The organism is Streptomyces sp. ISL-43 (assembly GCF_018614195.1).
Lineage (GTDB): Bacteria > Actinomycetota > Actinomycetes > Streptomycetales > Streptomycetaceae > Streptomyces.
Map to the genome: position 1 here is coordinate 1 of NZ_JAGGOT010000044.1, position 57671 is coordinate 57671.

Annotated in this window: 51 protein-coding genes and 2 pseudogenes (1 of these 53 running past the window's edge); 15 read left to right on the forward strand and 38 right to left on the reverse strand. The window is 71.1% G+C overall.

Going from position 1 to position 57671, the window contains the following annotated elements; translation table 11 throughout:
* Positions 1 to 150: 150 nt before the first annotated feature.
* The 7 genes from J7F03_RS24880 to J7F03_RS24910 form a co-directional block, all read right to left on the reverse strand.
* Entirely contained in the window at positions 151 to 906 is a 756-nt protein-coding gene (locus tag J7F03_RS24880; RefSeq protein WP_214953108.1) for a DUF3159 domain-containing protein, read from the reverse strand.
* A gap of 2 nt (positions 907 to 908) precedes the next feature.
* The gene (locus J7F03_RS24885; RefSeq protein ID WP_214953110.1) at positions 909 to 1337 is read right to left on the reverse strand and encodes an OB-fold nucleic acid binding domain-containing protein; all 429 of its coding nucleotides are present in this window, start codon (positions 1335 to 1337) and stop codon (positions 909 to 911) included.
* A 24-nt stretch (positions 1338 to 1361) separates the two neighbouring features.
* Positions 1362 to 2048: a response regulator gene (locus tag J7F03_RS24890; protein WP_214953112.1), complete on the reverse strand. Its 687-nt coding sequence runs from the start codon at positions 2046 to 2048 to the stop codon at positions 1362 to 1364.
* Entirely contained in the window at positions 2045 to 4684 is a 2640-nt protein-coding gene (locus J7F03_RS24895) for a sensor histidine kinase KdpD (RefSeq protein WP_214953115.1), read from the reverse strand. The genes J7F03_RS24890 and J7F03_RS24895 overlap by 4 nt, the downstream gene beginning before the upstream one ends.
* Positions 4685 to 4846: 162 nt before the next feature.
* Complete coding sequence (locus tag J7F03_RS24900; RefSeq protein WP_214953117.1) at positions 4847 to 5629, reverse strand: DUF3710 domain-containing protein; 783 nt, start codon at positions 5627 to 5629, stop codon at positions 4847 to 4849.
* Between the two features lies 1 nt (position 5630).
* Positions 5631 to 6164, reverse strand: coding sequence for a dUTP diphosphatase (gene dut, locus J7F03_RS24905; RefSeq protein ID WP_214953119.1), 534 nt, complete (start codon positions 6162 to 6164; stop codon positions 5631 to 5633).
* Positions 6164 to 6748, reverse strand: coding sequence for a PaaI family thioesterase (locus J7F03_RS24910; RefSeq protein ID WP_214953121.1), 585 nt, complete (start codon positions 6746 to 6748; stop codon positions 6164 to 6166). Before J7F03_RS24910 ends, dut begins: the two co-directional genes overlap by 1 nt.
* A 58-nt stretch (positions 6749 to 6806) precedes the next feature.
* On the opposite strand from J7F03_RS24910, the gene J7F03_RS24915 reads away from it, so the two are divergent.
* A complete protein-coding gene (locus tag J7F03_RS24915; protein WP_214953123.1) occupies positions 6807 to 7268 on the forward strand; it encodes a DUF3093 domain-containing protein in 462 nt (153 codons plus the stop codon).
* 28 nt (positions 7269 to 7296) lie between these two features.
* Here the strand turns inward: J7F03_RS24915 and J7F03_RS24920 are convergent, their stop codons facing one another.
* From J7F03_RS24920 to J7F03_RS24935, 4 genes are all read right to left on the reverse strand, one after another.
* Complete coding sequence (locus tag J7F03_RS24920; RefSeq protein ID WP_214953125.1) at positions 7297 to 8214, reverse strand: EcsC family protein; 918 nt, start codon at positions 8212 to 8214, stop codon at positions 7297 to 7299.
* Between the two features lie 12 nt (positions 8215 to 8226).
* On the reverse strand, positions 8227 to 8523 hold the full coding sequence (locus tag J7F03_RS24925; protein ID WP_214953127.1) for a DUF4193 domain-containing protein: 297 nt from the start codon (positions 8521 to 8523) through the stop codon (positions 8227 to 8229).
* 384 nt (positions 8524 to 8907) lie between these two features.
* Positions 8908 to 10152: a HAMP domain-containing sensor histidine kinase gene (locus J7F03_RS24930; RefSeq protein WP_214953129.1), complete on the reverse strand. Its 1245-nt coding sequence runs from the start codon at positions 10150 to 10152 to the stop codon at positions 8908 to 8910.
* Between the two features lie 5 nt (positions 10153 to 10157).
* The gene (locus J7F03_RS24935; RefSeq protein ID WP_030008767.1) at positions 10158 to 10811 is read right to left on the reverse strand and encodes a response regulator transcription factor; all 654 of its coding nucleotides are present in this window, start codon (positions 10809 to 10811) and stop codon (positions 10158 to 10160) included.
* 245 nt (positions 10812 to 11056) lie between these two features.
* On the opposite strand from J7F03_RS24935, the gene J7F03_RS24940 reads away from it, so the two are divergent.
* Positions 11057 to 11230: a hypothetical protein gene (locus J7F03_RS24940; protein WP_204357838.1), complete on the forward strand. Its 174-nt coding sequence runs from the start codon at positions 11057 to 11059 to the stop codon at positions 11228 to 11230.
* A 194-nt stretch (positions 11231 to 11424) separates the two neighbouring features.
* Here the strand turns inward: J7F03_RS24940 and J7F03_RS24945 are convergent, their stop codons facing one another.
* Together J7F03_RS24945 and J7F03_RS24950 are read right to left on the reverse strand one after the other, a co-directional pair.
* Entirely contained in the window at positions 11425 to 12243 is an 819-nt protein-coding gene (locus J7F03_RS24945; RefSeq protein WP_214953284.1) for an inositol monophosphatase family protein, read from the reverse strand.
* Between the two features lie 18 nt (positions 12244 to 12261).
* A complete protein-coding gene (locus tag J7F03_RS24950) occupies positions 12262 to 13437 on the reverse strand; it encodes a ferrochelatase (RefSeq protein WP_214953131.1) in 1176 nt (391 codons plus the stop codon).
* 169 nt (positions 13438 to 13606) lie between these two features.
* Here J7F03_RS24950 and J7F03_RS24955 point away from each other — a divergent pair, with 169 nt between their 5' ends.
* Both J7F03_RS24955 and J7F03_RS24960 read left to right on the forward strand, forming a co-directional pair.
* Positions 13607 to 14869: an MFS transporter gene (locus tag J7F03_RS24955; protein WP_214953133.1), complete on the forward strand. Its 1263-nt coding sequence runs from the start codon at positions 13607 to 13609 to the stop codon at positions 14867 to 14869.
* Positions 14814 to 16148, forward strand: coding sequence for a D-arabinono-1,4-lactone oxidase (locus J7F03_RS24960; protein ID WP_214953135.1), 1335 nt, complete (start codon positions 14814 to 14816; stop codon positions 16146 to 16148). Before J7F03_RS24955 ends, J7F03_RS24960 begins: the two co-directional genes overlap by 56 nt.
* Before the next feature lie 35 nt (positions 16149 to 16183).
* On the opposite strand, the gene J7F03_RS24965 is transcribed toward J7F03_RS24960, so the two are convergent.
* On the reverse strand, positions 16184 to 17026 hold the full coding sequence (locus J7F03_RS24965; protein ID WP_214953138.1) for a hypothetical protein: 843 nt from the start codon (positions 17024 to 17026) through the stop codon (positions 16184 to 16186).
* 530 nt (positions 17027 to 17556) lie between these two features.
* Here J7F03_RS24965 and sepH point away from each other — a divergent pair.
* Entirely contained in the window at positions 17557 to 18582 is a 1026-nt protein-coding gene (sepH, locus tag J7F03_RS24970) for a septation protein SepH (RefSeq protein WP_214953140.1), read from the forward strand.
* Between the two features lie 54 nt (positions 18583 to 18636).
* Here sepH and J7F03_RS24975 read toward each other — a convergent pair whose 3' ends face one another.
* Positions 18637 to 19497, reverse strand: coding sequence for a sulfurtransferase (locus J7F03_RS24975; RefSeq protein ID WP_214953142.1), 861 nt, complete (start codon positions 19495 to 19497; stop codon positions 18637 to 18639).
* A gap of 184 nt (positions 19498 to 19681) precedes the next feature.
* Here J7F03_RS24975 and J7F03_RS24980 point away from each other — a divergent pair, with 184 nt between their 5' ends.
* Positions 19682 to 20467, forward strand: coding sequence for a VOC family protein (locus J7F03_RS24980; protein WP_214953144.1), 786 nt, complete (start codon positions 19682 to 19684; stop codon positions 20465 to 20467).
* A gap of 37 nt (positions 20468 to 20504) precedes the next feature.
* On the opposite strand, the gene J7F03_RS42075 is transcribed toward J7F03_RS24980, so the two are convergent.
* Both J7F03_RS42075 and J7F03_RS42400 read right to left on the reverse strand, forming a co-directional pair.
* Positions 20505 to 22319, reverse strand: coding sequence for an MFS transporter (locus J7F03_RS42075; protein WP_308379953.1), 1815 nt, complete (start codon positions 22317 to 22319; stop codon positions 20505 to 20507).
* A gap of 108 nt (positions 22320 to 22427) precedes the next feature.
* Positions 22428 to 23039, reverse strand: a complete 612-nt coding sequence (locus J7F03_RS42400; protein WP_308379954.1) for a serine/threonine-protein kinase — start codon at positions 23037 to 23039, stop codon at positions 22428 to 22430.
* A gap of 174 nt (positions 23040 to 23213) precedes the next feature.
* On the opposite strand from J7F03_RS42400, the gene J7F03_RS24990 reads away from it, so the two are divergent.
* From J7F03_RS24990 to J7F03_RS25000, 3 genes are all read left to right on the forward strand, one after another.
* Positions 23214 to 23714: a hypothetical protein gene (locus J7F03_RS24990; RefSeq protein WP_214953145.1), complete on the forward strand. Its 501-nt coding sequence runs from the start codon at positions 23214 to 23216 to the stop codon at positions 23712 to 23714.
* A gap of 171 nt (positions 23715 to 23885) precedes the next feature.
* Entirely contained in the window at positions 23886 to 24332 is a 447-nt protein-coding gene (locus J7F03_RS24995; protein WP_214953146.1) for a hypothetical protein, read from the forward strand.
* Positions 24333 to 24541: 209 nt separating this feature from the next.
* Positions 24542 to 26500 (forward strand): NAD-binding lipoprotein, encoded by a 1959-nt coding sequence (locus J7F03_RS25000; protein ID WP_214953147.1) that lies wholly within the window; start codon positions 24542 to 24544, stop codon positions 26498 to 26500.
* Positions 26501 to 26520: 20 nt separating this feature from the next.
* Here J7F03_RS25000 and J7F03_RS25005 read toward each other — a convergent pair whose 3' ends face one another.
* Both J7F03_RS25005 and J7F03_RS25010 read right to left on the reverse strand, forming a co-directional pair.
* Positions 26521 to 28482 carry an NAD(P)/FAD-dependent oxidoreductase gene (locus J7F03_RS25005; RefSeq protein ID WP_214953286.1) on the reverse strand — a complete coding sequence of 654 codons (1962 nt, stop codon included), beginning with the start codon at positions 28480 to 28482 and terminating at the stop codon, positions 26521 to 26523.
* Between the two features lie 203 nt (positions 28483 to 28685).
* Positions 28686 to 28979: pseudogene (locus J7F03_RS25010) on the reverse strand (thymidine kinase); the annotation flags it as partial.
* Positions 28980 to 29064: 85 nt separating this feature from the next.
* Between J7F03_RS25010 and J7F03_RS25015 the strand changes: the two are divergent.
* From J7F03_RS25015 to J7F03_RS25030, 4 genes are all read left to right on the forward strand, one after another.
* Positions 29065 to 29322 carry a hypothetical protein gene (locus J7F03_RS25015; protein ID WP_214953149.1) on the forward strand — a complete coding sequence of 86 codons (258 nt, stop codon included), beginning with the start codon at positions 29065 to 29067 and terminating at the stop codon, positions 29320 to 29322.
* Positions 29323 to 29448: 126 nt separating this feature from the next.
* Positions 29449 to 31059 carry a phospholipase A2 gene (locus J7F03_RS25020; protein WP_308379955.1) on the forward strand — a complete coding sequence of 537 codons (1611 nt, stop codon included), beginning with the start codon at positions 29449 to 29451 and terminating at the stop codon, positions 31057 to 31059.
* Positions 31060 to 31257: 198 nt separating this feature from the next.
* The gene (locus tag J7F03_RS25025) at positions 31258 to 33645 is read left to right on the forward strand and encodes a proprotein convertase P-domain-containing protein (RefSeq protein WP_308379956.1); all 2388 of its coding nucleotides are present in this window, start codon (positions 31258 to 31260) and stop codon (positions 33643 to 33645) included.
* Positions 33646 to 33881: 236 nt separating this feature from the next.
* Complete coding sequence (locus tag J7F03_RS25030; RefSeq protein ID WP_214953151.1) at positions 33882 to 34037, forward strand: hypothetical protein; 156 nt, start codon at positions 33882 to 33884, stop codon at positions 34035 to 34037.
* Positions 34038 to 34050: 13 nt separating this feature from the next.
* Here the strand turns inward: J7F03_RS25030 and J7F03_RS25035 are convergent, their stop codons facing one another.
* Positions 34051 to 37023: a BTAD domain-containing putative transcriptional regulator gene (locus J7F03_RS25035; protein WP_214953153.1), complete on the reverse strand. Its 2973-nt coding sequence runs from the start codon at positions 37021 to 37023 to the stop codon at positions 34051 to 34053.
* Between the two features lie 149 nt (positions 37024 to 37172).
* Here J7F03_RS25035 and J7F03_RS25040 point away from each other — a divergent pair, with 149 nt between their 5' ends.
* On the forward strand, positions 37173 to 37934 hold the full coding sequence (locus tag J7F03_RS25040) for an AfsR/SARP family transcriptional regulator (RefSeq protein ID WP_251072440.1): 762 nt from the start codon (positions 37173 to 37175) through the stop codon (positions 37932 to 37934).
* 19 nt (positions 37935 to 37953) lie between these two features.
* Here J7F03_RS25040 and J7F03_RS25045 read toward each other — a convergent pair whose 3' ends face one another.
* From J7F03_RS25045 to J7F03_RS25085, 10 genes and pseudogenes are all read right to left on the reverse strand, one after another.
* On the reverse strand, positions 37954 to 38532 hold the full coding sequence (locus J7F03_RS25045) for a hypothetical protein (RefSeq protein WP_214953155.1): 579 nt from the start codon (positions 38530 to 38532) through the stop codon (positions 37954 to 37956).
* A gap of 575 nt (positions 38533 to 39107) precedes the next feature.
* On the reverse strand, positions 39108 to 39707 hold the full coding sequence (locus tag J7F03_RS25050) for a thymidine kinase (protein ID WP_214953294.1): 600 nt from the start codon (positions 39705 to 39707) through the stop codon (positions 39108 to 39110).
* A 101-nt stretch (positions 39708 to 39808) separates the two neighbouring features.
* Complete coding sequence (locus J7F03_RS25055; protein WP_214953157.1) at positions 39809 to 40177, reverse strand: 6-carboxytetrahydropterin synthase; 369 nt, start codon at positions 40175 to 40177, stop codon at positions 39809 to 39811.
* Between the two features lie 58 nt (positions 40178 to 40235).
* Positions 40236 to 42893, reverse strand: a complete 2658-nt coding sequence (locus tag J7F03_RS25060) for an AAA family ATPase (RefSeq protein ID WP_251072451.1) — start codon at positions 42891 to 42893, stop codon at positions 40236 to 40238.
* Positions 42894 to 43056: 163 nt separating this feature from the next.
* Positions 43057 to 43188, reverse strand: a pseudogene (locus J7F03_RS41305) (thymidine kinase); the annotation flags it as partial.
* 436 nt (positions 43189 to 43624) lie between these two features.
* A complete protein-coding gene (locus J7F03_RS25065; RefSeq protein ID WP_214953161.1) occupies positions 43625 to 44167 on the reverse strand; it encodes a hypothetical protein in 543 nt (180 codons plus the stop codon).
* A 170-nt stretch (positions 44168 to 44337) separates the two neighbouring features.
* The gene (locus J7F03_RS25070; RefSeq protein WP_214953163.1) at positions 44338 to 44976 is read right to left on the reverse strand and encodes a hypothetical protein; all 639 of its coding nucleotides are present in this window, start codon (positions 44974 to 44976) and stop codon (positions 44338 to 44340) included.
* 178 nt (positions 44977 to 45154) lie between these two features.
* Complete coding sequence (locus tag J7F03_RS25075) at positions 45155 to 45664, reverse strand: DUF3558 domain-containing protein (protein WP_214953165.1); 510 nt, start codon at positions 45662 to 45664, stop codon at positions 45155 to 45157.
* Between the two features lie 77 nt (positions 45665 to 45741).
* Positions 45742 to 46332, reverse strand: coding sequence for a thymidine kinase (locus J7F03_RS25080; RefSeq protein ID WP_214953296.1), 591 nt, complete (start codon positions 46330 to 46332; stop codon positions 45742 to 45744).
* Positions 46333 to 46489: 157 nt separating this feature from the next.
* Positions 46490 to 47725, reverse strand: coding sequence for a plasmid pRiA4b ORF-3 family protein (locus J7F03_RS25085; RefSeq protein WP_214953168.1), 1236 nt, complete (start codon positions 47723 to 47725; stop codon positions 46490 to 46492).
* 76 nt (positions 47726 to 47801) lie between these two features.
* On the opposite strand from J7F03_RS25085, the gene J7F03_RS25090 reads away from it, so the two are divergent.
* Positions 47802 to 48932, forward strand: coding sequence for a hypothetical protein (locus J7F03_RS25090; protein ID WP_214953170.1), 1131 nt, complete (start codon positions 47802 to 47804; stop codon positions 48930 to 48932).
* Positions 48933 to 48959: 27 nt separating this feature from the next.
* Here J7F03_RS25090 and J7F03_RS25095 read toward each other — a convergent pair whose 3' ends face one another.
* The 8 genes from J7F03_RS25095 to J7F03_RS25130 all read right to left on the reverse strand — a co-directional run.
* Positions 48960 to 49559 (reverse strand): thymidine kinase, encoded by a 600-nt coding sequence (locus J7F03_RS25095; RefSeq protein WP_214953172.1) that lies wholly within the window; start codon positions 49557 to 49559, stop codon positions 48960 to 48962.
* Positions 49560 to 49700: 141 nt separating this feature from the next.
* The gene (locus tag J7F03_RS25100) at positions 49701 to 50489 is read right to left on the reverse strand and encodes a methyltransferase domain-containing protein (protein ID WP_214953174.1); all 789 of its coding nucleotides are present in this window, start codon (positions 50487 to 50489) and stop codon (positions 49701 to 49703) included.
* A complete protein-coding gene (locus tag J7F03_RS25105) occupies positions 50486 to 51448 on the reverse strand; it encodes a PLP-dependent cysteine synthase family protein (RefSeq protein ID WP_214953176.1) in 963 nt (320 codons plus the stop codon). The genes J7F03_RS25100 and J7F03_RS25105 overlap by 4 nt, the downstream gene beginning before the upstream one ends.
* Positions 51449 to 51453: 5 nt before the next feature.
* On the reverse strand, positions 51454 to 52512 hold the full coding sequence (locus J7F03_RS25110) for a serine O-acetyltransferase (RefSeq protein WP_214953178.1): 1059 nt from the start codon (positions 52510 to 52512) through the stop codon (positions 51454 to 51456).
* 10 nt (positions 52513 to 52522) lie between these two features.
* A complete protein-coding gene (locus J7F03_RS25115; protein ID WP_214953180.1) occupies positions 52523 to 53827 on the reverse strand; it encodes a peptide ligase PGM1-related protein in 1305 nt (434 codons plus the stop codon).
* Positions 53824 to 55140, reverse strand: coding sequence for an acetyl-CoA carboxylase biotin carboxylase subunit family protein (locus J7F03_RS25120; RefSeq protein ID WP_214953182.1), 1317 nt, complete (start codon positions 55138 to 55140; stop codon positions 53824 to 53826). Before J7F03_RS25120 ends, J7F03_RS25115 begins: the two co-directional genes overlap by 4 nt.
* A gap of 13 nt (positions 55141 to 55153) precedes the next feature.
* The gene (locus tag J7F03_RS25125) at positions 55154 to 56419 is read right to left on the reverse strand and encodes an arginine deiminase family protein (protein WP_214953184.1); all 1266 of its coding nucleotides are present in this window, start codon (positions 56417 to 56419) and stop codon (positions 55154 to 55156) included.
* Position 56420: 1 nt separating this feature from the next.
* Positions 56421 to 57671, reverse strand: the 3' portion of a protein-coding gene (locus J7F03_RS25130; protein WP_214953186.1) for an MFS transporter. The gene runs 51 nt beyond the window's last position; only the last 1251 of its 1302 coding nucleotides appear in the window; its start codon lies off the right edge, out of view; the stop codon is at positions 56421 to 56423.

Consider the following 57671-nt stretch of genomic DNA (forward strand, 5'->3'; position numbering starts at 1 on the left):
AACGACTCCTAGAACCCAAGTCCTGGTCAGCCGCCCCTTCGTGCACCCGAGGCCTACGAGGCCACGCGCCCGGTCGGCCCTGGGGCTCCGCCCCGGACCCGCGCCTCAAACGCCGACGGGGCCGGTCGGGCCGCGCACGCGGTGTACGGGTCAGGCCCCCTGGCCCTTCGCGGCCGCCTTCGCGGCCTTCTCCGCCGCCTCCGCGGCCTCCCACTCCGCGATCACGTCGATCGGCGGCGGCGCCTTCGCCAGGAAGACCCACGTGAAGTACACCGCCAGCACCATCGGCGGCAGCTTCAGCCCGATCAGCACCCAGCCCAGCTGCGTCGCGTCGCCCCACCAGTACAGCGGGAAGAGGATCGCGTACTTCGCGAGGAAGATGAGGCCCCAGGCCAGGCTGGCCTTGGTGTAGGCCTTCTTGCGCCCCGGGTTGCGCGTGCGCCAGGACAGGTTCTCCTTGAAAACCGGCCCCAGGATCACGCCCAGCAGCGGGAAGCCCACCAGCGCCGAGAGCGTGAAGGCCACGCCCAGACCGGCCCCGTAGATCATGCCTGGCAGATAGAAGCCCTTCGGGCTGCCGGTGAAGAGCGCGAAGGCGACGCCGACGCCCACGCCGAAGACGCCGCTGAAGGCGTGCTTCACCGTGTCCTTGCGCAGCAGCCGCACGATCACCAGCAGGACCGCGACCGCGCCCGCCGCGATCGCCGAGAGCTTCACGTCCTTGTTGATCGTGTAGATCATGACGAAGAGCAGCCCGGGGAGCATCGTCTCCACGGTGCCGCGGATGCCGCCGAAGGCGTCGAAGAGCGCGGCCTGCGTCACGGCCGCCTGATCCGCGGCGGGATCCGTACCGGAATCGGTGCGGGGGTCCGTTCCGGGCGAGTTCGGTTTGTCGAGTGACGTCACCGTCAGTGCTCCTGTCCGAGCGGTCGGAGTTCGTACTTCGGGTTGAAAAGCACCCGACGGCCGTGGCTCATCGAGATCCGCCCGGAGGCGATCATGCGACGGCCTGGTTCGATTCCCACGATCGAGCGACGACCGAGCCATACGACGTCCAGCGCGGCGGAGCCGTCGAACAGCTCCGCTTCCAGGGCGGGTACACCCGCCCGCGGCCGCAGCGTGACGGTACGCAGGGTCCCGGTCACCTTGACTATCTGACGGTCGTGGCAGTCGCAGATCCGCGTGCACCCCGCGGCTTCTGCGTCCTCCTGCAGTTCCGCGGAATGCAGGTCCTCCTGCGAGGTGGACAGCCGCTCTATCATCCGGCGGAACCGACCCGCCGGCCTGGCGGGCTTCGCCGGCTTCGCCGGCTTCTCGGGACGCGGTTCAGCACTCATACAGGAAGCGTACCGGCGCGCCCACTACCTCTCGAAGCGGTATCCCATGCCCGGTTCGGTGATGAAGTGCCTCGGGTGCGAGGGGTCCCCCTCCAGTTTGCGGCGCAGCTGCGCCATGTAGACCCGCAGGTAGTTGGTCTCGGTCCCGTACGACGGCCCCCAGACCTCCTGGAGCAGCTGCTTCTGGCCGACCAGCTTGCCCCGGTTGCGGACCAGTACCTCCAGCAGGTGCCACTCGGTGGGCGTGAGGCGCACGTCGCGGCCCTCGCGCACCGCCTTCTTCGCCGCGAGGTCCACCGTGAAGCCGTCGGTCTCGACGATCACCTCGTCCTCGCCGGACCCGGCGGCCGGTTCCGCCCGCCGGACGGCGGCGCGGAGCCTGGCCAGGAGCTCGTCCATGCCGAAGGGCTTGGTGACGTAGTCGTCGGCGCCCGCGTCCAGGGCCTCGACCTTCTCGTCGGAGCTGTGCCGGGCGGAGAGGACGAGGATCGGGACGCGGGTCCAGCCGCGCAGCCCCTTGATCACCTCCACGCCGTCCATGTCGGGCAGGCCCAGGTCGAGGACGACCACGTCGGGGTGGCGGGCGGCCGCCAGTTCCAGGGCGCTCGCCCCGTCGGCGGCCGCGTCGACCTCGTACTTGCGTGCCTTCAGGTTGATCACGAGGGCTCGGACGATCTGGGGTTCGTCGTCCACCACGAGCACCCGGGTCATTGAGGGCCTGCCTTCTGTCGTATCGAATCAAGATCGAAATCCATGGGGTGCCCGTCGGGCCCATCCCGCCGGTCGGCCCCGCCGCGTGCGCTGCGGCCCTCGCCGTCCACGCTCACGTGGCCCCGCGGGACCCCGCCGGTGACCGCTCGCAGGGTGAGCACCATGGTCAGCCCGCCGCCGGGGGTGTCCTCGGCGGCCAGGGTGCCGTCCATGGCCTCGGCGAAACCGCGCGCGACCGCGAGGCCGAGGCCCACGCCGGCCCCGCGCGGGGCGTCCCCGTGCCGCTGGAAGGGGGCGAAGATCCGCTCCTTGGCCTCGTCGGGCACGCCCGGCCCTCGGTCGACGACCCGCACCTCGACCCGGTCGCCGAGGAAGCTGGCCGCCACCAGCACCTGCTCCCCCGCCGGGCTGTACTTGACGGCGTTCTCGACGACGTTGGCCACGGTCCGCTCCAGCAGCCCGGGGTCCACCGCCACCATGGGCAGGGTCTCCGGGACGTCCAGCAGGACGCTGTCCTCGGGTACGCCGCCCAGCGCCATCGGGACCACCTCGTCGAGGTCGATCTCGCGGATGAGCGGGGTGACGGTGCCGGTCTGGAGCCTCGACATGTCGAGCAGGTTGCCCACGAGGTGGTCGAGCCGGTCGGCGCCGTGCTCGATGCCCTCCAGGAGCTCGGCGCGGTCCTCCTCGGACCATTCCACGTCATCGGAGCGCAGGGAGCTGACGGAGGCCTTGATGGAGGCCAGCGGCGTACGGAGGTCATGGCTGACGGCGGCCAGCAGCGCGGTCCGGATCCGGTTGCCCTCGGCCATCCGCCGGGCCTCCTCGGCCTCCCCGACCAGGCGCTGCCGGTCGAGCACCACGGCGGCCTGGGCGGCGAAGGCGCCGAGCACGCGCCGGTCCGCGGCGGGCAGCACCCGCCCGGACAGGGCCAGCGCCATGTGGTCGCCGATCGGCATGTCCACGTCGGCGTCCTCGGGACGGGCGACCGGGTTCGGGCCCACGCTGCCGGCCGGCTGCCAGGGTTCGACGTCGCTCTCGCGCTCCAGCAGCGCCACCGATTCCATGGCGAAGGTCTCGCGCACCCGCTCCAGCAGCGCGTTCAAGGTGGTCTCGCCGCGCAGCACGCTCCCGGCGAGGAAGGACAGGATCTCGGACTCGGCGCGCAGCCGGGCGGCCTGGTGGGTGCGGCGGGCGGCGGCGTCGACGACGGAGGCCACGGAGCCCGCGACGCCGAAGAAGACCACGATGGCGACGATGTTCTTGGGGTCCGAGACGGTGAAGCGGTGGACGGGCGGGGCGAAGTAGTAGTTCAGCAGCAGGGAGCCGACGGCGGCGGAGGCCAGCGCCGGAAAGAGCCCGCCGAGCAGCGCGGCGGCCACGGTCAGGGCCAGGAAGAGCAGCATCTCGTTGGCGATGCCGGGGTCGTTGTCGACGTGCGTGAGCAGCGCCGCGAGCAGCAGCGGCATGACGACCCCGGCCACCCAGCCGGCCACGATCCTGGTCCGTCCGAGCCGGGCCGCCGAGCGGACCACGGGCAGGCCGCGGCTTCTGGCGGCCTCCTCGTGCGTGACGATGTGCACGTCGAGGTCGGGTCCGGAGTCGCGGGCCACGGTGGCCCCGACCCCGGGGCCGAAGACGTACCGCCAGGAGCGGCGGCGGCTGGAGCCGAGCACGATCTGGGTGGCGTTGACCCCGCGGGCGAATTCGAGCAGCGCCTCGGGGATGTTGTCACCGATGACGTGGTGAAACGTTCCTCCGAGGTCCTCGACCAGTGTCCGCTGGACCGCGAGCTCCTTCGGGGAGGCCGCGGTCAGCCCGTCGCTGCGGGCGATGTACACCGCCAGGATCTCGCTGCCGGAACCCTTCGCCGCCACCCGCGACGCCCGCCGGATCAGGGTGCGCCCCTCGGGTCCGCCGGTGAGCCCCACGACGATCCGCTCGCGCGCCTGCCAGGTGGAGCGGATGTTGTGCTCGCCCCGGTACTGCTGGAGGTACTCGTCGGCCCGGTCGGCGACCCAGAGCAGCGCGAGCTCGCGCAGCGCGGTCAGGTTGCCGGGGCGGAAGTAGTTGGACAGGGCCGCGTCGACCTTGTCCGACTTGTAGATGTTGCCGTGCGCCATCCGGCGCCGCAGCGCCTGCGGCGACATGTCGACCAGCTCGATCTGGTCGGCCCGGCGCACCACCTCGTCCGGCACGGTCTCCCGCTGCCGCACGCCCGTGATCGACTCCACCACGTCGCCGAGCGACTCCAGGTGCTGGATGTTCACGGTGGAGATCACGTCGATCCCGGCCCGCAGCAGCAACTCCACGTCCTGCCAGCGCTTGGCGTTGCGCGAGCCCGGCACGTTGGTGTGCGCCAGCTCGTCGACCAGCGCTATGGCCGGCCTGCGGGCGAGGAGCGCGTCCACGTCCATCTCGGTGAAGGCCGCGCCCCGGTAGGAGAGCTCCTTGCGCTCGATCCGTTCCAGGCCGTGCAGCATGACCTCGGTGCGCGGCCGCCCGTGGTGCTCGACGAAGCCGACGACGCAGTCGGAGCCGCGCTCCACCCGGCGGTGGCCCTCCGAGAGCATGGCGTACGTCTTGCCCACGCCCGGTGCCGAGCCGAGATAGATCCGTAGCTTGCCGCGTCCCATGCGCTCATTCTCGGGGACATTTCCCCCGATCACGCGCCGATCGCGGCGTCCGAGCCGATCCCTGACGGTTCCCTGACACCCGGCGGGTACGGCCGTGGGCCGTACCCCCGAAGGAGTACGGCCCACGGCCGGAAACGATCGCCTCGTGCGGCGCCCTGGCGATCAGCGGACCTCGGTGATCTCCGGGCCGCGTTCCAGCTGGCCCATGCCGCCGCCGAAGCGGGAGCCTTCCTGGTCCTCGGTCTGCACGCCGTCCGGCACCATCTGCGCGTCGTTCGGCAGCTTCAGGACGATCGGGTCCCGCGGGGCCATCGGGCCCTCGCCGCGGACCACGACGGTGTCCAGGAAGATCCGCTCCAGCACGCCGGCCGACTCGGGACGCACCGCGCCCTGGCCGGAGATGACGCCGCGCAGGAACCAGCGCGGCCCGTCCACACCGACGAAGCGGACCAGCTGGGCGCCGGTCTGCCCGTCCGGAAGCGGTACGGGGACCTGCGCGCGCAGCTCCCAGCCCAGCGGACCCTCGACCTCGTCGATGATGCCGCCCTGCTTGGTGATGCCGTCGGCGATCTCCTCGCGGACCTCGCCCCAGATGCCTTCCTTGCGCGGCGCGGCGAAGGCCTGCAGCTGTACGGCACTGTCCCCGAGCACCACGGTCGCGGCGACGATCGCGTCACCGGCGACCTCGACGCGCAGCTCCATGCCCTCGGCACCCGGTACGAGGATGCCGCCGAGGTCGACCCGGCCCTCCTCGGGGTTGCCGGGGACCTCGGAGACGTCCCAGGGGCCGTCGGGCCGCGGGGCCGGCGGCAGGTTCACCCTGCGCGGACGGGCCTCGTCGGTCTCCTCCACGCCGTTCTGCTCATCGGCGCCGACGCCGTCGACGACCTGCTCGGCCGCGCCGCCGTCCTTGACGGAGTCGTTCTTCTTGCGACGTCCGAACACGTCACTGTCCTTCCCGGTCGGATACGACCGAAGCGTAGCCATTCCCACCCTGCTGACCAGCGCCGGATCCGGCCACGGCCGCATGACCTCCGGTGGAGCCGAAACCCCCCTCGGCCCGCGCCGAGCCGGGAAGTTCCGCCACCTCATGGAAGCGCACCTTCTCGACCCGCTGGACAACCAGCTGGGCAATGCGGTCGAAACGCTCGAACCTGACGCTCTCGCGCGGGTCGAGATTGACCACGATTACCTTGATCTCCCCACGGTACCCGGCATCCACCGTCCCCGGGGCATTCACGAGCGCGAGCCCGCAGCGGGCGGCCAGGCCGGAGCGCGGGTGCACGAACGCCGCGTACCCGTCGGGCAGCGCGATGGAGACCCCGGTGGGCAGTACGGCGCGCTCGCCCGGCTCCAGTTCGGCGGCCACGGTGGTGACCAGATCGCAGCCGGCGTCGCCGGGGTGCCCGTAGGCGGGGATCGGCACCTCCGGGTCGACGCGCCTGATGGCCACGTCCACGCCGGTGTTGTTCTCAGACATCAGGGGTTCACCTCGAAGGCGCGTGCGCGCCTGACCTGGTCCGGGTCGGCCATCGCCGCCCGGATCTCCTCGGGCCGTCCGTTGTCGATGAAGTGGTCGACCTTCACCTCGATGAAGAGGGCGTCCGCGCGCAGTGCGACGGGCCCCTGCGGGCCACCTATTCGACCGACCGCGCTGGAGTAGATCTTCCGGCCGGCGACGGCGGTGACCTCGGCCTCCAGGTACAGGACGGTGTCCACGGGCACGGGCCGGACGAAGTCCGTCTCCAGCCGGCCGGTGACGGCGATGACGCGCAGCAGCCAGTTCAGGGAGCCCAGGGTCTCGTCGAGCGCGGTGGCGAGCACGCCGCCGTGGGCGAGGCCGGGGGCGCCCTGGTGGGCGGGCTTGACCGTGAACTCCGCGGTGACGCGCACGCCCTCGCCCGCGCGGGCCGCCAGGTGGAGCCCGTGCGGCTGGCCGTCCCCGCAGCCGAAACAGTGCTCGTAGTGCGCACCGAGGAGCTCGCCGGGCGCCGGGGCGTCGGGATGCCTGACCGGCGGGGCGGCATCGGCCGGGGGCGTCAACGCTGTGTTTCGTCCACTCACAGCCGCAGACCTTACCCGCGCGGCTACCCACCGGTCGCCTCGTGGCAGGCTTGGCCGCATGCAGCTCTCCCCCGCGCACCACGACGAACGCCTGACCGCCCCCCGCTCCTGGTGGGGCATCGCCGCGCTGACCGGTCTCGCGTGCGCGCTGATGCTGCTGCCGCTGGGCACGCTGCCGCTGCTGGCCGGGCTGGTCGGGGGCACCGCGCTGACGGGGCTGCTGGTGAGTTCGTACGGATCCCAGCGCGTGCGCGTGGTGGGCGGCGCGCTGGCCGCCGGGGACGCCCGGATCCCCGTGGCGGCCCTGGGCGACCCGGAGATCCTGGACGCCGAGGAGGCCCGCGCCTGGCGGACGTACAAGGCCGACACGCGCGCCTTCATGCTGATGCGCAGCTACGTTCCGACGGCGGTGCGCGTCGAGGTCACCGACCCGGCGGACCCGACCCCCTACGTCTACGTCTCCACCCGCGAGCCTCAGGCCCTGGTGGCGGCCATCCGCGCGGCGCAGGCCGCGGCCTGACCCCTGCGAGGGATCCGGGCGGCGGGCCTCAGGCGCGCAGATCCGGGTCGAGACCCTCGATGGCGGCTCCGGCGGCCCCGGGAAGGGCCTGGACGGGCTGCTCAAGGGGCGGAAGCGGCCGCAGGGCCGCCCAGGGCACGGCTCGGCCCCGCAGGTCCGTACGTACCTTCTCGGCGAGTCTGCGGGTGTCCCTGCGGTTCATGACCGCTCCGACGGCCGCGCCGACCATGAACGGCATCAGGTTCGGCAGGTTGCGGAACATCCGCTTCGTGATCTGCTGGCGCAGTTCGCGCTTCATCTGACCGCCCAGTGCGACGTTCAGCGTCGTCGGCTTGGTCAGGTCCACCCCGCGCTCCTCCGTCCACGACGTGAGGTAGGCGAAGCTGCGTTCCTTGAGGTTGCCGGGCGGGCGCAGGCCGTAGACCTCGTGGAGTTCGGCGATGAGCTTCAGCTCGACGGCCGCGACCGCGGTGATCTCGGCTGCCAGCTCGGCCGGCATGGCGGGCGGCACGGGCAGCATGGCCGCCGCACCGATCCCGGCACCGACGGTGGAGGTCGCGATGGCGGCGCCCGCCATCAACCTGTCGGCGAGCTGATCGGGACCGAGGCCCGGGAACTGCGCGCGCAGGGTCGCGAGGTCCCGAACCGGAACGCGCAGTGCGTTCTCGATGACTCGGTCGGTGAGGTAAAGGGCGGCGGCCCTGGCACTTTCGCCGCCCTTGCGCACACCGTTCTTGACGGCTTGCAGCCGACGGACCCCGGAGCTGTTCCGGGACCCCTCGTCAGCCTCGGAGGCCGACGGCACCGCCTCGGCGGTGTCGGGGAGCACGGCGGGTACGCCGGGGGCTCCAGGGGCCGTTTCCAGGTCCTTGGTTCCCGCCCGCGTCTCCGCCGGATCACCAGGTTTCCGGAAGCGGCGCTTCCGAAATGGTGTCGAGCCAGTCACGGCCGACGCCTATCAGTCGCAGTCGCGACAGATCGGCTGACCGTTCTTCTCGCGTGCCAGCTGGCTGCGGTGGTGCACCAGGAAGCAGCTCATGCAGGTGAACTCGTCGGCCTGCTTGGGCAGGACCCGGACGGCCAGCTCCTCGTTGGAGAGGTCGGCGCCGGGGAGCTCAAGGCCCTCCGCCGAGTCGAATTCGTCCAGGTCGACATTCGAGGACGACTTCTCGTTACGACGAGCCTTCAGCTCTTCGATGCTGTCGTTGTCGACGTCGTCGTCGGTCTTGCGCGGGGTGTCGTAGTCCGTTGCCATTGTTCGCTCTCCCCCTCTGGGATTTAGCGGGTGTCTCAGCGCACGTAACGCGCGAGAGGCCGGACTTGTGCCCGACCTGAGGCGGAGATTTTGCCTCACATCAAGGTCTGTTACTCAATCGACACCCAGCCGCACATCAGAAGGAGCGATTGGCTGGGATGACGACCGGGACCGTACACGGTCCGGGGGCCGCCTTGCACAAACGCCACCCCATGTATTTCCCGCCGTTAGGGGGGCCGGAAACCCGGACTTCCCGGGCTTTCCGGCCCCCCTAAGGTCACTGAACGCATCTGGACGGACACTCGACACTGTGATCGATCGCACAGAAGTCATTGCCTTCACGTCCCAAGCGTTCAGCCGACGGCGAACACGGAGTGACCGGCGTCACAAGGGTAGAGTGACACGCATCACGAGGCCACCGCCCTCGCGCGGGATCGCCTGGATCCTCCCGCCGTGTGCGCGCGCCACAGAGCGCGCGATCGAGAGGCCTAGCCCCACACCCTTGTCGCTGCCCGTGCGCTCCGTACGCAGCCGTCTGAAGGGCTCGAAGAGGTTGTCCACCTCGTACGCGGGAACCACGGGACCCGTGTTCGATACCAGCAGCACCGCCTGGCCGTGCACGGCCTCGGTGGTGACCTCCACCCAGCCGCCTTCCGGGACGTTGTAGCGGACGGCGTTCTGCACCAGGTTGAGCGCGATCCGCTCCAGCAGCACGCCGTTGCCCTGGACCACGGCCAGCGCGCGCTCGCCGCGGATCTCGATGCCCTTGGCGTGGGCCTCCCCGCGCGCCTGATCGATGGCGCGCGAGGCCACCTCCGCCAGGTCCACGGGCTTTCGCTCGATGATCTGGTTGTCGCTGCGGGCCAGCAGCAGCAGGCCCTCGACCAGCTGTTCGCTGCGCTCGTTGGTGGCGAGCAGGGTCTTGCCGAGCTGCTGGAGCTCCACCGGCGCCCCGGGGTCGGAGAGGTGCACCTCCAGCAGGGTCCGGTTGATGGCCAGCGGGGTCCTCAGCTCGTGCGAGGCGTTGGCCACGAACCGCTGCTGGGCCGTGAAGGCCCGCTCCAGCCGGTCGAGCATCTCGTCGAAGGTGTCGGCGAGCTCCTTGAGCTCGTCGTCCGGCCCGTCGAGCTCGATCCGCCGGGTCAGGTCGGAGCCGACCACCCGGCGGGCCGTCCGGGTGATCTTGCCGAGCGGCGAGAGCACCCGGCCGGCCATCGCGTAGCCGAAGGCGAAGGCGATGATGCTGAGGCCCATCAGGGCCATCAGCGACCGGCTCAGCAGGTCGTCCAGCGCGTGCCTGCGCTGTTCGAGGATGCACGCGTTGATCGCGGCGTTGAACTGGTCGTGGGTCTGGCCCCTGCCGCCCACGCCGGGGCAGGTGCTGGTGACCTGGATGTCGGTCCCGCCGACGATCTTGAACGGCAGTCCGTTGCCCTCGCGCAGCGCCTGCGCCGCCAGCAGGTAGATGATCGACAGCAGCAGGATGCCCGCGATCAGGAACATCCCGCCGTACAGCAGCGTGAGGCGTATGCGGATGGTCGGCCGCAGCCAAGGGAAAGGACCCTCGGGCTGGCCGGGGTCCCAGGTCGGTTTCGGTGGCGCCGATGGTGGCACCGGGGTCGCTGCCACCCGCGTCAGATCCGGTAGCCGGAACCGGGGACGGTCACGATGACCGGCGGTTCCCCGAGCTTGCGCCGCAGCGTCATCACCGTCACGCGCACCACGTTGGTGAACGGGTCGGTGTTCTCGTCCCACGCCTTCTCCAGGAGCTGCTCGGCGGACACGACCGTGCCCTCGCTGCGCATGAGGACCTCCAGCACCGCGAACTCCTTCGGCGCCAGCTGCACCTCCTTGCCCTCGCGGAACACCTCTCGCCGGTTCGGGTCCAGCTTGATCCCGGCGCGCTCCAGCACGGGAGGCAGCGCGACGGTGGTGCGGCGCCCGAGCGCCCGGACCCTCGCGGTCAGCTCGGTGAACGCGAAGGGCTTGGGCAGGTAGTCGTCCGCCCCGAGCTCCAGGCCCTCGACCCGGTCGCTCACGTCGCCCGACGCGGTCAGCATGAGCACGCGGGTGGGCATGCCGAGCTCGACGATCTTCCGGCAGACGTCGTCGCCGTGCACGAGCGGGAGGTCCCGGTCGAGCACGACCACGTCGTAGTCGTTCACTCCGACGCGCTCAAGGGCCGCGGCGCCGTCGTACACGACGTCCACGGCCATGGCCTCCCGGCGCAGTCCGGTGGCCACCGCATCGGCGAGCAGCTGCTCGTCCTCGACGACGAGTACGCGCACGTCGTTTCCTTCCTCAGTGCCCGTCAGGGCAGGCGTGTGGTGCGTCGTCCATCCTGCCCCTTTCGGCCGTAAACCGGCTGTAAGACGCCACACGGGGGTACCCGAGGGGCGGAAGTGAGGATTCCCTCGCCTTGAGAGGTTTCTGGGTCCAGGGCGGCGGGGAGGACGACTTCACACCCCGAACACTCCCTGACGGCGGACTGCCACGTGCCGCCGCCGACCCACGAAGAGGGGGCGAACCCACCATGGACGCATTCACCGCGGGTCTCCTGCAGCGCATCAGGAGCACGCAGTCGGACCTCAGGCAGGCTCGCGAGACGGGCGACGACTTCCTCGTGGAAGTGGAACAGGCGGAGCTGGAAGACCTCCAGCGCATCGCAGCCGATCACGGCGTTCCGGTCACCGTCTCCGCCTGCTGACGCCCGCACCCGCCGATCCCACACACCCCCGGACCCCGGAGGCCGCCGAGCGGCCGCCGGGGTTCCCTCATTGCCCGGAGCGGCCGCCCGGCCGCGTCCGGCCGCGATTCCCTCCCGGCTGCCCAGTCGTGCCCAGGTGCCCAGTCCCGCCCGGCTGCCCAGTCGTGCCCGGGTGCTCAGTCGTGCCCGGGTGCTCAGTCGTGCCAGGCCCCGGCCTCGTCCAGCAGCGGCTGCAGCGAGGCGAACACCGCCGGGGTCGCGGCCAGCGCGAGCTCGCCGGAGGCCGGCTCACCCGGCCGGCCGCCGGTCAGCGCACCGGCCTCCCGGGCGATCAGGTCGCCCGCCGCCAGGTCCCAGGGGTTCAGCCCGCGCTCCCAGTACCCGTCGAGCCGCCCGGCCGCGACGTCGCACAGGTCGATCGCCGCCGACCCGCCGCGCCGGATGTCGCGGACCACCGGGATGATCCGCCGCGCCACTTCGGCCTGGTGGTCCTTGCGGGTCTGGACGTATGCGAACCCGGTACTGATCAGAGCCTGCTCCAGCGGAGCGGCCGCCCGGCAGGCCAGCCGCACGTCGCCCAGCCAGGCCCCGCGCCCCAGCACCGCGTGGAACGTCTCCCCGCGCATCGGCGCGGCCACGACGCCGGCCAGGGTCGTCCCGCGGTACTCGGCAGCGATGGACACGCCCCAGGAGGGCAGCCCGTAGAGATAGTTCACGGTGCCGTCCAGCGGGTCGATCACCCACCGGACGCCACTGGTCCCCGCCGTGTCGGAGCCCTCTTCGCCCAGCAGCCCGTCCTCGGGCCGGCGCTCCCCGAGGATGCCGGTGATCAGCTTCTCGGCCGCGATGTCCATCTCGGTCACCACGTCGATCGGGCTCGACTTGGTCGCCGCGACCGCCAGGTCGGCCGGACGGCCGTCCCTCAGCAGGGCGCCCGCCCGCCGGGCGGCCTCCAGGGCCACGTCCAGCAGTTCGGTCTTCAGCTCTTCGGAGACTTCGGGGACTTCGGAGATCACGGCCGGTTCCCTTCCCTACGCGTACGGACTGTCCACACCCGCGGCCGCCGGCCGGGGCCCCCGTGCCGGGCAGCAGCCCACGGCACACAGATCATGACTGGCTCCGAGCAGGCCGAGCGCGCAGCGCTCCACGGGCTCGCCCCGCTGCGCGGCGGCCCGCTCCAGCAGGAGGTCCCGTACGGCCGCCGCGAACCTGGGGTCGGCTCCGACCGTCGCCGAGCGGGCGACGGGCAGCCCCAGCTCGGCGGCCTTCGCCGTCGCCTCCGTGTCGAGGTCGTAGAGCACCTCCATGTGGTCCGAGACGAAGCCGATCGGCACCATGACGACCGCCGGGGTGCCCGCCTCGCGCAGGGCCTCCAGGTGGTCGCAGATGTCCGGCTCCAGCCACGGGATGTGCGGCGCGCCACTGCGCGACTGGTAGACGAGCTCCCAGGGCAGCTCGGTGCCGGTCTCCGCGCGGACCGCGTCGGCGATCACCTTCGCGACGTCCAGGTGCTGCTTGACGTAGGCCCCGCCCTCGCCGTGCCCGGTGTGGTCCGCGACGGGGCCGGAGGCGTCCGCGGCCGCGGTCGGGATCGAGTGGGTCGTGAAGGCCAGCCGCGCCCCGGCCCGCACCTCCTCGGGCAGCGATTCCAGCGACGCCAGCACCCCGTCGATCATGGGCTGGACGAAGCCTGGGTGGTTGAAGTAGTGCCGCAGCTTGTCGACCTTCGGCAGCTCCGCCTCGGCCGTGCCCTCCTCGACGAGCAGGGCGAGCGCGTCGGCGAGGTTCTCGCGGTACTGGCGGCAGCCCGAGTACGAGGCGTAGGCGCTGGTCGCGAGCACCGCGATGCGGCGGCGGCCGTCGGCGGCCATCTCGCGCATCACGTCGTTCAGGTACGGGGCCCAGTTGCGGTTGCCCCAGTAGACGGGCAGGTCCAGCCCGTGCTCCGCGAAGTCCTTGCGCAGCGCGTCCAGCAGCTCGCGGTTCTGCCCGTTGATCGGGCTGACGCCGCCGAAGCCGAAGTAGTGCTGCCCGACCTCCTTCAGCCGCTCGCGCGGGATGCCGCGCCCGCGCGTGACGTTCTCCAGGAACGGCACGACGTCGTCGGGCCCCTCGGGGCCGCCGAAGGACAGCAGCAGGAGGGCGTCGTAGGGGGCGGCGGGGCCTTCGGCCGGGCCGGCGGCGGAGGCGCGGAGCTGGTCAGACATGTCTCGAATCCTGCCACCCGCCCCCGTCGGGCGGGAAACAGGCCCGGCGTCCGAATCCACCCCTTCACAGGTAAGGTCACCCTTACTTCCTGTTGCTCCTTCCCCATGCGGGCACCCTGTGTGCGGTCGTAACCTGTATGGGCCATCGACGTCCCCTACGGAGGGCACCTTGCCCAGTCCCTACCGCGCGATCTTCGCCGCCCCCGGGAGCCGGGGGTTCAGCGCGGCCGGCCTCATAGGCCGGCTGCCGCTGTCCATGGTCGGCGTCGGCATCCTCACGATGATCTCCGAGCTCACCGGCCGGTACTCGCTGGCCGGCGCGCTCACCGCCACCCTCGCGCTCTCCGCCGCCGTCATGGGCCCCCAGGTCTCCCGCCTCGTCGACCAGTACGGCCAGCGGCGCGTCCTGCGCCCGGCGACCCTGCTCGCGGCCGTCGCCGTCTGCGGCATGCTGCTCTGCACGGCCAACAACGCGCCCGACTGGACCCTGTTCCTCTTCTCGGCGCTCGCCGGCTGCGTGCCGAGCGTGGGCTCGATGATCCGCGCCCGGTGGACGGCCATCTACCGCGACTCCCCGCGCGATCTGCACACGGCGTACTCCCTGGAGTCCGTCCTCGACGAGGTCTGCTTCATCTTCGGCCCGATCATCGCCATCGGACTCTCCACCACCTGGTTCCCCGAGGCCGGCCCGCTGGTCGCCGGGGTCTGCCTGCTGGTGGGGGTGTGGTGGCTGACCGCGCAGCGCGCCACCGAGCCGGCCCCGCACCCGCGAGGCGAGGACACCGACCGGACCTCGGCCCTGCGCTCCCCCGGACTCCAGGTGCTGATGGCCACCTTCGTGGCCACCGGGGCCATCTTCGGCTCCATCGACGTGGTCACCCTGGCCTTCGCCGAGGAGCAGGGCCACAAGGCCGCGGCCAGCTTCATCCTCGCCGTCTGGGCGGTCGGCTCCTGCCTCGCGGGCATCGTCTTCGGCCTCCTGCACCTCAAGGGGAAGGCCGAACCCAGGTGGGTACTGGGTATTTGTGCGATGGCCGTGAGTATGATCCCCCTCCTACTGGCCGGGAACCTTCCGTTTCTGGCCGTGGCGCTCTTCGTCTCGGGCCTCGCCATCGCTCCCACGATGATCACCACGATGGCCCTGATCGAGGCGCATGTACCACGCGCGAAGCTGACCGAGGGCATGACGTGGATCAGCACCGGCCTCGCGGTCGGGGTCGCGCTCGGCTCTTCCGTGGCCGGCTGGGTCATCGACGCGGCCGGCGCGAGGAGCGGGTACGTCGTCTCCATCTCGGCGGGGACCGCCGCGGCGGCGGTGGCGTTCGCGGGTTATCGCCGGCTGACGAGGTCGGCGCAAGGGGAGGAGCCTTCTAGCCATGGCGACGACGGGGACAGCAGGGAAGAGCGGGACACGGACCGCCGCGTGGCATAACTGGGCGGGCAACGTCAGTGCCACGCCCGCGCGCGTGGTGGCCCCGGCCTCGGTCGGGGAACTCCAGGAGGCGGTCCGCCGGGCCGCCGGGGACGGGCTGAAGGTGAAGGCGGTCGGCACCGGCCACTCCTTCACCTCGGCCGCCGCGACCGACGGCGTACTGATCCGCCCGCAGGCACTGGCCGGGATCCAGGGGATCGACCGGGAGGCCGGCACCGTGACCGTGGCGGCGGGCACGGTCCTCAAGGACCTCAACCTGGCCCTCGCCAAGGAGGGCCTGTCGCTCGCGAACATGGGCGACATCATGGAGCAGACGGTCTCCGGCGCCACCAGCACCGGGACCCACGGCACCGGCCGCGACTCCGCCTCCATCGCCGCCCAGATCCGCGGCCTGGAGCTGGTCACCGCGGACGGGCAGCTGCTCACGTGCTCCGAGAAGGAGAATCCGGAGGTCTTCGCGGCGGCCCGGCTCGGCATCGGGGCGCTCGGCATCGTCACCGCGATCACCTTCGCCGTGGAGCCGCTCTTCTTCCTGACCGCCCGCGAGGAACCGATGAGCTTCGACCGGGTGACCGCCGAGTTCGACGAGCACCACGCGGAGAACGAGCACTTCGAGTTCTACTGGTTCCCGCACACCGGCAACTGCAACACCAAGCGGAACAACCGCAGCCAGGGCCCGGCCGCCCCGCCCGGAGCGGTCTCCGCCTGGATCGAGGACGAACTCCTGTCCAACGGGATCTTCCAGGCCGCCAACTCCTTCGGCCGCGCGGTCCCCTCGGCCATCCCCTCCATCGCCCGGATAGCCAGCCGCGCCCTGTCTGCGCGGACCTACACGGACATCCCGTACAAGGTGTTCACCAGTCCGCGCCGGGTCCGGTTCGTGGAGATGGAGTACGCCCTTCCGCGCGAGCGCGTCGTGGAGGCCCTGCGGGAACTGAAGACCATGGTCGACCGATCCGGCCTGCGGATCAGCTTCCCGGTGGAGGTGCGGACGGCTCCGGCGGACGACATCACCCTGTCGACGGCCTCGGGTCGCGAAACCGCGTACATCGCGGTGCACATGTACAAGGGCACCCCGTACCAGGCCTACTTCACCGCCGCGGAGCGGATCTTCACGGCGCACGGCGGGCGGCCGCACTGGGGCAAGGTCCACACGCGCGACGCCGAGTACTTCGCCCAGGTCTACCCGCGCTTCGGCGAGTTCACGGCGCTGCGGGACCGGCTCGACCCGGAGCGGGTGTTCGCCAACGACTATCTGCGGCGCGTTCTCGGGGACTGACCCCGGGGCTACCGAGCCGTGGGACTGAGGCCGCCTCAGGGGGTCTGCGACTCCCGGCCGGTGCCCGCGCTCGCCCCGCCCGGAGTGGCCTTGCCGGTGCTCGGGGTCGGGGACTGCGGGGGCGTCGGCGTCGGCGTCGGCGTCGGGTCCGGCTTCGGCGGGGTCGGGCTCGGCGTCGGGTCCGGGGACGGCGAGGAGTCCGGGTCGGGCGAGGGGTCCGGGCTGCCGCTCGGGTGCGAGGGGCTCGGGGAGTTCCCGGTCTCCGGGCTCGTCCCGTCCGTGCCCTTGTCGCCGGTGCCGGACTCGTCCGCGGGTTCCGGCTCGGCGTTGCCGGCGTTCTGGGCCGTACCGCCCCAGACGGTCTTGTTCCCACTGCTGACGGCGTTCCCGGAGACCGCCTCGTAGGCGGCGATCCCTCCGATCGCGAGGGCGAAGGCGGCGGCCGAGGCCACGGCGGTGCGCTTCCAGCCCCGCACCCGGCTGCCGTGCACGGTGGCCTCGCCGAACTCCTCGGAGAGTCCGGCCGGGAGCGGGGGCGCGGCCTGGCGCAGCATCATCGTGCCGTCGGGCGCCCGCTCCTCGCCTCCGTCCACCGGCACCTGACGGCCCCTCGGGCGGGCGCTCTCGCGCAGCTGGTCGCCGGTGCGCCGGAAGAAGTGCTGGATGACCGGCCCGCCCGCGGTGGCGACCACGCTCACCACACCGGCGCCGAGGATCGTCCCGTAGACGCCCATCTTCGAGGCGAGCAGGGCCGCCGCGACGGTAGCGAGGGAGGATCCCGCGACCTGAGCCGCACTCAGATCGAGCTTCTTTCCCGGCTCCTGTTCCGGCTCCGGACCCGTCCCGATGTCCAACGCCGCCTTCTGACCCGTCCCCATCCGCTGTGTGTCCCGCCTCTCGCGCTTCTCCGCTTCCTTCAGTTACTGACACGTGAGCGAAACGGATAGTTCCATTTCCGGAGATTCCGTGAAGCAAGACACCCGAAAACGGACGCGCCCCCAGGTCCGGCCCGATGTGGACCCGATCCAGGGCAGCCCAACTCCCGCCGTCCGAGACAAGTTCGGCGGCGCGGCGGTCCACCCAGGTGGCCCGAATGGAGTACTGTGGCGAGCCCTGGGGCCGTCCTTCCTTGCGGATGTCCGGACCCGGGAGAGGGGCCGGCTGATGGAGAAACGGCACTCGAGACCGGCGATGCCGCGGTATTGCACGGATCCTGCTGCGCACAGTAATCGTTCGGTCACTGTGCGTGCCCAACAGGTAACCGTGCCATAACAGCGATCAAGGGCGCATGCCCGACACGCCGGTTTAACTCGGCAAGGTAGTGGCAGGCTGCACCCGGGCAGGCCACACTCGACTAGCGGAAGCAGCGACGCACGTGACGTCGGCAGGCACCACCCGGGAGGTCCCCATGCCCGAACTGCGTGTCGTGGCCGTCTCAAATGACGGCACACGACTGGTGCTCAAGGCTGCGGACAGCACGGAGTACACGCTTCCGATCGACGAGCGTCTACGGGCTGCCGTGCGCAATGACCGTGCGCGCTTGAACCAGATCGAGATCGAGGTGGAGAGCCACCTCCGCCCCCGCGACATCCAGGCCCGCATACGAGCCGGTGCCTCCGCTGAGGAGGTCGCCCAGCTCGCCGGCATCCCCGTCGACCGCGTACGCCGCTTCGAGGGCCCCGTGCTCGCCGAGCGCGCGTTCATGGCGGAGCGGGCCCGCAAGACCCCCGTGCGCCGCCCCGGCGAGAACACCGGCCCCCAGCTCGGCGAGGCCGTGCAGGAACGGCTCACGCTGCGCGGGGCCGAGAAGGAATCCGTGCAGTGGGACTCCTGGCGCCGCGACGACGGCACCTGGGAGGTCCTCCTCGTCTACCGGGTCGCGGGCGAACCCCACTCGGCGAGCTGGACGTACGACCCGCCGCGCCGGCTGGTCGTGGCCGTGGACGACGAGGCCCGCTCCCTGATCGGCGAGTCGGACGACCTGCCGGCGACACCGGAGCCGAGTTTCCCCTTCGTGCCGAGGATCGCGCGGCTGCCGCGCGACCGGCCGCTGGACCGCGCGCTCGACCGGCAGTTGGAGCGGACGGCCCACCACACGGCCCCCGCGCCGCCCCCGCCGCCGGAGCCCGAGGAAGAGCGGGACACCCTGACGAGCCTGCTGGAGGCGGTACCGAGCTTCCGCGGCGACCTGGTGGTCCCGGAGCCGGTCGAGGAGCCGGAGGCGGAGGAGCCGCCGGCCGCGTCAGCCTCGGCCGGTGCGGGTACCGCGTACGCGGACGTCCTGATGCCCCGTACGGTGGCGGGCCACCGCGACCGTCTGACGGGCACGACGGACCGCCAGGCGGAAGCCGACGGCGTCCGCCCCGGCCGCCGCGCGGCGGTACCGAGCTGGGACGAGATCGTCTTCGGCACCCGCCGCAAGAAGCAGGAGTAGCGCCCGGGCCGACCGCGCGACGCGTCACACCGCCGCGCGGTCGGCCCCCGGCCGCTATCCCGGGAGCTCGCCGACGGCCACCTCGCGCGCCGGGTCCGAGGACCATTGCGACCAGCTGCCCGCGTACAGGGCCGCCGGGATGCCCGCCGATGCGAGGGCCAGGACCTCGTGAGCCGCCGAGACGCCGGAGCCGCAGTACACGCCCACCGGAGCCGGGCCGTCCGCGCGCACGCCCAGTGCCGCGAAGCGCTCCCTCAGGGCGTCCGGCGCCCGCAGCAGTCCGTCCGGACCCACGTTCTCGGTGGTCGGCGCCGACACCGCCCCGGGGATGTGGCCTCCGACCCGGTCGATCGGTTCCACCTCGCCCCGGTAGCGCTCCCCCGCCCGCGCGTCCAGCAGGACCCCCGTCCGGGCCAGTGCCGCCGCCCCGTCCGCGTCCAACAGCCCGATGGAACCCGGATTTGGCTTGAAATCACCCTCCGGCGCAGGGGTGACGTCCGTCGTCAGGGGACCGTCCTCGGCGGCCCACGCGGCCAGGCCCCCGTCCAGGACCCGCACGTCCGTGTGACCCGTCCAGCGCAACAGCCACCACGCGCGCGCCGCCGCCCAGCCCTGGCCGCCGTCGTACACGACCACCGGCGCGCCCGCCGAGACCCCGGCCCGGCGCATCACCGCCCCGAACGCCTCCGGATCCGGGAGCGGGTGGCGCCCCCCTGACCCCGCCGGGCCAGCCAGTTCGGCGTCGAGGTCGACGTAGACGGCGCCGGGCAGGTGCCCCGCCTCGTACGCGGGCCGCTGGTTCGGGCCGCCGAGCTGCCAGCGGATGTCCAGGAGGACCGGCGGCCGGGGTTCGGCCAGCTCGGTCTTCAGATCGGCTGCCGAGAGGAGCGGGAAGGGGGTGGCGTTCGCTGTCATGCGGGCCATTTTGCTCCCCGTCGCGCACCCCGCGTAACAAGCCGGACATCGACGGGCCGCACTGATTCGGTCATCTCTCCCGGCGGGCCCCGAAACCCGGCCGGTCGGGGCGCGCCGGGCCCCTCGGAGTGGAAGCATCACTCCGGGAAGCCCGACGGACGTGATCGCGGAGGAGACGGCTGAGATGACCGAGGCACCGGAAGCAACACGGCGCACGCCCGGCACGCCGTGCTGGGCGAGCCTGATGGTGCACAGCCTCGGGACCACCGAGGAGTTCTACGCCGACCTGTTCGGCTGGGAGTACGAGCCCGGCCCCGAGCAGCTGGGCCCGTACGTCCGGGCCCTGCTCGACGGGCGGGAGGTGGGCGGCATCGGCGAGCTGCCGCCGGACCGGCACCTGCCGGTCGCCTGGACGACGTACCTCGCCACGGACGACGCCGACGCGACCGCCGAATCGATCCGCTCATGCGGGGGCACGGTCGCGGTCGGGCCGCTGGACGCCGGACCCGCGGGGCGGGTGGCGATCTGCTCGGACCCGCTGGGCGCGATCTTCGGAATCTGGCAGGGGGCGGCCCACCTCGGCACCTGGCCGGCCGGGGTTCCCGGTGTCCCGGTGTGGAACGAGCTGGTCACGCAGGACACCTCGACGGTCGGCAAGTTCTACGAGCACGTCTTCGGCCACGAGGCTCGCGCGCACGCCGCCGCCTCCGACGACTTCGACTACCTCACGCTGTTCCTGCAGGGCCGGCCGGTGGCCGCCGTGCACGGGGTCGGCCGAGCCCTGCCCCACGACCGCGGGCCGCACTGGATGACGTACTTCGAGGTCGAGGACACCGACGCGGCCGTCGCCCGGGTCGACCGGCTCGGCGGCCGGATCGTCGCCCCGCCGCGCGAGGGCCTCAGCGGCCGGGTGGCCACGGTGGCGGACCCGGAGGGCGCGGTCTTCACCCTCGTACGCAGCAGGCGCTGACCGCCGGGCCCCGGCCCGGCGGTCGTGCGCGGCATGCCTACCGGGGCAGCTCGGCGGCCTGCCGCACCTCGCCGAGGGGCGCCCGGGCGTTGACCATCAGGCCCGCGGCCAGGCCCGCGAGCAGCACGGCCCCGAACGCCCACCAGAGGGCGGTGGTGTAGCCGCTCAGAATGCGTACGACCACCTCTTGGTGCGACGTCACGTCGTCCAGTCGGGCGGAGATGGCGACGCCCAGCAGCATGCCGCCGATCCCTTCGCCCAACTGCTGGGCCGCGAGGATGGCGGCCGAGGCGCCGCCCGCGTGCCGCGGGGCGACGCCCGCGGTCACGGTGGCGTAGATCGGCATCAGGGCCATGCCGAGGCCGAGACCGGTGATGAGCGTCCCGGGCAGCACCCGGGGAACGTACGCGGCGTTGGACTCGAGGCCGGTGAGGATCACCAGGCCACCGGCGGCGAGCGCCAGTCCCGCCGCGATCAGGACACCGGGCGCGGCGCGGTGTGCCAGCCGGGCGGAGACCTGGGTGGAGCCGACGGCGATCGCCGCGGCCATCGGGAGCAGGAGAACTCCGGCCATGGCCGGGACGTAGCCGATGACGTTCAGCAGGTAGTGGCTCAGGGACGAGAACAGGACGACGGTTCCCACACCTGCCAGGAGCGTGGCGAGGAGGCCGCCGAGCCGGTTGCGGTCCTTGACGACGTACGGCGCGAGCAGTGGGCCGGCCGTCCTGGTCTGCCACCACAGGAAGGCCGCGAGCAGAATGGCGCCGGCGACGAGCGCGATCGGCACCAAGGGGACGCTCCAGCCGCTCCACCCACCCTCGGCGAGGCCGTAGGCGAGGGAGCCGAGCGCTCCGGAGCCGAGCAGCAGGCCGAGGACGTCCGGGCGGGCACCCGCGGGGCCCGGGCGGTCGCGCGGCAGCGTGATCACGCCGATCAGGGCGATCGCGGCGACGAGGACGGGCGCGTACGCGGCCAGCCGCCAGCTCAGGCCCCCGAGGGGTCCGGCCGCGAGCAGCCCGAGCGCCCAGCCGCCGCCGGTGAGCGCGGCGTAGACCCCGAAGGCCCGGCCGCGTTCCCTGGGGCCGGTGAATCCGGTGGCCACCAGGGAGAGCGCGGCCGGTGTCAGCAGCGCGCCGAAGGCGCCCTGCAGTCCGCGGGCCCAGACCAGCGTGCCTCCGTCGTTCGAGCCGCCGAGCGCGCAGGCCACCGCGAATCCGACCAGCCCGATGATCAATGTCAGTCTGCGTCCCAGGAGGTCGGCGAGGTGCCCGCCGGGCAGCAGCAGTACGGCGAAGGCGACGACGTAGGCGGTGAGGATCAGGCCCATCCCCTGGGCACTGATGTCGAAGTGCTCTTGGACGGACGAAATCGACGTGTTGAAGACCGTGGCTTCGAGCACCACCAACAGCTGCACCAGGGCGGCGACCACCAGGCCCCGCCAGCGTTTGGCGTGCCCGGACGCGGAGTCCTGGAGGGGAGCCGCGGACGGGGCCGCGTACGGGTTCGCGGGCCAGGCGCCGGGGGGTGGGCCCGGGGGCGGTCCGAATCCCCGAGCGGGGTCGAAGTGCGCGGGGGCCGCCGGGGCGTACTGGGGCGGTGGCGGCAGCGGGGTCCGCTGCGCGGGCAGGACACGGGGGTCGTCCGGACGCGCGGCCTGGGGTTCGGCAGGTGTCGCGGGGGCGTAGTCCAGCAACTGTGCGGCATGGCGGCCGAGTTGTGCCAGTACGGCGCCCGGCAGCCACTCCGCGGCCTGGTCCGTCGCCGTGCGATCGGCCACCTGCTGGGGGGTGGGCCGCCGGGCCGGGTCCTTGTGCAGGCACGCGCGTACGAGGTCGACGAGCGCCTCCGGCACGCCGGTCAGGTCCGCCTCCTCCTCGGCGACACGGAAGAGGTGGGCGTTGAGGCCGGTGTCCGCGGCGCCGAACAGGAGGCGCCCGGTGGCGGCGTAGACGAGGACGGCTCACAGGCAGAAGACATCGCTGGCGGGCGTGAGTTCGAGGCCGCGGACCTGTTCCGGCGACATGAAGCCCGGAGAGCCGATCAGCATCCCGGTGTTGGTGAGCAGGCTGTCCCCGGCGAGGCTGTCCATCGCCCGGGCGATGCCGAAGTCGATGACGCGGGGGCCGTCGACGGTGACGAGGACGTTCGACGGCTTGAGGTCACGGTGGATCAGACCCGCCTCGTGCACGGCCCGCAGGGCGAGGGCGAGGCGGTTGGCGAGGGTGTGGACCGCGTGTTCGGGCAGCGGCCCGAAGTCCTTGGCGACGACGGCGTGCAGGTCGGGCCCGGGGATGTACTGGGTCGCCACCCAGGGCACGGCGGCCTCGGGGTCGGCGTCGAGCACGGCCGCCGTCCAACTCCCGCCCACCCGCCGCGCGGCGGCCACTTCACGGGCGAAGCGCTTGCGGAACTCCGGGTTCCCGGCATACTCGGCCTGGACGACCTTCACGGCCACGGTGCGCCCGCCCTCGGAGCGCCCGAGATAGACCAGGCCCATTCCGCCCGCGCCCAGCCGGGCGATGAGGCGGTACGGGCCGATACGGGTCGGGTCTTCGGTGATCAGCTGGTCCACGAGAGCAAGATAGTCCAGCTATCCAACAGCGGGGGGCTCATCACCCGAATTGGCGGCCCGTCAGTCGAAAGGCGGGTCAGCGGCCGTACGCGGATGATCACTCGGATGCCGTACCGGGCGGGCGGACCGGACCCGTCGGCTCTTGACTGAACGGAGTCGAAGCAGGGAGGCCTGATGGCAGGCGTACGCGTGCGCGGCCTGGCGGCTGTGGTGCTGGCGGCCCTCGCAGCGGGGGTCGCGGGATGTTCGGACGCGGACGGTCCATCCGGCGCGGCCTCGAGGGCGGCGTCCGCCGTGGAGTCGGCGGGGGCGCGGGTCTCCGCTGCCGCCTCCGAGGCGGCGGAGACGGTCGAGTCGGCCGCGGCCGTCGCGAAGGACAAGCTGTCCGAGGTCAAGGACGGCATCGACGTGAAGGACGACGTCGAACTCGGTGCGCCCGCAACGGACGGCGACGGCCGCACCACCGTCCTCGTCTCGGTCAAGAACTCGGACGCTTCGAAGAAGTCCTTTGCCGTACAGGTGAACTTCAAGGACGAGGGCGGCAAGTTGCTCGACACCGTGGTGGTGACGATCTCCGACGTGGCCGCGAACGCGACCGGCGAGGGCACCGCCCGCAGCACCCACAAGCTGTCGGGCACGGTCAAGGCGGAAACGGGCTCGGCCCTTCGCTACTGAGCCGGGCGGCGCGGACCCTCGCACCGATGGCGGCCCTGGCCTCCGCGCCGCGCGCGTGCCGCCGTACGGATTCACCCGGATGGCGGCGCTCCGATGTCCCTCCGCGCCCCCGCCACGGAGGCTGGGCCCGACGCCGGATCCTCTGCGTCCCGCTCGACGAAGGAGCTCCTCGTGGCACAGACAACGCCCCCCGGCAGGGCACCCCGCGGTCAGGACGCCACCGCCGGCCAGAGCGCGTGGGCGGCGGGCGGCGTCGCGTTCGCCGGCGTCCTGATGCTCGTGGAAGGCATCTTCGGCACCATCAAGGGAATCGTCGGGATCGCGGAGGACGACGTCTACTCGCGCGTGGGCGACTACACCTTCAAGTTCGACGTCACGGCGTGGGGCTGGATCCACCTCGTCGTGGGCATCGTGCTCGCCGTCGTCGGCGCGGGCATCCTCAAGGGCGCGGCCTGGGCCAGGGTCACGGGCGTGGCGATCGTCTCGCTCGACATCATCCTCAACTTCATGTGGCTGCCCTACACGCCGATCTGGGCTCTCATCTCGATCGCCATCGGCGTCTTCGTCATCTGGGCCCTGTGCACGGACACCACCACCACCCGCTCCCCCGCCGCCTGACCGGAGCCCGCTCACCGCGCCGCGCCGCACATACCGACTGCCGGGGCGGGGCGACGCGGTTTCGGAAGCCCAACGCCCATCGTGCGTTCATACCTCTGAGTGAGGTCTGTGGGGTTCACGGCGGGTGGGAGCAGGGATCTGCCTAGGGTGACTCCCGGGGTGGCGTGCAGCCGCTCCGATCGGGCGTCGACTCATGTACGGGAGCTTGTGTGGCGCAGCAGCACACGACGTCACTCCGGCTCCGTCTCCGGTACCGCTTCGACCATCTGGTCTCGGGGGGAACGACGGCGCTCATCGGCTGGCTCGCCCTGGCCTGCCTCGCCGTCGTCGTTCCGGCGAGCATGGTCCTCGTCTGGTCGGACCGGGCCGCTCCGGCCACGCTCTCCGGCCGGCTCACCGCCGTGTGGGTCAGCGTCGGCCAGACCCTGAAGATCGGGGGCGCCGTCGGCTCCCCGCTCTACGTGCTGGCCTCCGTATCGCTCGCGCTCGTGGCGCTGCTCTTCGTGTCGACCCTGGTCAGTCTGATCACCACGGGCATCAACCGGCGCATCATGTCGCTGCGCCTCGGCCACTCCACCGTGCTGGAGACGCGGCACACCGTCGTACTGGGATGGTCGGACCAGGTCTTTCCCGTGATCGGGGAGCTGGTGGCCGCCCACGCGAACCAGCGCCGCTCCGCCATCGCCGTGCTCGCCCCGCAGGACAAGGTGTGGATGGAGGACGAGATCTCCACCCGTGTCCGAGACCATGGCAGGACGCGGATCATCTGCCGCAACGGGAGCACCACCGACCCCACCGAGCTGTGCCGGGTGAGTCCGCGCACCGCGAAGGCGGTGCTGGTGCTGCCTCCCACCGGGGACACGGGTGACGCCCACGTGGTGAAGACACTGCTCGCCCTCGACGCGGCCGTCCCCGGGTCCGGAGAGGGGGAAGCGGTGGTGGTCGCCGCCGTCCGTGACTCCCGCAACCACATGACCGCCAGGCTGGCCGCCGGGCCCACGGGGCACGTGCTGTGCGTCGACGACATCGTCGCCCGGCTCCTCGTTCAGACGGCCCGGCAGCCCGGCCTCTCGCTCGTCTACTCGGAGTTGCTGGACTTCGAGGGCGACGAGTTCTACCCGGTCGCCGCCGAGGGCCTCACGGGGCGGCCGTTCGGCGAGGCGCTGCTGTCGTTCGCCACGTCCTCGGCCGTCGGCCTGCTGCACAGCGACGGGAGCGTCACCCTCAATCCGGATCCGGGGGCGGTGATCGGCCCGGCCGACCGGATCATCGTCATCTCCCAGGACGACGACACGGCCGTGCGGGCGGACGTGGCCTCCCATGTCGAGGAGGCCGCGATCGTGACGGCCGGGCCCCGGATCGCCCAGGCCGAACGCCTCCTCCTGCTCGGCTGGAACCGCCGCGCCCCGCTCGTCATCGAGCAGCTCGACCAGTACGTGAGCCCGGGGACCACCCTGGACGTCGTGGCGCTCGGCGAGTACGCAGCCACGCGCGGCGCCCCAGTCGTCACGGCCACGCGGTCCCGCCTCGACGTGTCCTTCCACGACGGCGACATCACCGACCCGCTCACCCTGGCCAAGCTGGACGTGCCCTCGTACGACAGCGTGATCGTGATCGGTGAGACGGAGCCCGCCGCCTCGGCCTGCGGCTCGGCCTCGGACGCGCACGCCGTCGCCCTCGCTCCGGTGACGGATCCGCAAGCGCGGGCGGACGACAGGACGCTGGTCGCCCTGCTGCACCTGCGGGCCCTCGGGGACGCCGCGCAGCGGGAACTCGCGCTCACCACCGAGATGTCCGACGACGGCAACCGGCTCCTCGCGCCCGCCCGGGGCGGCGCCGACTTCATCGTGAGCGGCAGGCTGATCAGCCTTCTGATGACCCAGATCTCGGAGAGCCCGTATCTCGCCGAGGTCTTCGAGGAGTTGTTCAAGGCGGAGGGCCACGAGTTCCACCTCAAGCCGGCCGCGGACTACGTCCGGGCCGGTCATGAGGTCTCGTTCGCCACCGCCGTCGAGTCGGCGCGGCGGCGCCGGGAATGCGCGGTCGGCTACCGGCTGCGCGCGCGGAGCGCCACGGGCCCCGACTACGGGGTGCGGATCAACCCCGACAAGCGGCAGCGGGTCCGCTTCTCGGAGCAGGACTGGCTGATCGTGCTCGCCGAGAGCTGACGGCGCCGCCGGGGCGGCCGCTACGCCGTGTGCACCTCCAGGGCGGTCCGCACCGCGGATTCCAGGGCTCCCTCGATCCACGCGGGCTTGATCGAGGTGTGGCATCCGGCGAAGTGCAGGTTGCCCTCGGCCTTTCGGACGTGGGGGAAGAGCTCGGTGTGCTGGCCGGGCAGCAGTACGGACGCCTCACCGTAGGCGTACGGGTCGCGCATCCAGGACTGGGTGCGGCCGACACCGGTGTAGAACACCTCGATGCGCTGCCCGAACACCTCCTGCACCCCGGCGAGGGCGCGCGGGTAGCGCTCCTCGTCGTCCAGGGAGTCCCACTTCAGGGCGTCGTCCGACCAGCTGTAGGAGGCGAGGATGACGCCGCCGGCGCTGCCTTCGACGGGGTAGGAGGGCTGGAACATGAAGCGGTTGGGGTTGTCGGTGGCCGAGCCGCCGCCGATGACGCCGGCCGCCTCGGGCTGGTCGCGGGTGACCACGCGGCTGGCGGCGTAGTGGGAGCGCTGGCCCGCGGAGATGTGGCCCTCGGGCACGGAGGAGTGGGCGCCCAGCAGGGTTCCGTTCGCCGGGGTCTGCCCGGTCTGGTACTTCCGGTACAGGCCGGGCTGCACGGCCTCGAGCTCGCGCTTCCAGTCGGCCTCGTCGAACTCCCACCAGCGGCGGCTGAATTCGAGCAGCACCTTGGTGGCGGCGTCGTAGTGCAGCTCGGTGACCGCGCGCCGCTTGCCGTACGAGAGCGCCGGGGTGATGGGGATGTGGCGCAGCCCGGAGAAGGGGACGGTGATGATGGCGGTGTCGGCGGTGAACGTCTCGCGCCGCACGGGGCTGCCGCCGCGGCCCTCGGAGACGGTTTCGACGGTGACCTTGCCCTCGCCGTGGGTGATGCGGGTCGCGCGGCGGTCGAGCCGCACGAGGTCCTTGACGCGCGCGTACAGCGCGTCGGCCAGGGTGGCGGTGCCGTCGGGCAGTTCGTAGAAGGCGGTGTCGGGGCTGATCAGGGAGGCGCCGATGAAGCTGTGCACGAAGGCGAGGTGCAGGCGGGAGGTGAGGTTCTCGACGGTTCCGATCAGGTCGATGGTCCGCTCGTCGAGCTTGGCCTCCTCCGTCAGGAAGCGGTACATCGACATGTGGCCGTAGCGCTGGATGACGCGCGCCCAGCCCTCGACGAGTTCCTTGTCCTTCTTGCCCTCGATCTCCTTGCGTACGGGGGCGAAGGCGTCGCGGACGATCTGCGAGGCGGGGACGGACTCGTACGCCTGCGGCACTCCGAAGGAACGATTGAGCGCCTGCGGGGCGCGCGCGTAGTCGGCGCGGCGGACGCGGATGCCGTTGACGTAGATCCACGTCCGGTAGGCGGGGCGGCCGGCTCCGTCCACGTCGACCAGGTGGAAGCGCCGGCGCTTGAGGCCGAGGCTGTCCATCAGTCCGGTGACCAGCGGGTGGCTGTCGGGGATGCGCATCGCGCCGGCCTCGGCGTACTGCTTCGGGTCGGCGAAGGCCGGGGCGGCGTTCTCGTGGCCGCCGGTGCGGAAGGTCTTGATCCGGCCGCCCACCCGGTTGGCGTTGGCCTCGATGACGGTGACCTGGTGGCCGGCCCCGCGCAGGAGGTGGGCGGCGGTGAGGCCGGCCGGCCCGGCGCCGACGATCAGCACCTTCTTGCCGGGGCGGCGCGAGCGGGGCAGCCCGTCCTTCAGGAGGATGTCGGCGTAGCGCGGGACGAGCGGCTGGTCCTCGTCGTCCCGTACGAGGATGGCCCGGGCGATCGTCAGGCAGGCGCCCCAGTCGGCGACCGCGGCGCCGGGGACGGCCTGCGAGGGCTCGGCGGAGGTGACGGCGACCGTCAGCCCGCCTGATGCCGCGACGGCGGCCGCGCCGGCGATGACGGTACGGCGGGAGGGCCTGCGAGAGGGCGCCGGTGCGGGCTCGCCGGGGGTTCCGGGAGCTTCGGGGGTTTCGGAGTTGGCGTCGGGATCCATGATCATGACCCAACTCTTGCCGCCCGTCCGGGCCCGGACGGCCAGAATGCGCCCGCGCGGGCAAGTACCACCCGGACGTGCGTCGCGTGCCGTCCCGTGCTGACGAACTGGGTTTCGTACGGGCGGCCTCGGGTCCGGCCGGGCGGCCCGCCACAAAAGGGGAGGGCACACACCGTCACGGGCGAGGAGGGGCCATGGGACGGTCAGGCGTGGTTGGCGGGGAGGACGTCCGGGGAGAGGGCGCCCGCGTGGGCCGCGGCCGAGGTCATCCGCTTGCGGTGGTGGCGGCGGCAGAGGACCTCGTAGCCGATCTCCCCCGCCGGGCGGTTCACATCGCCGACGACGACCTGGAGCTGCTCCAGGCGGTCCGCCAGTTCGATCAGGCGCTGCGAGCCGGGGAACAGCTTGGTGCGGAAGTCCGTCGTGATGCCGAAGGCGAACACGTCCATGTCGAGGTCGTCGAGGATGCGGGCCAGCCAGCTGCTGCGGCGTGGGCTGCCCGCCAGGCAGTCCGGCCGCACGCCAACGGTGTCAGTGGCCGTCGTCCAGGGGCATCTGGCGATGGTGGAGGTGGAGGTCGACATGTCGGGTCGGCTGGGCATGGATGTCCGCGAGCGTCATGAAGTCCTCGAAGAGGGGATCCCGCCGGACGGGGTAGTGCTGGTCCGTGCGGCGGGGGTGCTGGGCGTCGCGCTGGTGCTCGCGGCGGGGACGGTATGGGTGGACCGGCGGCTCAGCGCCCGCCGGCGGCAGCGGGGCGGGGGGCGCGCCGGGGCGTCACCGTACGGGCAACCGGGTGCCATCGGAGAGGTATCGGGGCGGGCGATGGCGGAGGCATAACGGATCGAAGGGGCGGGTTCCTAAGTTTCTCGTTGCCGGCCGAGAACGACCGGTTCGAAGAGGCGAGACAGGGGCCGGCCGCGAGGGTCTGGACCGCATGCCGCCGGTGACCCGAAGGAACCGAACGTGCGCAGAATCGCGCTTCCCGCAGTGGCGGCGATGTCACTGGCCCTGCTGCTCCCGCAGTCGGCCGTCGCCGAGGACATCCCCTCCCCGGCGCTGGAGACCGGGGAGACCCAGCTGATCGGCCCGGGCATGTACCAGTCGGCCGACGACAGCTTCCAGATATCCGAGAACGACGTGTCGTACGGCCTGATGAGCCGTACCCACACGGTGGACGGGAACGGGCCGGGCGTCGCCCAGCCCCAGGACGCCCCGGCCGCCCGCGCCGACCTCGGGGTGTTCGGTCCGAGCTGGGAGGCCGAGTTCGTCGGCGGCCAGCTGAACCGCAAGCTGGTCCCCGGCTCAGGTTCGATCACCACCACCGACCTGGACACCGCCGAGTCCGTCCGCTACGACCTGACCGACTCGGTGGCCGGCGCCAACGGCGGCAGCATCAACACCTACAAGGCGTCCGACGGTTCCACGCTGGTGGAGAACGTGCAGTGGGACGACCTCGCGGGCGTGCTGAAGACCACGGTCACCGAGACGCTCAACATCGACCTCACCCAGGTCGCCTCCGGTGACGACGTGCCGCTGGACTCCTCCGGCAACCCGGTTCCGGCCACCTCCCTCAAGCCGTCCTACACCTGGAAGCAGGTCGGCGGCAGCGGCGACAACTGGCGGGTGACGGCGGTCGGCAGCGCCGCCTTCAAGCAGACGACGGTCACCTACGACAGCACCGGCCGCGTCTCCACCGTCAAGGACCCGGCGCGTGCCGACGTCCCCGCGCAGACGGTCAAGGTCAACTACTCGACGGCCACCACCGCCTCCGGCCAGACCCTCGGCGATGTCGCCGGCCAGGTCAAGGACATCACCGTCACCGTCGGCCAGACCGTGCAGACCCTGGCCCGCTACTCGTACGACGGCTCCGGCCTGCTCCGCCAGGTCGTCGACCCGGCGGCCGGCAGCCAGCTCAACACCTACAGCTACGACGCCTCGGACCGGGTGATCGCCGCCTCCGCCGAGGACGGCGCGTCCTGGCAGCTGACCTACTCCGGTGACGCGGCCGCCCCGCAGTCGGTGGAGACCACCGGGATCCGCCCGGAGGCCGGCAGCACCGTCCAGGGCGCCCCCAGCCTGGCCCAGGCGGACGGAATCGCCCCGGCCGCCGAGGACTTCGCCGGCGGCGAGATCACCTCCGCCCAGGCCTACCCGAGCTACTGCTCCCGGCCCGAGTCGTGGATGTGGTACCAGTACAGCGGCTGTGCGACCAAGGTCGCCCACTACGGCTGGCGCAACCCGAGCTGGCGCAAGACCCCGACCGGCGCCTGGATCATGGGCGTCGAGAAGGACCACTGCACCAGCGCTGCCGACAAGCCCGGCGGCTGGGACTTCCGTGCCGCCTGCGACTCGCACGACTACGGCTACGGCACCATCGGCAACAGCTACAAGGGCTACCGCTACTACCTGGACCGCAACAAGGGCATCGCCACCGACGTCGCGTTCTACAACATCCTGTACTCCAACACCTGCCCGGCGTACTTCTTTAAGAGCGCCTGCCGGTCCACCGCGTACACGTACTACACCGCGGTCTTCTACGGCGGCCACCCGAAGAACGGCGCCGACGCCACCTGACGGGCAGCGCGATCGCAGGGGGACCGGGCAGCTGAACAACCGACGCTGCTGCCCCGTCCCCCGCCCCAGGGCCTGAGCACACGGCCTCGCCCCCTTGAACTTCCGGCCCTGAACTCGCGGGCCTCATAAGCGAGTTGCCCCCTCTCCTTTTTGCCGCCGCGGCACCGCCCGCTCGGTGCCTACTCCCTGGAGCCTGTCGTGAAGAGATCTGTTGTGGCCGTCGCGATGGCCTCGGGCCTGCTGCTCGGTGCACTGCCGGCGGGCCTGGTGCCCCTGGTCGGGGTGGCCCCAGCGGCGGCCGCCGACGAGGTCCCGGTGGACCCGGCGCTGGAGACCGGGACCGAGGGCGGCGGCACGGTCCGGGTGAACGTGGTGACCCAGACCCGCTCCGACGTGGCCACGGCCGCCGCGGCGGGCGAGACAGAGGTGGCGTACGACCGGCTGCCGATGGTCACCCTCACGGTGGGCCAGGCGGGGCTCACCGCACTCCGCTCCAACCCGGACGTGGTGAGTGTGACGGAAGACGTCCCGGTCCCCCCGATGCTGGACAGCTCGACGGTCCGGATCGGCGCGGACAAGGCGTTCGCCGCCGGTGCCACCGGGGCGGGCACCGCGGTCGCAGTGATCGACACCGGTGTCGCGAAGAACCACCCCTTCCTGAGCGGCCGGGTGACGGCCGAGGCCTGCTTCTCGGTGAACGACGAGAGTTACGGCGCGACCAGCCTCTGCCCGAACGGCGAGGCCTCCCAGGAGGGCACCGGCAGCGCCGACGCCGACACCGGCAGCTGCGCGGAACTGGGCGCGGCCTGCTCGCACGGCACCCACGTGGCGGGCATAGCCGCCGGCAACGGGACCGGCCTGAGCGGCGCCCCCAAGCGCGGGGTGGCCCCGGGCTCGGACATCGTGGCGATGCAGGTGTTCTCCCGCTTCGACTCCGACGACTATTGCGGCGCGGGCAACAGCCCCTGCGTGCTGAGCTTCACCAGCTCGCAGATCAAGGCGCTGGAGAAGGTGTACGCGCTGAAGCAGTCCGGCAAGGACATCGTCGCGGCCAACATGTCGCTGGGCGCGGGCCGTTGGACGTCGGCCTGCGACACCGACCCCCGCAAGTCCGTGATCGACAGCCTGTACTCGGTGGGCGTGGCGACGGTGGTCGCGGCCGGTAACAACGGGTACGGCGACGCGGTCAACGCCCCCGGCTGCGTCCCGTCGGCGGTGACGGTCGGTGCGACGACCAACGACGAACAGGTGGCTTCGTTCAGCAACCGTGGCCCGCTGGTGGACGTGATGGCACCCGGCGCGGCCGTGGTGTCCTCGGTTCCGGGCAGCGGCTACGCGGCGAAGAGCGGCACCTCGATGGCGGCCCCGCACGTGGCGGGGGCCCTGGCGGTGCTGCGCCAGAAGTACCCGGCGCAGAGCATCGCGAACCTGGTGGCGATGCTGGGCACCACCGGTACGCCGATCACGTACACCGGGGCCGTCACCCCCCGGATCGACCTCGGCAAGGCCGTCGTCGGCACGGCCGCCCCGGAGCCGGAGCCGGCCGCACGGCCGCGCCCCTCCCAGGTCTTCGACGACACCGACCGGCCCATCCCCGACCCGGGCACCGTGGAGGCCCCGCTGACCGTCACCGGGGTGCCCGGCAACGCGCCCAAGGCGCTCCGGGTCGAGCTGGAGGGCACCCACCCCTGGCGCGGCGACCTCAAGATCGACCTGGTGGCCCCCGACGGGAAGCTGTACCGCCTGAAGTCCACCTCCGCCACCGAGGGGGCCGGCGCGCTCGGCGGCTTCACCGTCGACGCCTCCGCCTCCCCCGCCTCAGGCACCTGGAAGCTGCAGGTCCAGGACACCTCGGCCGGCTCCAAGGGCACGCTCCTCGGCTGGTCGCTGAACTTCCCCACGCCCTTCGCCATGACCGGCAACCTCAGCGTCCCGGACGGCGGCTCGGTCACCTCCGGCCTCACGGTGGGCGGCATCGGCGGCCAGGCCCCGGCGGCCCTCCAGGTCGCCGTGGACGTCACCCACGAGTGGCGCGGCGACGTCCGGATCGACCTGCTCTCCCCGGACGGCCGGACCTACCCGCTGCGTTCGACCTCCACCGCCGCCACCGAGAACGGCGGGGTGCTCCGCGAGACCTACCGGGTGGACGCCTCCGCCTCGCCCGCGGACGGCACGTGGACGCTGAAGGTCTCCGACCCGTACACCGGCTCCGTCGGCACCCTCAACGCCTGGTCGATGACGTTCCCCGCGTACGAGGTGCAGACCCCGCACTCGGTCCCCGACCCGGGCACCATCGAGGTCCCGGTCACCGTCACCGGCATCGCGGGCAACGCGCCGAAGAACCTCCAGGTGTACCTGCACGCCACCCACACCTGGCGCGGTGACCTGGACGTCCACCTGGTCGCCCCGGACGGAAAGGTGTACCTGGTCAAGGAGTCCGTGGAGGACGAGGGCAACGGCGTGATCCAGCAGGTCTACACGGTGGACGCCTCCGCCTCCCCGGCGAGCGGGGTGTGGAAGCTCCGGGTCGAGGACATCTCGGCCGGCTCCTCCGGGACGCTCGACCACTGGACCCTGAAGTTCTGACCGGTCCTGTCTGGACCACTCCGAACCACTCCCGAACGCGCGGCCCCCGGCTTCCCCCGCTGGGGGCCGCGCCCTTTCCGCAGGTGGGAGGGGCAGGGAAAAGGAAGGGATAACGGGCCGATAAGGATTCGAAGTCCCCCTCCCCTAACGTCTGCTGATAGCAGAGCGAGTCGCCCGGGGAACGGACCGGCAAGGGGCCGGAGTCCGGTGGGCGAGGGGTGAGAGGGAGTGGGGACATGGGGAACGGGCGTCTGGTCAAGGCGGTTGTGGCGGTCGCGGCGGTCATCGCGGGTGTCGTGCTGGCGGCCGGTACTGCGGTGGAGGGCGGGACGACGGTGACGGCTGCGGCCGGTGGGACGACGGTGGTCGTGCAGACCGAGCCCTGGGACTGAGCGGCGGCCCGGGTCACGCTTCCTGCGGGAGCTCCGCGCCCGGTGCCTGCGCCTCCTCGAGTTCGACCCGGAGCAGGCGCAGGCGGCCCAGCAGGACGGTGCTGCCGGTCTCCTCGGCCAGGGCGAGGGCGGCGGTGAGGTCCGCGTCGGCTCGGTCGGCGCGGCCGGCCCGCAGGCGGGTCTCGGCCAGACCCAGCAGGACGTAGGCCATGCCCAGCCGGTCGTGCTTGGCGCGGACGATTCCGGCCGCCCCGGTCAGTGCCTCCTCCGCCTCCGGCAGCCGCCCGGCCGCCAGCAGGGCCCGCCCCAGTCGGTGGAAGGCCTGGGCCGCGCCCCGGGTCGCGCCCAGCCCCCGGGCCAGCGCGACCGCCTCCCGGCCGAGGCGTACGGCCTCCTCCGGGTCCCCCGCGTCCAGGGTGATCTGGGCGAGGTTGTTGAGCGCGTGGGCCTGCGCAGAGAGGTCCCCTGCGGCCCGCAGCGCGGGCAGCGCCCCGTGCAGGAGTGCGCGTGCCGCGCCCGCGTCGCCCCGCTGGCGGACCACGACGGCCAGCTTGCAGGCGTTCAGCGCGACCCCGTAGACCTCGCCGCCGGCCCGCAGTACGCCGTCCGCCTCCTCCAGGAGCCGGACCGAAGCCTCCGACTCGCCCCGGTAGAGCAGGGCGGCGCCCAGCTCACCGAGCATCACGCCCTCGCCCTGCCGGTCCCCGGCGGCCCGGGAGGCCGCCAGGCCCTCCTCGCAGAGGCGGCGCCAGTCGTCGGTGTTGCTGCGGATCTCGCAGAAGCCGACGGTGGAGGCGGCCAGGTCCCAGGCGAGCGCGGCGAGTCCCAGCCGGGCGGACTGGGTGACGGCCGCCACCAGGCAGTGGCGTTCGGAGTCGAACCAGTCCAGCGGGCGGGCCACCAGGTCGTCCAGGAGGTCCCGGTCGACGTGCGGGCGGGGGGCCGGGCCGTGCACCACGGAGTGGTCGCCGCCGTACTCGCGGCGGTGGGCGGCCTCGGCGACGGTCAGCCAGCTGTGCAGCGCCCGGTCCCTGGCCGCCTCGGCGGCCGGGCGGTCGGGGTCCTCTTGGGCGCGTTCGCGCGCGTAGAGGCGGAGCAGACTCTGGAAGCGGTAGCGGTACTGGCCGGTGGCGTCCGGGCCGGAGACCTCCAGGAGGTGAGCGTCGGTGAGTTCGTCCAGGTACTGCTCGGCGGTCTCCACCGGGCAGTCCAGGAGGGCGGCGACGGCCCAGGCCGGCACGTCGGGGACGTCCAGCAGGGAGAGCCGCCGGTACACGGAGGCGAGGCGTGGCGCCAGGCAGCCGTGGCTCAGCTCGAAGCTGGCCCGGACCCGGCTCCCGCCGAGGCTGAGTTCGTCCAGGCGTCGGTGCTCGTCGGCGAGCCGGTCGGCGAGCCGGTCGGCGAGGCGGCGCACGGTCCAGTGGGGGCGGGTGGCCAGCCGGGCGGCGGCGATGCAGAGGGCGAGCGGCAGCCCGTCGCAGAGTTCGGCCAGCCGGGCCGTCTGCGCGGGGGAGGCGGCGGTACGGCCGCCGGTGACGATCCGGTCGAGCAGGGCGGTGGAGTCGGACCGGTCCAGCACCCCGAGCGGCACCCGGACGGCGCCGTGCCGCAGCACCAGCTCCTCCATGCTCTCCCGGCTGGTGACGACCACACAGCAGCCGCCGTTGGCCGGCAGCAGCGGGGCGACCTGCGCGAACGAGGAGGCGTCGTCCAGGACGACGAGGACCCGGCGGCCGCGCAGCAGCCTGCGGTAGAGCGAGACCCGGGACGCCTCGTCGTCGGGCAGCCGGTCGCCGGGCGCGCCGAGCGAGCGCAGCAGGCGGCCCAGGACCTCGCCGGGGGCGGCCGGGGCGGAGCCCAGGTCCACATGGAGGCAGCCGTCCGGGAAGGAGGCGGCCGCGCGGTGCGACCAGTGCACGGCCAGCGCGGTCTTGCCGATCCCGGCCACCCCGGTGACCAGGGCGACCCGGGGCGGCTCGCCGTCGGGGCGGCCGCCCAGCAGGGCGTCGAGGACCTCGGTCTCGCCGGTGCGGCCGGTGAAGGAGGGGATGTTCGGGGGGAGGTCGGACGGGGCGAGGGGCGGGGCGGCGGGCGGGACGGGGCGGCGATCGGCGGGGGCCTCGCCCGGGGAGTCCGCGGGCGAGGTCTCCGGCCCCTGGGCCGTAACGGGCGCGACGGGCACGGCAGGTGCGACAGCCGCGACGGGCTCGGGGACGGTCGGCGGGGCCGCGATGGCCGGGTCCTCGCAGAGGACCGCGTTGTGCAGCTCCCGCAGTGCGGTGCCGGGTTCGAGCCCCAGCTCGTCGATGCTCAGCTGGTGCCCGGTGCGGAAGGTCTCCAGGGCGTCGGCGCGGCGGCTGGAGCGGTACTGGGCGAGCATCAGCGAGTGCCGGGTGCGCTCCCGCAGCGGGTGCTCCCTGACCAGGGCGGCCAGTTCGGCGGTGAGCTCCTGGTGGCGGCCCAGGGCGAGCCGCAGTTCGGCGTGGCCGTCCAGCGCGGTCAGCCGCTGCTCCTCCAGCCAGCAGGCCTCCTGCTCCAGCGAGTAGCCGGTCAGGCCGTTCAGGGCAGGGCCCCGCCACAGGGCGAGGGCCCGCCGATAGGCGTCGGCGGCCTCCGCCGGGCAGCCGGAGCCCGCCAGCGCGGAGGCCTGCCCGGTCAGCGAGAGGAAGTCCACGAGGTCGAGTCCGTGGCCCTTGGTGTCGAGCCGGTACCCGGGGTGGGAGGTGACGATGGCCTCGCCGTCGACGCCCGCCTCCCGGAACAGCTTGCGCATCTGGGCGACGCAGATGGAGATCTGGGTCCGGGCGGTGGGCGGCGGCGAACCGTCCCAGACGGTCTCGGCGAGCTCGTCCATCGAGACCGTGCGGCCGTGCCGCAGCAGGAGCAGGGCCAGCACCGCACGCTGACGGGCCCCGCCGAGCCGGATCTCCCGGTCCTCGCATGTCAGCCGGAGTGTCCCGAGCAGACCGAACCGTATCGACGCCAACCCGGGCCCTCTCCCTGAAAGTTGTCATGATCATAATAGCTGGGACACAGATTCGACAGAGGGAACGGGCCCCGTCCGAATCGGGGGTCCGGACCGCCGATAAGCGGCCGATACCGGGAGAATGGGCCGCCCGCCTACGGTCGCTCCCCATGACGCCCTTTCTGGAGACAGCACTGCTCGGACCGGTCCGCATCCGGGCCGCCTCCGGGGACGCGGAGAACGCTTTGGGCGGCGCGAAGCCCCGCACGGTCCTCGCCGCACTGCTGCTCGCCGAGGGACGGGTCGTCCCCGACGGCCGCCTGATCCGCGCCCTGTGGGGCGAGGGCCCCCCGGCCCGCTCCGTCGCCCAGCTGCACACCTACGCCTCCCGGCTGCGCGCCCCGCTCGACGGGGCCGCCCGGCTCGAACGGGTGGGACGCGGCTACCGCCTGTCGGCCGCCCCGGGACAACTGGCCTGCGACCACCGCCTGTTCGCGGAGCGCACCGCGCTCGGCCGCGCGCTGCTGCGGCAGGGGGACGCGCGACGGGCCGCCGCCGTCCTGCGTTCGGCGCTCGGCCTCTGGCAGGGCGAGGCCCTGGCCGACACCACCGAGCAACTGGCCCAGGAGGAGCGCCCCTGGCTGGAGGAGGCCCGGCTGGCGGCCCTGGAGGACCGGGCCGAGGCGGAGCTCGCCACCGGGCTACCGCACGGCCTGGTCGCCGAGCTGACCAGACTGGTGGCCCGGTACCCGCTGCGGGAGCGGCTGCGCTGCCTGCTGATGACCGCCCAGTGCCGTGCGGGCCAGCCCGCGGCGGCCCTGCTCCAGTTCCACTCCGGCCGGGAACTGCTCGCCGACCAGCTGGGCGTCGGCCCCGGCCCGCTGCTCACCCGCACCTTCCAGCAGGCCCTGGCAGGTGAACTCGCCGCCTGAACCAGGCTGTTGACGACCCTCAGGCAGGGAGCAGGGCGAGCGCGGCCGGGACGTCCGGCACGCGGGCGGGGTCTTCCAGTCCCGCCAGGACGGCGTCCACGGCCTCGTACGTCCACTCCTGGCAGCTCTCCCCGCCCGCCCGCCACAGCCAGAGGAGGGCGGCCCCGGCGTAGCAGAGCGCGTACCGGGCGGCGAGGCGCCCGGCGGCGGGGCCCTCGGGGAGGTCCCCTCGCTCGGCCAGCTCCCAGTGCAGCCGGTCGGCGGCCTCGGTGAGCCGGTCTGCGCGGGAGGCCATCGCGCTCCCCACCGACTCCCGGCTCAGCGCGGGCAGGGACTGCACCAGGGCGCAGCCTCGCCCGTCGTCCGCCCCGGCGGACGGGCCCGGGGCGGCCGTCCCCCCAGGGAGTCCAGCCGCCGCGCGGAACAGGGCCCCGCCGTCGGCCCGTTCGCCCGCGAAACCGCGCACCAGCTGCGGGATCCGCTCCAGGAGGGCGGCGGGCGGCCCTTGGAGCACGGCGGAGGTCACCACGGCCTGGCCGGGCAGCAGCCGTACGGTGCCCGCGGCGTACTCGAGTACGGCCTCCCGTGCTGTCCCCATGCTCGCTCCTCCCACCGGGCCCCGGGGTGCGGGGCCGAAGGACCAACGTCGCAAAGGAGGCTGCACGGGTTCTGTATTTTCTCCGCACTCCCTGCCTTCTCCGGCCGCTCTCCGGCCGCTCTCCGCCCGTTTCAGCGGCGGCGGTGGCGGAGGCAAGGGACGCCCCCGACCGCTCCCTCTTCGTCTCCAACGCCACGGCATCTACGAGCTGCACGCCTGGAACACGTCTACGCGGCTTGAGCCGGGGAAGTTGCTGCTGGTTGGAGGTCGTTCTCGTAGGCGATCGGGGATCGCTGGCCGAGGCGGGAATGCCGGCGTCGGGTGTCGTATCGGGTCAGCCAGCGGAAGGCGTCGAGTCGCGCCTCACGCTCGCTTCACCAGCCTTTGCGGCCCTTTGGCGTCTCACTCTTGGAGGCTGCGTTGAAGCTTTCCGCAGCCGCGTAGGAGCTTGAGCGGGAGACCCCGAGAGCGTCGCAGAGCCGCTTCACGCCGTGACGGCGCTAATCCGGGGTCGAGGCCCGTGCCAGGGGTACACCTTCCCGGAAACGACCACGGGACGGACACAGGGACGCCGGTCAGGCGTGGTTGACCGGGAGGACGTCCGGGGAGAGGACGCCCGTCTGGGCGGAGGCACTCGTCATCTGCTTGCGGTGGTGGCGGCGGCACAGGACCTCGTAGCCGATCTCCTCCGCCGGGCGGTTCACATCGCCGACCACCACCTGGGCGCCCTCGACCACCATCTCGCCACCCACCGTACGGGCGTTGTGCGTGGCGCGGGCCCCGCACCAGCACACGGCCTCCACCTGGAGCTGCTCCAGGCGGTCCGCCAGTTCGATCAGGCGCTGCGAGCCGGGGAACAGCTTCGTGCGGAAATCGGTGGTGATGCCGAAGGCGAAGACGTCGAGGCCGAGGTCGTCGACGATCCGGGCCAGCTGATCGATCCGCTCCGGCGCGAGGAACTGTGCCTCGTCCACGATCACGTGGTCCGCCTTGCCGCCCTGGGAGAGCTGCGCGACCAGGTACGCGTACAGGTCCATGCCCTCCGGCGCCTCCACCGCCTCCGTCACCAGGCCCAGGCGGGAGGACAGCTTGCCCTCCCCCGCACGGTCGTCACGGGTGAAGATCACGCCCTGGAGTCCCCGCGCATCGCGGTTGTGGGCGATCTGGAGAGCCAGCGTCTTCTTTCTTGACCATCCACCAACTCACGCCAGAGTCCGGTGGTCCCGTTACCCTGAGGTCGACGCACAGGTGGAAGGCGGCCCCGATCGCGCTTCCGTCAGCCGGGCCGGTACTCAGCCCAGGTCTTGGGCGTCTCCGAGATCTTGACCGCCGTGAGCTCGGGGATTCGTTCCCCCCAGAGGTCGAAGATCCATACGGCGAGATTCTCCGCCGAGGGTGAGGCACCCCCCCCCATCGCCTCATTCAAGTGACGGTGGTCGAGTGTCTCATCCATCCATTTCTTGAACGCATCGAGATCCCGGTAGTCCCGTACGAAACCCGCCTCGGTGAGGTCCTCCCGGCGGGCGCAGAGCTCGAGCACCACGACGTAGTTGTGCCCATGCATGCGGGCGCAGGGGTGCCAGCTCGGCAGTCGGTCGAGAACGTGACTGGCCGAGAAGTGAAACTCCTTGGTGATCGTCAGCATGGCCACCCCAGTCTGCCCGCGAGCGGCGGAACTCCCTCCGGCATGAGTGCTTCGCGCATCACCGATCGACCTCGCCGTCTCCGAGAATGACACGATTGAGCGATACGCCGGCCAGGAAGCGGTCCCGCATCGCGTCATCGGTGATCAGATCCGCCTTGCGCAGGACCGCGCCCCGGGCACGGTCGAGCAGTGCCCGCGCTTCGTCCTCGGATCCGCGTGCCGAGAGGACGAGCGCCGCGTGGTAGAGGACCTCCTCCGTCCGCAGCGCGGGCATGTCCCCGACCTCGTCCAAGATTCGGAGGGCCTCCCGCGCATGCTCCTCGGCTCCCTCCGCGTCGCCCTTGCGCACCAGAATCCGGCTGCGCAAGGAGTGCGCGGCAATCTCACTGCGCACCATGCCGCTGCGCCGCGTCTCGACACATGTGGCGACCGCCAGCCGTTCCGCCCCGTCGAGCTCCTCCCCGTACTCGTCCGCATGGTCGAGCAGCACTTCCGCATAGAGATTCCGCACGATGGGGACCAGATTGGCCAGCCACGTCCGCTCGGTTTCCGCCCAGGCCTCGGCGATCAGCCGACGGCTCTCGTCCGGGTCTTGGGAACGCTGCGAGACAATACGGGCGAGGAGCGCGGCATTGTAGGCGTGCCAAGCGCTGTCACCGCCACGGTCCGCCTCGAAATCGAGAGCTTCGCGCAGGGCCTCCTCTGCCTTCCCGTAGTCGCCGAGGCCCACGTGCACCTGGGCGAAGTAGTTGAGCGCTATGGGCAGCTCCGCGTTCAACGGCTCGTCGCGCAACCGCGCGACACACCGGGTCAGCCTCGTCAGTGCCTCGGTCAAGTGCCCGCTGTCGAAGAGGGTGATGCCGAGCTGCATCTCTCCCAGGTTGCGGGCGTGCTGCAGGACCGGCTCACCACTGCCGCCCAGGCGCGGGTCCGAGGCGTACATGCGTTCCGCCTCCCGGAGCTGTGCCAGGCCATCGGCCAGCCTGCGCTTGGAGACCTGGCGGCCGTATTCGACACGGGCCACGAAGAGGGCGACCGGGTCCCCGTGCTCCTCGGCCAGCTCCACGGCAGCGGCCAGCTTGACCAGTGAAGGTCCGAGTCCCTGCGTGGCGAGCAGGGTCTTGCCGCGCAGCAGCGTTGCGCGGATGGCCAGTTCCGGCTCCGCGCACCGGATCGCCGCGGCCTCCGCCTCAGCCGCCAGGTCGTCGATGTCGGGTCCGCCTGCAGGCCGGCTCTGCCCTCGCCAGCGCACCTCGGTCAGCGAGAGCAGCAACTCCACGGCCTGCACGAAACGCCGGTCCCGGCCCTCCGTACCCGTCGGCAGATCCCGGGTGGCCTTGATCACCTCTTCACAGTGCCGCTCGGCCTCGGCGAACGACAACCCTTCCGTGGCCGCGTCGCGCGCAAGCGCGAAATGGGCGTCGGCCGACGCTGCGAGACAGGCAGGGCCGCCCTGTCTCAGATGACGCGCGATCTCCAGCCGCCGCTCCAGCGTTGTAGTCTCCGGTTGCGCCTGGCTGAGCGCCACCGCGATACGTGCGTGCCGCGACCGCATCTGCTCGGCGCTCTGCTGTGCGTAGACAACGCTCCACAGCGCACGGTGCTCAAAGCGGTAGCAGTCCGCCGCTTCCCAGCGCGCCCATGCGGGAGGCGCCTCGGGGACGATCAGACGGTGATCCCGGGCGATGAGCCGCAGCCGCTCCATCACAACGTCGTGCGCCATCCCCGTGACTGCCGCGACCGTGCCAGACAGGAACACGTCCCCTTGGGCGGCCCCATTGGCGAGCAGAGCACGGTCCTGCTCGGTCAGTGTGCGCAACCGCTCCTCCACCACCCGCGAGAGGGTGGGCGGCAGGGCCACATCGGCCCCGTGGTCGGGGCTCCACTCGTCCAGGCAGAGGGTCACGAAGATGGCATGACCGCCCGTCAGCTCCGACAGTTGGTGCGAGAGGGCAGGCGGAGCCGCCGGATGCCGCTGTGCGACAAGTTCGGCGATCGCGTCCTGTGGCAGTCCCCTCATCGTCCTGCGCCGTAGTAGCCCTTCAGTGGCCCAGCGGTGCAGCAGCGCCTCGACCTTGGATTCCCGGCCGTCCGCGTACGCTCCGTCACTCGTGTGACTGAGCACGATGGCGAGCTGCTCCCGCGGCAGTTTGCGTAGAAGCTGGTCGAGGACGAACTGGCTGCTCTCGTCGATGTGCTGGACGTCGTCGATCATGAGCGCCGTCGGCGGACCGTGCCTGACCACCTCAAGCAGGCCGTCAACGATCCTGAGCGCTGCCGCATGCCGAAAGGGCAACAGGCTGTCGAAGGGCATCGACCCGGAATCGAGCGAGGCCTCTGTGATCTCCCTGCCCAGCGTGAACACCGCCCCGAGTCCGGGAACGATCGCGGACAGCACCTCCGGCGCTGATCGGACCACCCCCTGACCGGTGGCACCAAGCATCCTCCTGAAGACGCTGCGCCGCTTGGGCTCCTGGTCTTCGCCGAGCTTCAGGAGTAGATCGAGCACCGGCCCGTACATCAGGTCCGGCCCGATTCCGGGTTGACACCTGGTGGACACGATCCGGCACCTCGCGGGACCCGGCGACACGACAGCCTCGGCCTCGAACGCCCTCAGCAGAGCGGACTTACCCATTCCTGACACGCTGTCGAAAGCAACGGCCTGGCCGCCTCGCCCTTCCGTAAGCCCAGCCAAGACCGAGCGCAGTTCCCCCATATGCTCAACGCGATCGACGAATCCGATCGGCACTACACGTCCCCCGTCTCATGGCTTTCGTGGAGCTTCACAGCCCACATCGGCACGCGCCGCCAACGGTAGATCATCTGGGTGCGGCATGCCCGTGACTCGGCGAGATCAGCTCATCCACATGGTGCTTCGCGCTGGCCTCGACCGCCTCCGTCACCAGTCCCAGCCGGGAGGACAGCTTGCCCTCCCCCGCCCGATCGTCCCGGGTGAAGATCACACCCTGGAGCCCACGGGCCGAACGGTTGTGTCCGATCTGGAGCGCCAAAGTCCTTTTGCTTGACCATCCACCAACTGGCGGACACGCCTACCCGCGCCGCAGCGCCTCCCCGCTGGAAACGGCAGGTTGCGGAATCACGCCGTTACGGCAGGAACGGCGGCTGGCGCGACCCGGGCTCACGGCTCACGGCTCACGGCAAGCGGATGCACCAGCCGGGGCCGCCGCCCGGCGGGGTGCCTCCCGCCATCACCATGAGCACGTACTGGGAAAAGCTGCTGCAGGTTGAGTGGCCCTGCAGCCGCACTGCCCGTGGACAAGCACTCCAACCCGAGGCCTGGACCAGCCGGGAGACGCTACCGCGCACCGGACACGCGGAACGTACGGGAAGGCCGCCACCGTCCTGGGCGCCGCCTTCGGCGACGTACCGTCGATCCCTCTCCCAGGGGTGATCACCGCTCCGCCCTCCCACGGGGGCAGCCGCTGATCAACGCAGCGAGGCCGTCGGATTCTTGCCGGCCTGGGCCTGCTCCAGTCGGTCCACCACCATCCTGGTGATGTCCATGAGCCGGTCCGGCACCTTTGCCCCTGGTGTCCAGGCGTACTCGATCTTCGCGATGACCGAGCCCTGCCGCACAGTGATGCCGCGGCCGGTCCACCCGTTGTCTCCGGCCGGCAGCGCGTAGCCGTCGATGGCGTCTCCCGGAGGGTTGACGCCGAGCTCATCCTCCGCGCCCGTCCCCTTGAAAAAGCCCTCGGCTACGGCCATGTCGTCGAACGAGACCATCTGAACAATGACGTTCTGAGTGTGGTAGTCGGTGGCACCGCCCGCAGCCACCGCAATGGCATCGGCACACATCTCGTCTCGCCACCCGTTGGACTTGCAGATGGCGGGATTCGACATGTCCCAGCTGTGCGTGCTGCGTTCCTCCAGCCCCCGAGGCATGTTGATCCCCCTGGGCAGCGCGGCTTCCAGCAGCTTCGGATACATGACCAGAGCCGCAGGGTTGCTCTTGGCCGGGACGGGCACGCCAGCAGCGTCTCCCTTGCCGAAGGAACCGCCAGTAGCCCCCTCAGAGCAGCCAGCCACCAGTGCGCAGATGAAGGCGACGGCCGCCAGACGTCCTGCCCGCATCCCGAGGACTCGACAGCCGATCACGATGGGTAACGCTCCCGTCTCCGTGGGATCTGGCTGGGTGATCATACGCGCCGGTCGCGCCAGGACCCGGCCAGTTGCAGACCAGACCCAGAACGTCCTGTGGGAGCGGCAGTTACTGCTCGCCGCCGCCGCTCCATGGAGAAGCCGCCCAAGCGGCTGGGAAGGAGCGGGGACTCACGGCCCTTGAGCGCCGCCCCACGATCCACGGCGCCCCAGGCGTCTTCAAGGATCTTCGCGGCCGAGTTCCAGACCGTCGCGGTCTTGCGCAACTTGTCCCGCTGCCCGTGGAAGCGCTTGTCGAGGAGGTACTGGTCCGTCCAGCTCGTCTCGCCAACGACCTCCGGGAGATCCTCGGCCTTGTGACTCGCACGTGGGTTGCAGTCGGGCCCGGATGGCTGCGAGCCGATTCCGGGAGCGGCCGGGCTCTGGTCGAGCAAGGCCGCCGCGATCGCGTTGTCCTGCCGGATGAAGTCCTCGGCAGCCTTGAGAAGGGTGCCGGCTCCGTTTGCCATGGCCTGATGTGCGTGGCCCGCCGACGCGAAGACGGTCGCCACCGCCGGCTTGTACACGGCGGCGAACACCCGCCCGGCGCCGTCGTCTCCCGCCATCCCTCCGTGCTGGCTCAACTCGGTGAAGAGCAGGCCCAGCATGTCGTAGATGAGGTCCCGAAGATCCACCATGGACCATGACGCGTTGACGAAACCCTCTGTCCGGTGCTCCAAAGCGCGAGCAGGTTCGAACTCGGAGACCTACTGAACAAGATGACGGGGGCCGACCCTCGGATGATGGGCGGCCTACGGAACGGGGTAGTCCGCGCATCGGATGCGGGGCTTCGAAAGCGGGCGTCGTGCGGATTCCTCACACTCGGGTCACGATGGCGCGGGCCAGCGGCACCAGGGCGTCACGCATCTGGTCCGACGTCTGCGTGAAGGTCTTCATCTCGACGCCGATGATGGCGACGGCGAAGTTGACGGAGCCCTTGCGCACGTACAAGGTGCCGTCTTCCTTGCCCGCCTCGAAGTACGCCGCGTCACCGACCCCGTCGACCTTCGTGGCGTTCGGATGGTCGGTGGCGTTGAGCTCCGGGACCGAGAACTGAACGACGAGATAGCGGTCACGCTCGACGTTCCAGGTGTCGCACTGGCTCACGATGGCGCCCATGCCGTTCGGCTCGCTCTCCCCGGCGGGTCCGCCGAGAGCCGCCGTCATCTCCTCGGCGGTCACCACCTTGCACGGGTCCGGCGTCTCCTTCGTCGCCGGCGGTTTCGTTCCCGGCCCGGCGTCCGACCCGCCGTCACTCCCGCACCCGGACACCGCCAGCACGGCAAGCAGGGCACCCATCAAGGCGCCACGTATTGATCGAGTCATGACAATCCCCCCTTGTGTCAGGTCATGCTGGCAGGGCGCCGCGCCGCGGTAAAGGGGTTCGAGACCCTCGCCTGACCTCAGAGTGGGTGGTTGACCGGGAGCACGTCCGGGGAGAGGGCGGCGGCCGAGGTCATGCGCTTGCGGTGGTGGCGGCGGCAGAGGACCTCGTAGCCGATCTCCTCCGCCGGGCGGTTCACGTCGCCGACCACGACCTGCTCGCCCTCGACCACCATCTCCCCGTCCACCGTGCGGGCGTTGTGCGTGGCACGGGCTCCGCACCAGCACAGGGCCTCCACCTGGAGCTGCTCGATCCGGTCCGCCAGCTCGATCAGGCGCTGCGAGCCCGGGAACAGCTTCGTACGGAAGTCCGTGGTGATGCCGAAGGCGAAGACGTCCATGTCCAGGTCGTCCACGATGCGCGCGAGCTGGTCGATCTGCTCCGGGGCGAGGAACTGGGCCTCGTCCACGATCACGTAGTCCGCCTTGCCGCCCTTGGAGAGCTGCGCGACCAGGTACGCGTACAAGTCCATGCCCTCGGTCGCCTCGACCGCCTCCGTCACCAGACCGAGGCGGGAGGACAGCTTGCCCTCGCCCGCGCGGTCATCGCGCGTGAAGATCACGCCCTGGAGCCCGCGGGCAGAGCGGTTGTGACCAATCTGGAGTGCCAGCGTCTTCTTACTGGGGCATCCGCCATATCAGCTGAGCCGGGACCGCTCCCCGCAGCCCTTCGGCACCGTCCGGCACCGTCCGACTCTCGGGCGCGAGAGTACGAGGGCCACGCGCCCACACCGAGCCAGCCCAGGGGTGGCGCCCGGGACGGGTGGGTTACATCTGCTGGAGTCTGTCATTGGCTTCGCCGGGGGTGAACCGGGCCGGGTCGAACCCCACCCCGGAGTCGAGGCCAAGCCACCGCACGAGGTCGGCGTGCTCCGTCCGCGTCGGATCGGCGAGAGTCCGCTTGAGGTCTTCATAGGCCCCGGCGCCTCCGCAGTCCTCGGGAGGGCAGGCGCCGGAACCGGCTACGCAGACGGGATAGCGCCGGTCCGCCTCGGCTGCGATCCGGTGCTCCACCGTGACGCGGTGGTCCCAGGAGTCACCGAAGTCGTACGTGTACACAAGGCTCCCTCCCTCCTTGAGCAGGGCGCCGAGGGTGACGCCCCGCTCGTCCCCGAAGTCGAGCTCGGTGTTGGCCCGGCCGTACTGGACGCCGTCCACGGTGAAGGCGTGCATATGGCTGTTCTCCCAGCCCATGACAGCCTGGATCACAGCATGCACTTGGTCGAGCCGGGCCGCGGCCGGCACCAGCACACGTCGCCAGACCGCCGGTTCGACAACGTCCTCCAGATCGATGCGCAGCTGGAACACCGGTTCTCCGGGGAGCGGTTCGCCGCGCATCACGGCCACGGCCCGCCTGCCCTGACCGGTCAGCTCCACGGTGTCGTCGTCGCTTCGGACGGCCCCGAGGGCCGCGAGGGCTTCGAGCAACAGCCGCACGTCACGGTCGTTGCTACCGCGCCAGGCCCGCAGCTGCTCGGGCGGCACATCGTCGAGAATGTAGGGAGCGGTCACCGCCTGCCACACCGCTCTGCGCAGCGCGTCGCCGGCGACCGGGCCGCGAGCCGCGTACAGCCGATGCAGCAGCGTCCGCAGGCCGGCGGCATACTCCTGCGAGAAGACCGACTCAAGCCACCCCGAGACCAGTACGGCACTCCCGATCCGCGGTACCGCTTCGAAGAGGGCGTTCCACAGGCCGTCGGGCCGGTCGAGCAGCCGGGCGTTCTTCTTCACCGGGAGCAGACGGCCACCGGCAACCCTCAGCAGTCGGGCGGCCTTAGCCCATTCCGCCAGCAGGTTGAGGTGGTACAGCTCCTCGCTGGACTTCGTCTTGAACATCCGGTCACCGATCACCGGGTCCATCTGGTCGCCGGTGCCCAGCAGCTCCACCAAGGTCCGGGCGTCCGCGAGAGTGATGCGGCCGGTCTGCGTCAATTTCCGTCCCGCGCCGATCCACCCGACCAACTCCCGCACCTGTCCCACTGTCTTGCCATGAGACTCGTCCACAACCGCTCCGTTCCGTGCCCTCGCCGCCTCGCCGAACCTACCCTCTCGCACCGCCGTCAGCAGTAGGGTGCTTCCGGTGAGCGAGTACCAGTACTACGAGTTTCAGGCCCTCGACCGGCCGCTGAGCGGCGACCAGCGGGAAGCACTGCGGAGCGTCTCCAGCCGTGCCAGGATCACCGCCACCAGCTTCACCAACGAATACCACTGGGGCGACCTGCGGGGGAATCCGCGAACCCTGGTGGAGCGGTACTTCGACGCCCATCTGTACGTCGCCAGCTGGGGCACACGCCGGCTGATGCTTCGCCTGCCTCTACAGCGCCTGGCACTGCGCAGCGTCCACCCGTACGGTCTCGGCCACCACGTCGAAACGTGGGCCACCCGAACCCACCTTCTCCTCGACCTGACCAGCGAGGACGAGGGCGGCGACTGGGTCGAGGGAGCCGACGTTTCCCTGGCCTCGGTCATCGGCGTACGCGAGGAACTCGCCACCGGCGATATGCGGCCCCTCTATCTGGCGTGGCTCTCCGCCCTCTCTGCCCGGGAAGCCGAGGACGACGACGAAGAGGGGTACCAGTCCTCCCTGGAGCCTCCCGTCCCCGCCGGCCTGGGCGAACTCACCGCTCCGCAAAGCGCGCTCGCGGACTTCCTGCGCGTCGACACCGACCTGCTCGCTGTCGCCGCACAGAGCAGCACCGCGGCGCCGGAACCCGCGGCCCGTCTGATACGGAAGGAGCTCGCGCGACTCGTCTCCGCCCTCCCGGACGAGGAGAAGGACGCCCTACTGGTGCGCCTCGCCCTCGACCCGGAACCCCACTTGCGCAGCGAACTCGTGCACCGTCTGCGGGAAACTTCCGCCCCGGCGACCGCACCCGGTCGCCGGACCGCCGCCCGGCTGCTGGATGCGGCGCACACCCGCCGCGCCGAGCGCCACGGGCACGCCGAACGCGACCGGTTGCGAGCCCGCGCCACGCGCCTGACCGCACTCGCCGCCGAGTCGGACGTCATCTGGAACCAGGCCGAAGCACACATCGCCTCCAAGAGGACCAGTGCCTACGACGCGGCTGTCGCCCTCCTTCGTGACCTGCGCGAAGCCTGCGCTCACACCGGACACGGTGTCGATTTCCAGCAGCGTCTGGGGCTCCTGCGCGACACCTACCGGAGCCGGCCCGGCCTCATCCACCGTCTCGACAGTCACGGTCTCCGGTAACTCGGCCGCCGGCATGGAAGAAGACGGTCAGGCGTGGTTGACCGGGAGGACGTCCGGGGAGAGGGCGCCGGCGTGGGCCGCGGCCGAGGTCATGCGCTTGCGGTGGCGGCGGCGGCAGAGGACCTCGTAGCCGATCTCCTCCGCCGGGCGGTTCACGTCGCCGACCACGACCTGCTCGCCCTCGACCACCATCTCGCCGCCCACCGTGCGGGCGTTGTGCGTGGCACGGGCTCCGCACCAGCACAGGGCCTCGATCTGGAGCTGCTCCAGGCGGTCCGCCAGTTCGATCAGGCGCTGCGAGCCGGGGAAGAGTTTGGTGCGGAAGTCCGTCGTGATGCCGAAGGCGAAGACGTCCAGACCCAGGTCGTCGACGATCCGGGCCAACTGGTCGATCTGGGCAGGGGCCAGGAACTGCGCCTCGTCCACGATCACGTAGTCCGCCTTGCCGCCCTTGGAGAGCTGGGCCACCAGGTACGCGTAGAGGTCCATGCCCGCCGGCGCCTCCACCGCCTCCGTCACCAGGCCCAGACGCGAGGACAGCTTGCCCTCCCCCGCCCGGTCGTCACGGGTGAAGATCACGCCCTGAAGCCCCCGCGCGTCGCGGTTATGGGCAATCTGGAGCGCCAAAGTCCTTTCGCTGGGGCATTCGCCATGTGCGGGTAGCGCAGCAGCGCGTCACTGCGCGTATGGGGATCCCTGCCTTCCTGTCGGAAGCCAACCCGTGTCGAGCCGTTGCCGGTTGCCCCGACCGGAGGCGGAATCCCCGGTTCAGGAAGGCTTCGTGGCGGTGAAGAGGTACCGATTCAGGCTGCAGAAATAATCGTCGCCGAGTCCACGCAGGTCGTTCGACCAGGCGGCGACCTCGTCATCGGTCAGTCCGTTGCGCCCGACGACGTACGAGGCGACGATGTCGATCAGACCGGCGCTGTACATGTCGCGCCGGTAGCCGACGTTGAGGAGCGGTATGACAAGTGGTGGGGACGTCTCGAAACCGGCCCGGCGCAACGCCGGGAGAAGGGTGCGGGGGAGGTGCGGATCAGCGAGATGCTGATCCCATGCGGCGAGCATCCGGGTCATCCGTGGCTGATCGGTGCAGTGCCACACGAGGGAGTCCCAGTCGGTGTCCAGCACCGCGACCCGCCCGCCCGGCACGAGTACCCGGTGGATCTCGGCGAGCGCGCCTGCCACGTCCACGATGTATTCCAGGACCTGCGTCGACACTGCCACGTCGACGCTCGCATCGGCGCACGGCAAGTGATCCGCCGCCGCGGGTCGCAGGTCGACCTTGGCCCCGCCGGGCACGACAGCCCGGGATCGAGCCAGCGCCAGCATGCTTTCGCTCACGTCGACACCGGTGACGTGACCGTGTGCGCCGACGGCCGTGGCCATCTCCGCGGCCAGCAGACCTGGTCCGCACCCGATGTCGAGCACCCGCTCGCCGGGCCGCAGCTCGAGGGTGTCGAGGACTGTGCGGCGCTGCGCGACGACATCCGGCGTGCGGTAGGTCCGCTCGACCCTACGTGCCGCTTCCGCGTTGAAGGTGAGCATGTCGGTCATGATGTGCTCCTCGGGTGAGTGGTCTCGCCGGGCTCCCCGAGCTCGGCGAGATAGTCCTGGGCAGAGTCGTAGGCGAAGGTCAGAATCCGTGTGCCGGGGCGGCAGGTCCGCGCACAGGCGAGTGCGGCGACGACGTTCGCCGCGGAGGACAAACCGACCGCAAGGCCTTCGACCCTCATCAGCGTCCGCATCATCGTCGCGGCCTCTTCCTCGGTGACGACGATCTCTTCGTCGATGAGCGCGACGTCGAGATTGGCGGGAACCAGTCCGACGGCCAGACCTTGCAATCGGTGCGTGGTGAACCTGTTCTCCGTGAAGGAGCATCCTGGAGGCGTGACCGCGACGATCCGCAGATCCGGTCGGTGTCGGCGCAAAGTCCGGCCGATTCCGGTGAGATGCCCGCCGGTCCCGACCCCAGCGATCATCACGTCCGGCAGCTCGCCGGAGAATGCCTCCAACAGCTCGATGGCGGTGGTCCGGTCGTGCATGGCCGGGTTCGCGGGGTTGGCCTGCTGGTTGAGCAGGATCCAGTCCGGGTGCTCGATCTGCAGTTCCATCGCCTTCTCGCCGTGCGAGTTGCCGCCCAGACGGTGATCGGACAGCACGATCTCGGCACCGAACCCTCGAAGGAGCCGCTGCTTGGCTGGGCTGTAGTTGTCCGGGATGACGAGGACCAGGCGGTATCCGAGCAATGCGGTGACCATCGCGAGCCCGATGCCGGTGTTCCCACCGGTGGGTTCGAGGATGGTCTGCCCGGAGCCGCGAACGAGGAACCCCTCGTGCTCGGCGGCCAGCACCATGTTGAGCGCGATCCGTACCTTGTGGCTTCCGCCCGGGTTCAGCATCTCCAGCTTCAGGTACACGGTCCGGTCCAGGCCGGCGGTCAGCCGTCGGAGTTCGAGCAGCGGCGTCCGGCCGATGAGATCCAGCACCGACGAGGCGATCATGGGCGTGACCATGTCCATCACCTCGACCCGGCCTGTGACACGGTGGAGCCGACTCCACCGTCGCGCGTTCGCCGGACACCGGCGGCGCGGGGTACCAGGATCGACACACTGGTGCCGTCGGGCACGGTCAGCCGGACATGCGCAGGGGGCTTGCCGGCCGTTGCCTCCAGCCCGAGCAGCAGATGCCGGCTACCGCGGTCGAGTACCACCACCGGCGTGGCGTTCCGGTAGCGGCCGGACAGTCCCTCCACGCGGAGGCCGGGATGGGCCAGACCGCTGCCGCGCACCAGGAGGAGGCCTTCGCCGATCACTTCGATGGCGGTGACGCCGATGGTGGTTCCGCCCCGGATCTCCTGATACTGGTTCAACACGCTCACCCGGGCGCCTGCCGGGATGTCGCACTGCACGAGGGCATGGCATCCGACCACGACATCGTCACCGATCTCGACCGGGCCGAGAATACGTGCGAACGCGCCGATCTCGACCCGCGAGCCGATGGCCGGGTGCCGCCGGCCTCGCGGATTGTCCGCGATTCCCGTCGATCCCAGGACGACACCCTGCAGGACGTAGCAGTCGTCGCCCAGGCTCGCTGTCTCGCCGATGACCGTCCCCATGCCGTGATCGACCACGAATCTCCTGCCGATCACGGCCGCCGGGTGGATTTCGACCCCCGTCTCCACCGTGGCCTGCTCGGCAATGGAGCGCGCGAGCATCCGCAGGCGACTGCCGTCGGCATCGGAGCGCAGGGGCGCGCCGAGGATGGAATGTGCCAGTCGATGGCTCAGCACTGCCCGGAAGCATCGGTAGGAGCCAACGACCTCACGCCATGAGCCGTGGGCTGCGGGATCACGCTGGGTGAAGGCGAGCAGGTCGCCTTCCACCAGGTCGACGAGCTCCGGTGAGCACGGCTTCCACGCCCCGAGCATCGAGCGGATCTGGCGCATCCGCGGACGCGCGACGTCCCGCAGCGCGGCAGCCAGCGCCGCGTGCCGCTCCCGGGTCTCCACATCGCCCACGGTGATCATGTGCGGAAGCCGGGTCGCGGCGACCTCGCCCGGCGAACGGCTACTTCTCATCAACGAACGGCTACTCCTCATCGAACAACCTCCCCAGCTCACGTTGGTATGCCGCTTCCTCCGGATCTCCGCAGACGATCACATACAGGAACCCGCCCTTCCCGGATGCCTGCGAGACGGGCATCGTCATGAGCACGCCGCGCCGTCGATCACGGTCGAACAGGAGGCCGGCATCGGCCACGGTCTCCAGGAAGCCCGCAGTGGAGATCGGCTTCCAGGTCGCGGGGGTGAGCCGCTGGCTGAGCATCGTCATCTCGTCGGGCGACAGGCCCGCCATGATGTCGTAGAGGTGAGTGGAAGTCGTCGTCCGGGCGTTGACCTCGGTGAAGGCGATCCGCCCGTCCCCGGTGGCCACCGCGTCGGCGCAGAGCTGCCCTCGGTATCCGATGCCGTGGTAGGTACGGGCAAGGGTCTCGGCCCCGGAGACCAGCTCCAGATGTTGTGACTCGGTCAGCGAGCGCGCCGGGAACGTCTCGAAGGCAAGCCTCCGGTCGACGAAGGACAGGCGGCCGACGCCCCCCAGCTTGACCCCTGCATCGGTCACGGCGTACTCGGCGTAGTAGCTGGCGGTGGAATCGAGCAGCTGCTCGACCACGACGGCGTACCTGCCGTCCGCGGATGCCCAGTCCCACCGGTCACGCCAGTACCCCGACACGGCGTCCTGCCGGCTGTCCAGCTCGTGCACGGTCCGGGCGCCGACGTGATGGGGTGCGTGCCTGCCGGGCCGCAGGACCATCTCGTTGCCGGACCCGGCCCCGTGGTGCGCCATCTTCACCATCACGTCGTGGCCGGCGTCCAGCAGCCACTGGGTCGCCGCAGTCGCCTCGAGCCGGCTGCGGCACACCGACCCCGCCGCGATGCGCACCCCGCTACCTGCGGCCAGGGCTCGGAAGGTCGCCTTGCTGTTGGCCAGCTCACCGCCGCCCTGAGCCATGAAGTCGGCTCCCGGTAGGCGATCCCGGATGCCGAGCTGTGCTGCGAACTCGCTCAACTGGGCGGACGGGAACAGGCTGAACACCTCGGTGACGCGGGCGACGTCCCGGGCGATCGAGTCGAGGAACCGCCGGTCGAACAGCGCGAGGAAGTCGATCCGTTGCCTGCCGTACAGGCCCTCGGGACACAGACGGACGTCTACCCGGGACATGTCGATGCCTTTGATCCTGCCGACGTGCTGGACGAAGGCCGGATCCGGAGTGTCTGAGACGAGGACGAGATCGCCTTCCTCCGCGAACCAGAACACGCGTTGCGCCCAGGCTCGGGGGTCCGGCCGGAGAAAGAGGGTGTCGTCGATGTCGTTCGCAATCAAGAGTCTCATCGCATTCCCATCGTCGGTGCTCGGTGCGTGAGGCGGAGGGGCGCGCCGACCGAGGCGACCGTGTTCCTGACCTGGAGTGCGGCGCGGCCGCGCTCGTCGTGGATCGCTCGTACCCGGGCCACGGCCTCGGCCATGACGTGCCAGCAGTCGGCTTCGTCCGCCGCGGCGACGGTCGCGTACCCGATCCCGGCAGACGAGGTCTCGGACATGTCCCGCATCGGAACGCCCAGGGGAACGAGAACGACGCCGTCGATGCCCGGGACGGCCCTGATGTCGGCCTCGTGCACGGTGTTCGGGAACCCGGCCACCGACGGCAGGTGAACCCATCCGTGGACCTTGTCCGGCGACGCCGCGAGCGTTTCCACCTCGTCTCCGGTGAACAGCTGCGTGGCGGCAGCGAACAGGTCGAGGCCGATCGTCTTCTCAGCCACCGTCCACAACCCGCTGCCGCCGGGTCGGCAGGCGAGTTCGTTGGCGACGAACTCGCCGGGGTGGCCGAACGCCTCGAAATGGAAGACGCCGGTCTCCAGGCCGAGCGCCTTGAGCGCGCGCGTCGCGAACTCGTTCGCGGCGGCGTACGTGCCGCGGTGCTTGGCGGGAGGCAGGCCCATCGACCGGGTCGGCTCGCCCTGCTTGGTGCACAGCAATGGTTCGCCGTACCGGGAGACCATCAGCCTGCCGATCGATCCGTTCTGGATGATGCCGTCGAAGTGCCATTCCGGGCCGTCGATGAACTCCTCCACGAGAACCCTGCGCAGCTGAGGGTCGTGCCGCGCGACCCGCACTATGTCGTGGGCGGTCTCTGCGACGGACACCGACTCCGCGCCGCCGGCGGCCGGGGGCTTGACGACGACCGGGAACTCGAGGCCGGCCGCGGCCAGCAGCGCATCCACGGCGTCGACGGACTGCGCCGCCGCCTCCGGCAGGACCACGAACTTCGCCGTCGGGACGTCTGCCTCGCGCCACTTGGTCTTCTGCAGGGCCTTGTCCCGGCAGGCGAGTGCGACGGCGGGGTCCAGGGCTATGGCGTCGAGCTGCTTGCCGAGGATGGCGGAACCGACGACGCCGTACTCGTTGGTCGTCAGTACGGCGTCCACCTTCGGCATCGGTCCGAGGTGGTGGAGAGCCGACCACAGCGCTTCCACATGGCGGTAGGAATCGACCGCGCAGGCGCGCGCCGCGAGTTCCCTGAGCCCGGGGGTTCGGTACATCCGGTCCCCGTCCGCCGCCTCGTACAGCACCGTGATCTCGTGGCCGCCGCGGTGGAGCCCGCGGATCGCCTTGGGATGTGCGCCGATGTGCAGAACATGCATGGTCTTTCCTCCATCAAGAGTGGGTGATCGGGTCGTGGTGCATACGGACGCCCAGGACGGCGCCGGGTGCGTGCCGCGGGGTGCGGTCCGGAACGGCGAAGTACTCCTGGCACTCGCCGGTCCGGCGGACGTCCCACGTCGCGCAGTGCAGCGAGCCGCCGAACTCGTAGACATTGCGGAACGGGACCGTGAGGACCTCGAACCCCAGCCCGCGCAGCAGCTCGTGCAGGTTCCTCTCGCTCGCTTCGCAGACGACCACGTTCGGAGCGACGCTCAGCAGGTTCATCGACAGCCACTTGGAGGACTGGCTGTAGCGGGGCATCTCGTCATTGCCAGACGCCGGCGTCGGCGCGTCGACGAGTCGCCATCCGTTGCGAACGAAGAACTCCCGCTCGTCGGCCTCGAGCGGCCGGTCCGGGTTCGTGAGCACCAGACCTGGTCGCAGCGGGACGAATGTGCAGTCGATGTGGGAGGGAAAGAGATCGAGCGGGAAATGCAGCACATGGAGGCGGAAACCGCGAGGTTCGAGTTCTCTTCGCAGCCAGCGGATACCCGCCCGGTTGGTCGTCATGGATTCCTGAACGAAGACGTCGCGGCCCGCCCTGGTGATGTCAGCCGCATCGAAGAGCACCTCGTCCTGCGTGACGCAGAACTCGAAGTCGTGCATCCTCGCGTGCCGCTCGGCCAGGGTCAGCTCCCAGAATTCCGGGCGGTACATCGTGTCGCTCATGGAGGGCTTCGGTGCCGCGGTCCACACCACTCGCTCGTCGGCGGTCCAGTAGCGGTAGACGAGGCTCCGGTACGGCAGGTACTCGAAGAACCTGGCCCGCCGCGACATCGTGGCCTCGATGATCTGGTTTCCCACCGTGATGAGGACGTCGCGAGGACAGACAGAGCAGTACTGGTTCGCGACCTCGAAGGACGGCGTCTTCACGGCCGCCGTGAAATCAGCGGCGTCGGGACGGCGAACCGTCACCCCGAGCGTGCGCAGGAGCTCGGCAAGCCCTTCGAGCTCCTCGTTCGCGCGGGCTGTCACATCGGGCGACTTCGGCCCGGTGGGAAAGCGCTGACCGCTGGGGGTCCCCCGGAGTTGGGGGCGGTACCCGGATTCGGTCGGTTCGAAGCAGGCTCCGTCCGCGCGGCCGACGAGGATCTCCTCGAGCGGGTCCCATTCGTTCCACGAATTGACGATCGGGCCGGCAGACACACCTGGCCGGGTCACCCTCGACACGTCGGCGTCGATGTCCGCCTGCTGCGGCGAAAAGATCTCCAGAGTCATGTCAATCCCTCTCCGAGTCGGCATGTGCCTTGATTTCAGATGGCTCCCTGGCGAGTTCCTCGGTGGTCGCCCGGTCCGAGGACTCGGATTCCCACCGAACGAACTTCGGCAAGGCAGCGGCCAGCAACGCTGCCGCGAGAACGGATGTCGCGCCGCCGATGACGGCGGACAGGCCGGGTGAGGTGATCGCGCCGAGCGCGCCGGCGCGCATACCGCCGAGCTGTGGACCTCCGGCGCCCACGACGAATTCGACCGCGCTCACCCTGCTCCGGTAGTTGTCGTCCACCGTGGTCTGGACGATCGTCGTGAGGTAGACGGCGCTGATGACGTCCGCCATACCTGCGACAACCAGGAGCGCGATCGCGAGTACCGGAACCTGGACCAGCCCGAAGATCGCGATGCAGGTTCCCCATGCGCCAGCCGCGAGCAGCATGCCCCGGCCCTTGTGGGCGGCCCGACAAGCCCGCCCGGAGAACAGCGATCCCAGGACGCCTCCGACGGCCGGCGCCGCCATCAGCATGCCGAGCATCTCGGCTTTGCCACCCAGATTCAGATCATTGATCGCCGGAAGCAGCGCGGTCGGGGTCGCGAGCAGAGTCAGGCTTAGATCGGCGAGGAACGCACCCCTGAGGACGTCGTTCACGCGGATGTAGCGCAGGGCGGCGACGATCGCCTTGGCACCGGGGCGGGCGATCAATCCTTGCGGCGGCATGGCCGGGAGCTTCGCGACGACGTAGATCGCAACGATGAAGCTGAGAGCGTCCATGGCGTAACACACCTGCAGTCCCCAGATCCCGGCGACCGCACCGGCGAGGATCGGACCTGCGATCCCGGCGAAATGCATGGTGAGCATGGTCAGGGCGGCGCCTGCCGGGATCTGGTCCTTGGGCAGCAGGTGCGCCATGAAGGTCCGTTTGGCCGGGACGCTGACGGCGCCGAGGGTCGACTGGGCGATGCACAGGACATACAGCAGCCAGAGCCGGTCGTTCCCGGCGATGGCCTGCACGGCGAATGCCAGCGACACCGCCACCTGGCCGCCACCGGCGAAAAGGACGATCTTCCTGCGGTCGTACGTGTCGCCGAGCGTGCCTCCGACGAGCGCCATGGACAGCATGGGAATCACGGTGCACAAACCGATGACGCCGACCGCCAGAGTGCTCTTCGTGAGCAGATAGACCTGGAGCGCCACGGCGAAAACGGTCATCTGTCCGCCAACACCGGAAACGGCTTGCCCGATCCAGAGCCGGCGGAA

Excerpts from the sequence above, each read along its gene's own strand:
- J7F03_RS24915 (WP_214953123.1), top strand. The coding sequence starts at position 6,807 with ATGCAGCTCTCCCCCGCGCACCACGACGAACGCCTGACCGCCCCCCGC.
- J7F03_RS25030 (WP_214953151.1), top strand. The coding sequence starts at position 33,882 with ATGGGGAACGGGCGTCTGGTCAAGGCGGTTGTGGCGGTCGCGGCGGTC.
- sepH (WP_214953140.1), top strand. The coding sequence starts at position 17,557 with ATGCCCGAACTGCGTGTCGTGGCCGTCTCAAATGACGGCACACGACTG.
- J7F03_RS24975 (WP_214953142.1), bottom strand. The coding sequence starts at position 19,497 with ATGACAGCGAACGCCACCCCCTTCCCGCTCCTCTCGGCAGCCGATCTG.
- J7F03_RS24980 (WP_214953144.1), top strand. The coding sequence starts at position 19,682 with ATGACCGAGGCACCGGAAGCAACACGGCGCACGCCCGGCACGCCGTGC.
- J7F03_RS24940 (WP_204357838.1), top strand. The coding sequence starts at position 11,057 with ATGGACGCATTCACCGCGGGTCTCCTGCAGCGCATCAGGAGCACGCAG.
- J7F03_RS25070 (WP_214953163.1), bottom strand. The coding sequence starts at position 44,976 with ATGGTGGATCTTCGGGACCTCATCTACGACATGCTGGGCCTGCTCTTC.
- J7F03_RS25040 (WP_251072440.1), top strand. The coding sequence starts at position 37,173 with ATGACGCCCTTTCTGGAGACAGCACTGCTCGGACCGGTCCGCATCCGG.
- J7F03_RS24885 (WP_214953110.1), bottom strand. The coding sequence starts at position 1,337 with ATGAGTGCTGAACCGCGTCCCGAGAAGCCGGCGAAGCCGGCGAAGCCC.
- J7F03_RS25015 (WP_214953149.1), top strand. The coding sequence starts at position 29,065 with ATGTCGGGTCGGCTGGGCATGGATGTCCGCGAGCGTCATGAAGTCCTC.
- J7F03_RS25125 (WP_214953184.1), bottom strand. The coding sequence starts at position 56,419 with ATGACTCTGGAGATCTTTTCGCCGCAGCAGGCGGACATCGACGCCGAC.
- J7F03_RS25045 (WP_214953155.1), bottom strand. The coding sequence starts at position 38,532 with ATGGGGACAGCACGGGAGGCCGTACTCGAGTACGCCGCGGGCACCGTA.
- J7F03_RS24925 (WP_214953127.1), bottom strand. The coding sequence starts at position 8,523 with ATGGCAACGGACTACGACACCCCGCGCAAGACCGACGACGACGTCGAC.
- dut (WP_214953119.1), bottom strand. The coding sequence starts at position 6,164 with ATGTCTGAGAACAACACCGGCGTGGACGTGGCCATCAGGCGCGTCGAC.
- J7F03_RS25005 (WP_214953286.1), bottom strand. The coding sequence starts at position 28,482 with ATGGATCCCGACGCCAACTCCGAAACCCCCGAAGCTCCCGGAACCCCC.
- J7F03_RS24960 (WP_214953135.1), top strand. The coding sequence starts at position 14,814 with ATGGCGACGACGGGGACAGCAGGGAAGAGCGGGACACGGACCGCCGCG.
- J7F03_RS24965 (WP_214953138.1), bottom strand. The coding sequence starts at position 17,026 with ATGGGGACGGGTCAGAAGGCGGCGTTGGACATCGGGACGGGTCCGGAG.
- J7F03_RS24895 (WP_214953115.1), bottom strand. The coding sequence starts at position 4,684 with ATGGGACGCGGCAAGCTACGGATCTATCTCGGCTCGGCACCGGGCGTG.
- J7F03_RS25055 (WP_214953157.1), bottom strand. The coding sequence starts at position 40,177 with ATGCTGACGATCACCAAGGAGTTTCACTTCTCGGCCAGTCACGTTCTC.
- J7F03_RS25120 (WP_214953182.1), bottom strand. The coding sequence starts at position 55,140 with ATGCATGTTCTGCACATCGGCGCACATCCCAAGGCGATCCGCGGGCTC.
- J7F03_RS24890 (WP_214953112.1), bottom strand. The coding sequence starts at position 2,048 with ATGACCCGGGTGCTCGTGGTGGACGACGAACCCCAGATCGTCCGAGCC.
- J7F03_RS25100 (WP_214953174.1), bottom strand. The coding sequence starts at position 50,489 with ATGACCGACATGCTCACCTTCAACGCGGAAGCGGCACGTAGGGTCGAG.
- J7F03_RS25075 (WP_214953165.1), bottom strand. The coding sequence starts at position 45,664 with ATGACTCGATCAATACGTGGCGCCTTGATGGGTGCCCTGCTTGCCGTG.
- J7F03_RS25115 (WP_214953180.1), bottom strand. The coding sequence starts at position 53,827 with ATGAGACTCTTGATTGCGAACGACATCGACGACACCCTCTTTCTCCGG.
- J7F03_RS25110 (WP_214953178.1), bottom strand. The coding sequence starts at position 52,512 with ATGAGAAGTAGCCGTTCGCCGGGCGAGGTCGCCGCGACCCGGCTTCCG.
- J7F03_RS24950 (WP_214953131.1), bottom strand. The coding sequence starts at position 13,437 with ATGTCTGACCAGCTCCGCGCCTCCGCCGCCGGCCCGGCCGAAGGCCCC.
- J7F03_RS24990 (WP_214953145.1), top strand. The coding sequence starts at position 23,214 with ATGGCAGGCGTACGCGTGCGCGGCCTGGCGGCTGTGGTGCTGGCGGCC.
- J7F03_RS25060 (WP_251072451.1), bottom strand. The coding sequence starts at position 42,893 with ATGGGGGAACTGCGCTCGGTCTTGGCTGGGCTTACGGAAGGGCGAGGC.
- J7F03_RS25105 (WP_214953176.1), bottom strand. The coding sequence starts at position 51,448 with ATGGTCACGCCCATGATCGCCTCGTCGGTGCTGGATCTCATCGGCCGG.